Below are 57671 nucleotides of genomic sequence, written 5' to 3'. Positions count from 1 at the left end.
CGGGGGCTCCTGGCGGCGCTGCGGGGCCGGGCGCTGCTGCTGGGCGTACTGCGGCGGCGGCTGCTGCCGGCCGTACGGAGGCTGCTGCGGCTGCTGCTGCGGAGCCGGGCGGCGCTGGGGGCGACGGCGCAGCGGGTCGTCGCCCGGGTCCAGGTACTGCTGCACCTGGGTCTGTTCGTTGCGGTCGCGGGCGGCGCGCAGCTGGGACTCCCAGGGATGCGGCCCCTCCGGCTCCTGGGGGCCGCCCGGGGGCGCGCCCATCGGCATCGGGGGCATCGCCCGGGTGGGGTCCGCGTCCCCCTGGCCGTAGCCCTGGCCGCCGGGCGCCCCGGTGGAGGGCAGCACGCTGGTGGCCGCGGCCGGGTCGTACGAGCCGGCGTGGGACGGCAGGACCTGGGTGGGGTCGGCGTCGCCGCCGCCCTGGCCGCCCTCGGTGCCGGGGACCGTGGTGGGTGCCGGGTCGGGTGCGAGCAGTGCGGCGACGCCGAGGGCGGCCTCGGCCTCCGCCGGGGTGGCGTGCACGCCGACGCCGGCCGCGACGGTGCGCAGCGCGCGGGCGAGGTTCTCGGCGCTGGGGCGCTCCTCGGGGCGCTTGCGCAGACAGCGCTCTATCACCGTCCACAGGGGCTCGGGGAGGGTGCCGGGGCGGCGCGGCTCCTCGCTCAGGTGGCGGTGCAGCACCTCCAGGGCGGTCTGTCCGGCGAACGGCGGACGGCCGGTGACCAGCTCGTACAGCAGGATTCCGGCGCCGTAGATGTCGACGGCGGAGGTCTGCGGGCGGCCCTCGGCGGACTCCGGCGCCACATAGGCGGGGGTGCCGACGAACTCGTGGGTGCGGGTCAGGCCCGGGGAGTCGGCCAGGCGGGCGATGCCGAAGTCGGTCAGCATCGGGTGCATCTCGCTGCTGCCGTCGGAGCCGGCGAGGAGGACGTTGGCGGGCTTGAGGTCCCGGTGCACGACGCCGTCGGCGTGGCTGGCCGCCAGGGCGTCGGCGATCTGGGCGGTGAGCAGGGCGGCGGCCACCGGGCTGAAGGGGCCGTTGTCGCGCAGGTAGCGGTGCAGGTCGGGGCCGTCGACCAGATCCATCACCAGGGCGAGCAGATCGCCCTCCACGACCAGGTCGCGGGTGCGGACGATATTGGGGTGGGTGAGCCGCAGCAGGACGGAGCGCTCCCGCAGGAAGCGCATCACCACGTCCGCGTCGTTCGCCAGCTCCTCCTTGAGGACCTTGATCGCGACGGTTTCGCCGGGCTCGCCGGCCACGGCGGCTTCCGCGCCCGCCGTCTCCCTCTGGCGGGCACGCCAGACGGTGCCCGTGGCGCCGCGTCCCAGCGGCTCCTCGAGCAGGTACTTGCTGCCTACCGGCCGCACGTCATGCGCTCCCTGTCGTGGTGGATCTGTGGTGGAACTGTCGCCCGGCCCGCCGGTCAGGCCCAGGTGGGCGATCACGGCGTGGCCCACGGGCCGTCCGACCCACTGTAGGCCGTCGGCCGTGATCCACGGCCCGGCGCCGGGCAAGGCTTGTCGGGAAGACGCGAGTTCCGGGCGGATGGTTGCGGCCGGCCGCCGGACTGTGCGCGCGGCGGCCGCGGCGTGCGGTCCCTGCCACACCGGCGGCTGATCACGGCAGTCGAATTCAGGCCGTTCGGCGCGCGCAACCCGGCACTTTTTCGTCCTTAGAAGACCAATCAAGATCACCAAGCGACGGTCGGCGGGCGTGTTGTCAGTGGCAGGTGCGAGGATGCCCCCAGCACGCATTGTGGTGGGGGCGCGCGCTCTCCGTCGCGACGTGGGCTTGGGACTTGTACGTGCCGACGTGCTCGGGCGCGGTGGGGGGCGAGCGGAGCCCCTGCCGGATTCCCGGCAGAAGGGACCGTTGACGGCGATGCAGATCCGGCTGACCGTCCTCGGGCCGCGCAGCGGCCACACCACACGGGCCTGCGACGTGCTCGTGACGGCCCCTGCCGGGACCGCCCTGGCGTCGGTCGCGGGCTCCCTCGCCTCCTCGGTGGCCGGCCCGGGCGCGGACGCGGGCGGCGCCGGCGGCGGTCCTGTCGTGCTGTACGCGGGCAATGAGCGGCTCGATCCGCAGCGCGCGGCGATCGGCGAGCCCCCGCTGATCGACGGCGCGGTGCTCTCCCTCCAGGGCCCCGGCCCCGCTCCGGCACACGGCCTGCCGCACGGCCCGGCCCGGCTGCGGGTCGTCTCGGGCCCCGATGCCGGCGGCGTCCATCTGCTGCACGGCGGCCAGATCCGTATCGGCCGCTCCGCCGACGCCGACGTCCCCCTGGACGACCCGGACGTCTCCCGGCTGCACTGCGCGGTGACGGTCGAGCCGGACGGCTCGGTGTACGTCGCGGACCTGCGCTCCACCAACGGCACCGCCGTCGACGGCGTCGACCTGGGCGAACAGCCCGCCCCGCTGCGGCCCGGCGCCCTGCTGCGGGTCGGCGAATCCGCCCTCCGCCTCCAGGCCTCCCCCGGCGGCCCGGACCCGGCACTGCCCGCCGCCCCCGACGGCGAGGGGCAGCTGCGGGTCGTCCCGGGGGCGGCAGGCATCCCCCCGCAGAGCCGGGAGTGGGCGAGCGACGCTGCGGCCGCTGCCACGGCAGGGGCGCGGTACTCCACCGGGGACGGCCCCGGGGAAGGGCGGCCGTGGGAGGGCCCCTACGGCGCCCAGGCCCCGGCCGCCGTCCCCTTCCCCCCGGCCGCACCTCCCGCCCGCGCACCGCTGAGCGGGCCCGTACACCAGGACCCGCCCCTGCGCGGTTCGGCTCCCGATGGCGGACCGCGGGCCGGCGGCGCGGGGCAGCCGGCCCCCGCGTACGGCCTCCGGGACCACGGCCCGTCCCACCAGGACGGCACCCACGCCGGGCAGCAGCAGCTGGCGCCCACCGACACCGCCAGGACCGCCCGCCGGGGCGGCATCGGCGCCTGGGCGCGGCGGCTGGCCGGCGGCCGCTATGCGGCGGAGCGGCCGGAGGACGCCGGCGCGGCGCCCGCGGACCCGGCGGCCGGGACGTCCGGGGACGATTCCGGCGCTGCGACGACCACCGGATCGCACGACCGCTGGCCGGATGCCGCCGCCGTCCTCTTGACGGCGCTCGGTCCCGGCCCCCGCCTGTGGGAGCGCGGCCGGGACCACCCCGATGCGCTGGCCGTCCGGCTGGGGACGGCCAGCAGGGACGGCGGCCGGATCGCCGCGCCGGTCACCGTCGAGCTGTGCCGGGCGGGCTCGCTGGGCCTGGCCGGGCCGCGCGAGCGGCTGACCGGGCTGGCCCGCGCCACCGTCGCCCAGCTCGCCGCCCTGCACTCCCCCTCCACCCTCGAGATCGTGCTGATCGCCACGGACCGGGCGCGCGGCACCGAGGAGCGGGTGGCCGACTGGTCCTGGCTGGGCTGGCTGCCGCATGTCCGCCCGGACCGCGGCCAGGACTGCCGGCTGCTGCTCGCCTACGACAAGGAGCAGGCCGCGGCCCGTACGGCCGAGCTGGTGCGCCGCCTGGACGACGGTCCGCTCGGGACGGACTGGGCCAGCGCCGACCGCGCCGAGGTGGCCGCCGCCGCGGCCCGCCACCAGGGCCCGTACACCGTTGTGATCGTGGACGGCGACCTCGGCTCGTCGGAGCTGCGCGAGCGCGCGGCCCGGCTCGCGGCGGGCGGCCCGGCGGCCGGGATCCATCTGCTCTGTCTGGCGGAGACCCCCGCCGCCTCCCCCGCCTTCCCGCTGGCCGCGACGTACGAGGCCGCCCGGAAGGCGTCGCCCGCCTTCGGTGAGTGCGGGGCGGTGGCGGTGCTCAGCGGTGATGTGGCCACGGCGCTGCGGGTGGTGCAGCCCGGTTCCGGGCCGAACGGCACGGTCGCGGCGTTGGACGCGGTCTCCGTCGCCTGGGCCGAGCGGTTCGCCCGTGCGCTGGCGCCGCTGCGCGAGGCCGAGACGACGGCCACCGACGGCGGCCGTCAGACGCACCGCGCGGCCGCCCCGCTGCCCGAGGCGTCCCGGCTGCTGGACGAGCTGGGGCTGGCCCGCGCCACCCCCGCGTCGCTGATGGCGCGCTGGGCCGCCGCCCTGGACACGGACCGGCCGAGCACGCCGGCGGTGCTCGGCGCGGGACCGCACGGCCCGCTGGCCGCGGATCTCGCCGCCGACGGCACCCACCTCCTCCTGGAGGGCGCGGCGGCCACCGGCAAGACGGAGCTGATGCGTTCGCTGGCCGCCGCGCTCGCCGCCGCCGACCGCCCCGATCTGCTGTCGCTGGTCCTCGTCGACGGCGGCGGCAGCGAACGCGGCGAGGGGCTGCGGATGTGCACGGATCTGCCGCATGTCACGACGTATCTGGCGGCCTCGGACCCGGTCCGGATGCGGGAGTTCGCCCAGGCGCTGTCCTCGGAGCTGAAGCGGCGCGCGGAAATACTGGGCGGCACGCCGTTCGCCGAGTGGCGCGCCAAGCATCTGCCGGCCCCGCGGATCATCGCCCCGCGCCGCTCCACCGAATCGGGTGACACTCCGCAGGAACTTCTCACGCTCCGTAATCGTTGCCGTGATAAGGAAGGAGGCGGCGGGGCGGCGGACACCTCGGGCACCGGCACCCTGCGGCTGCGGGCACCCGGCGGGGCACCGGCCGCGGAGGACCAGGCGCCGCCGATGCCGCGGCTGTTCGTGCTGGTCGACGACTTCGACGCGCTGGTGGCCCCGGCGCTGGGCAGTACGGGCCGGCCGGCCGCCGGTTCGGTGGTGCGGGCGCTGGAGGCGGTCGCCCGGGACGGTGCGGCGCTGGGCGTTCATCTCATAGCGGCGACCGGCCACCCGGACCGCACGGCGGAGACCGCGACCGGCGAACGGGCCCGGCTGCGCGTCCGGCTGGGCCCCGCCGCCGGTTCCGCCGAGCCGGTGCCGCCGGGCCGCGGCCTGCTGGACCGGGCGGCGGACGGCTCCTCGACCCCGTTCCAGGCGGGCCGGGTGACGGGCCGGATACCCCGTACGTCCACCCTGCGTCCGACGGTCGTGCCGCTGGAGTGGCAGCGGATGGGTGACCCGCCGGCCCGGCGCCCGCTGCGCGAGCTGGGCAACGGCCCGACGGATCTGGCCCTGCTGGCCAGCGCCCTGCAGCGGGCCGGGCAGTCGTTGGGAGCGCCCCCCGCCGCGCCGCTGGTGTGAGCCGCGGCGCCGCCGGGGGGGGGCGCGAGTGCGAGGGGGCGGGCGCGTCCATGGCGCCCACAGCTATGTGCCCACAGCTATGTGTGGCTGTGGGCGGCCGCCCCCTGCCGTGGTGCCGGTTCCGGCCTGTCGGGTTCGGTCTGTCGGGTCGGCAAGGCACGGCAGTCCCGCGGGTTCGCGGGCCCTGGATTCCCGGCCCGTCCCGCCCCGTAGGCCGTAACAGCCCCATCACGAAAGGCCAGTTGCGGACGGACGCGGTATTGCGGCGCCGGGGATCCCGGCGTAGACCTGTCGCACACCGCGGAGTCGCACGACGCGGAGCGCACCGGGCGCGAACGCCGCCCGGTGCCGCGAAGCCACCGGAGATCCAGAAGACCACCGGAAATCCACCGGAAGAGCACCGACGGGCACCACCGCACCACCGCACCGGCACCACCGCACGCACGGCAGGCCACGCACGGCAGGCGCAGCGATAAGGGGCTACGGGGATGCGCACACGATTCGACCGCACGGCTGGACGCGTCACGACCACCCTCGCGGCGGGGGTCGCGCTCGCCCTCGCGCTGACGGCCTGCGGCGGCAGCAAGGACGACGCACGCGGCAGCGGCGGCAAGGGCGGCAGCACCGCCCCCACCGTCCGGCTGCCCAAGCTGAACGGGCAGAAGATCCAGGTCACCGCGGTCTGGACGGGCCCCGAGCGGGAGAACTTCGTCAAGGTGCTGGACGAGTTCGAGAAGCGCACCGGTGCCACGGTCGACTTCGTGCCCAGCGGCGACGACATGGCCGGGTTCATCGGCTCCAAGATCGCGGGTGGCGGCCCGCCGGACGTTGCGATGCTCCAGCAGGTCGGCGTGCTCAACGAGTTCGCGCAGAAGGGCTGGCTCAAGCCGCTCGGCACCACCGCCAAGGAGCAGCTCGCGAAGAACTACACCAAGGGCTGGCAGGATCTGGGCGCCCACAAGGGCACGCAGTACGGCGTGTATTTCAAGGCCAGCAACAAGTCGCTGGTCTGGTACAACGCCAATGCCTTCGACAATGCGGGCGTCGGCGCGCCGAAGAACTGGCAGGAATTCCTCAAGGCCGCGCAGACGGTTTTCGATTCGGGTGTGGCGCCGGTCTCGGTGGGCGGATCGGACGGCTGGACGCTGACCGACTGGTTCGAGAACGTCTATCTTTCGCAGGCGGGTCCGGAGAAATACGACCGGCTGGCGCAGCACAGGATCAAGTGGACCGATCCTTCGGTGAAGCGGGCGCTGACCACGCTGGCGCAGCTCTTCGGCCGTAAGGATCTGCTGGCGGGCGGCAATTCCGGTGCCCTGCAGACGGACTTTCCCACATCGGTGACGCAGACCTTCAGCGGCGGCGATGCGCCCAAGGCCGCGATGGTCTCCTCGGCGGATTTCGCCGCGGCCAATATCGCGCAGACCCGGGCCAAGGTGGGCAGTGATGCCAAGGTCTTTCCGTTCCCGGCGGTGGGTGCCAAGTCGCCGGTGGTGACCGGTGGCGATGTGGCGGTGGCGCTCAAGGACAACAAGGCGTCCCAGGCGTTGCTGGCGTTTTTGGCGTCGACGGACGCGGCCAAGATCTGGGCGCAGGCGGGCGGCTTCCTTTCGCCCAACAAGGAGCTGGACCAGGCGGCGTACGCCAATGAGGTGATGCGCACGATCGCCAGGGCGCTGATCGCGGCGGGGGACGATTTCCGCTTCGACATGTCCGACCAGGCGCCGGCCTCGTTCGGCGGCAAGCCGGGGCAGGGCGAGTGGAAGGACCTGCAGGACTTCCTCAAGAACCCCAAGGACATCGCGGGGACACAGGCGCAGCTGGAGAAGGACGCCGCGAAGTCGTTCGGGCGCTGACCGGAAGCCGTTCGGGCACCGAGCCGAGTGAACCGACCGACGAGTGAGCCGGCCGACGAGTGAGCCGGCCGAGAAGTCCGCCTCGAGGAACGGGCCTGGGGGGCCGTCACGATGAGCGATGCAGAAGCCGTAGCCAGACATCACCGGGCGGGCCGGCGCGGCAAGCGGGCGGGCCGGGGCGTGACGGGCACCCGCCGCTGGGTGGCGGCCGTCTTTCTGCTGCCGGCCCTGGTGCTGCTCGGTGCGCTGGTCGTCTATCCCATCGTCTTCTCCGTCTACCGCAGTCTGTTCGACGCGTCCGGCGACGGCTTCGTGGGGCTGGGCAATTACGGCGCGATGTTTTCGGACGACGCGATCCGTACCGCGCTGCGGAACAACGTCATCTGGGTCGTGGTCGCGCCGACCGTGTCGACGGCCCTGGGGCTGATCTTCGCGGTGCTGACCGAGCGGATCCGCTGGGGCACCGCCTTCAAGCTGGTCGTCTTCATGCCGATGGCGATCTCCATGCTGGCGGCGGGCATCATCTTCCGGCTGGTGTACGACCAGGCCCCGGAGCGCGGGGTCGCCAATGCGGTGTGGGTGAGCGTGCACGACACGTTCGCCGAGCCCGCGCCGTTCCCGGGCGCCAAGCCCCGGCCGAACTCCGGTCTGCGGCCGTCCGGCGGCGGGGCGTTCACCACGAAGTCGGCCGTACGGGCGGGGGCTTCGGGTTCCTCGGCGTCGTCGGGACCGTCGGGGTCGTCGGCGGATCTGCCGCTGGTGGCCGTCCGGCAGAGCGATGTCCGGGACGCGAAGCCGGCGGCCGTCGCCCAGCCGCAGCCCGGCAAGATCACCGGGACGGCCTGGCTGGACTTCACCCGTGGGGGCGGCGGGCGGCCGAAGGTGATCGACGGCAATGAGAAGGCGCTGGCGGGCCTGACGGTCGAGGCGGTCAAGGGCGGTGCGGTGGTCGCCTCGGCGACGACGGCCGCCGACGGGACGTATGCGCTGCCCGCGGACAAGGCCGACGGCGCCCGGCTGCGGCTGCCCGCGGCGAACTTCGCGGAGGCGTACCACGGCGTCGACTGGCTCGGTCCGGCGCTGGTCACCCCGGCCATCATCGGCAGCTATGTCTGGATGTGGGCCGGTTTTGCGATGGTGCTGATCGCGGCGGGGCTGGCGGCGGTGCCGCGGGAGCTGCTGGAGGCGGCACGGGTGGACGGCGCCGGCGAGTGGCAGGTCTTCCGGCGGATCACGGTGCCGCTGCTGGCGCCGGTCCTGGTGGTCGTGCTGGTCACGCTGATGATCAATGTGCTGAAGATCTTCGATCTGGTCTACATCATCGCGCCGGGCTCCAGTCTCCGGTCCGCCAATGTGCTGGCTCTCCAGCTCTTCCAGTCGTCGTTCGGTACGGATGTCGACGAGGGCCTGGGCAGTGCGATCGCCGTATTCCTGCTGCTGCTCGTGCTGCCGGTGATGTACGTCAATCTCCGGCGCATCCGGAAGGAGCGTGCGCGATGACGACCGTCGAGGGTGCCGCCGCGGAGGGGGCGGTGGGCCGCGCCGTACCGGCGAAGCGGCCGCTGGCCACGCGGCTGGCGGCCCGGACCGGTGGCGGCGCGCTGCGGGTCTTTCTGGTGCTGGTCGCGCTGTTCTGGCTGATGCCGACCGTCGGTCTGCTGCTGTCGTCGCTGCGCAGCCCGCAGCAGATCGCCGAGTCGGGCTGGTGGCAGGTGTTCGCCAGGCCGGCGGGGATCACCTTCGACAATTACGGCCGTCTGCTGGAGAACGAGAAGGTGATGGGTTCGCTGCTGACCACCGCGGCGATCACCGTTCCGGCCACGGTGCTGGTGGTCGTCATCGGGTCGCTGGCCGGTTATGCGTTCGCCTGGATGGATTTTCCGGGGCGTGACGGCTGGTTCATGGTGGTCGTCGGGCTGCTGGTGGTGCCGGTCCAGGTGGCGCTGATCCCGGTGGCGAAGCTGTTCGGCGCGGTGGGGCTGTTCGAGACCACGGCCGGGGTGATCCTCTTCCATACGGCGTTCGGTCTGCCGTTCGCGGTGTTCCTGCTGCGGAACTTCTTCGCGGAGATCCCGCGCGAGCTGCTGGAGGCGGCGCGGCTGGACGGGGCGGGCGAGCTGCGGCTGTTCACCCGGGTCGTCATGCCGCTGGGCGGGCCGGCGATCGCGTCGCTGGGGATCTTCCAGTTCCTGTGGGTGTGGAACGACATGCTGATCGCGCTGATCTTCGCGGACAGCGGCAGTCCGCCGGTCACGGTCGCGCTGCAGCAGGAGGTGCGGCAGTTCGGCAACAACATCGATGTGCTGGCGCCGGGTGCGTTTGTGTCGATGGTGGTGCCGCTGATCGTCTTCTTCGCCTTCCAGCGGCAGTTCGTCTCCGGTGTGATGGCGGGTGCGGTGAAGTAGCTCCGTGCCGGGCCCCGGGGTGCTGATGCGGGATCGGGACGTGATCCACGCCATCTTCCGTTCATTTCCTTCCCCCTACCATGACGGTCGATGACGGCCGATGACGGTCAGTGCCGTGAAACGCATGGTGCGACAGGGTTTTGTCGTGGACACTGCGTAGACGCGCCCGGACGCTCCGCGAGCCGGGCGGCGGCGCCCCGGCCCCCGTGCGGGCGGGCGTATGCGCGGAACCGGCCCCGGCGCCGGCCGCATCTACAACAGCAGACACATCCGCATCACATCCGCACACATCCACGGCAGAACAAGCCGGCACATACCCCTACGCACATCCACATACGTGTCGCACATCGCCATCGATTCCCGACCGTCTGGAGACGGACCGCACATGACTGCACCCACCGCAGACCAGAGTGCCGAACAGCTCCCCCGCCCCACCCGGCTGTCCGATGTGAAGGGCTGGTTCTTCACCGCCGACCAGCTGATGTTCGATTGGTTCCTGGCTCATCAGCAGGACCGGTCGGTCTCCGGCGACCTGCTCGAACTGGGCGCCTATATGGGCAAAAGCGCGATCTTCCTGGGTGCCCGCAAGCGCTCCGAGGAGCGCTTCACGGTCTGCGATCTCTTCGATTCCCCCGCCGAGGACTCCTCCAACTCCAAGGAGATGAAGAAGTCCTACGCGACCTTGACCCGCCGCGCCTTCGAGGCCAACTACCTCTCGTTCCATGACGAGCTGCCCACCATCGTGCAGGGCCTCAGCTCCGTCGTGCGCGACCATGTCGCCGACGGCTCGGTGCGCTTTGCGCATATCGATGCCTCGCATCTGTACGAGCATGTGCACGGCGACATCCTGTCGGTGCGCGAGCTGCTCACCGAGGACGGCGTGGTGGTGATGGACGACTACCGCGCCGAGCACTGTCCGGGGGTGGCCGCCGCCACCTGGCAGGCCGTGGCCAATGAAGGCCTGCGCCCCGTCTGCATCACCGGCACCAAGTTCTACGGGACGTGGGGCGACCCCGAGCCGCTGCAGAAGGCGCTGCTGGGGTGGCTGCAGTCCCGCAAGGACGTCTGGCACGAGGTGCAGTACGTCAATGACGCCCCGCTGATCCGGCTGAGCGCGAAGGGTGCCAAGGAGCCCGCGCAGCCGGTTTCCCGGCACCGGGCGAAGGCCGCTGAGCGCCCGCCCCAGCGGCCCGCGGTGCCGGCCCAGAAGGCGTCCGCGGTGCGGCCGGCGGGCCGTCCGCAGCGCAGTGTGCTGCGCCGGGTCGCGCTCGACGTGCTGCCGCCGGTCGTCACCCGGGCGATCGTCTCCGCCCGCCGGAAGGGCCGCACAGCGGGGCGCTGAGAAAGGCGCTGACCAGCGTACGGGTTACGGGCGTACGGGCCGGGGCGCGCACCCGCCCGTACGCCCTTGGCGTGCACTCCCCCGCATCGGCCCGTACGCGCCTACCGCGGCACCTGCCCCACCAGCGCGAACACATTGCGCCGCAGCAGCTTTCCGGCCGCGCGCGGCAGCGGATACGAGTACGTCCGCCGTACGGCCAGCCCCGCCGACTCGGCGAAGGCGCGCAGCAGCGTGAAGTCGGTGAAGCGGACCGGGGCCGCCTCGGCGCGGTGGCCGGCCTCCTGCGGGGTGATCAACAGGACGCCGCCGCCCGGCCGTACGTAGGGGAGATAGGCCCGTAGCAGGCCCTCGACCTGCTCGTCGTCGAGGTGTTCGAGGACATGCGCGCACAGCAGCGCGTCGAAGGCGCCGAGCCGGGCGTGCGGGCTCTCGAGGAAGGCGTCGGCGGTGTAGGCGGCCAGGCCGCGGGCCCGGCACGTGTGGACGGAGCGCGGGTCGTGGTCGATGCCGACGCTGCCGGGCGCGCAGTCGGCGAGGGTGTCGCCCGCCCCGCAGCCGATGTCCAGCACCCGCCCCGGGCCGATCCGCCGCAGCTGCCGGCGGTAGCGGGGCCGGGCGGGCAAGGGCCGTACGACGCCGGTGCGTTCGCCGGCCGGGAGGCCGGCGGTGGAGGCGTGCGGGGCGGTGCCGGGGGCGGGCCGGGCGGCGCGCGCCTCCGGGGCGGCTGCGTCGGGCCGGCGGGCGGTGGCGGAGCTGTCGGTTCGGCCGGGCATCGGGTAGCGGTCACCTTTCCCTGGGGACACGGCGCGTGGGACGCCGTGACGCTGCCCAACGGTCTACGGCATCAGGGGGGAGCCGGGCGGTGCGGCACGCCGCCCCGGTGCGGGCCCCGGCCGTCTCACCCTTTCAGCGCAGATCCGGTGACCGCGCCGCCGAAGGGCGAGTTGAACGCCGCAATCCCGTGATGCGCCTGATCGGAATGTGTTCGGAAAGGCAGGTCCGCGCGTATGAAGCCCCGGCTCACCGTGGTCGTCCCGGTCCCTCACCGCGAGGGGTCCGAGCGGAATGTGGAGGAGAGCCTGGCGTCGGTGGCGGCCCAGACGCTGACCGAGCTGGAGGTGGTGCTGGTCGAGGGCGCCTCCGACGACGGCGAGGCTCCGCGGAGCGCCGCGCTCGTCCGCGCATTCGCCGGCCGGGACCCCCGGTTCCGTATCGTCCGGCATCCGGCTCCCGCGCCCGTGCGCCGCCCCGCCGGCCGTCCGGTCCGCCCTCCGGGCGGCGTCCCGGCGCCCGGTGCGGCGCGCAACACCGGTGTCCGGCAGGCCCGTCCGGACACCGAGTACCTGGCGTTCCTCGATGCCGGGGATGTGCTGCTGCCGCGCGCGTACGAGGATCTGACGGGTCTGCTGGACCGGTCCGGTGCCGACTTCGCGACCGGCAACGTCTATCTGCTCGGCGCGGCCGGCCGCAGTCAGTCCCCGTACCACCCGGCCGGCCGCGAGACCGTGCTGCGCACCCATGTCACCGAGGACCGGACGCTGCTGTCGGACCACTGCGCCGGGAACAAGGTCTTCCGCCGCTCCTTCTGGGACCGGCACCAACTCGCGTTTCCCGAGGGGGCATTGTGCGAGGACGCGGCGGTGACGCTGCCCGCGCACTTTCTGGCCGGGGCGGTGGACGTCGGCCGCGGGCACGTTCTCTGCCGCAGGCTGCCGGAGGGCGCCGGGCGGCACCGGCTGCCCGATGTGCCGGGTGTCCGGGAGCGGTTCGCGGCGGTGGCCGACATCCGCCGGTTTCTCGCCGACCCGGCCCATCCCCGCCGCCACGCCTTCCGGCAGGACTACGACCGGTGGGTGCTCACCGACGGGCTGTGCGACCTGATCGCGGCGCTGCCGGGGGCCGCGCCCGAGTGCCGTACGGCGTTCCTGGAGGGCGCCCGCGACTTCCTCGCCCGGGCCGACCCGCAGCTGTTCCCCGCGCTGCCGGTGGAGCTGCGGATGCGCTGGTATCTGATCCGCGCCGGGCGCCTCGCGGATCTGCTGACGCTGCTGGCGCACGAGGCCCGTGATCCGGCCGGATTCGATGTCACCGGGCCGCCGCTGCGCAAGCGGGCGGTGCTGCCGTTCACTCCCCCGCTGGAGCTGCCGCCGGGCGTGGCCCGGCTGGAGCGTACGGACTTCCCCGTCCGGGCCCGGGTGCAGGAGGCGGTGTGGCGGGACGGGGCGCTGGTGCTGCGCGGCTGGGCGTACATCCGCAATCTGGAGGCGGCCACCCGGCACGGCTACCTCAGAACCGCGGTGCTCGCCCGGGGGCGCCGCCGGATCCTGCTCCCTCTGCGGCCGGTGGCCATGCCGCAGGCGACCGCCGCATCCGGTCAGGAGCGGCACTGTTACGACTGGGCGGGCTTCGAGGTCAGGCTCGATCCGGCCCGGTTGTGCAGAGGCGGGCGGTGGGAGGAGGGGGACTGGACGGCCGGGGTCGTCCTTGCGTCGGCGGGTGTGGTGCGGGCGGCGGCGCTGGAGGCGGGGGACAGCGGTTCGGGGGCGGCACCGCTTGCCTGCGAGGTGGGCGACGGCGTACGGATCGTGCCGAGGTATGCGGACGGGCGGCTGCGGCTGTCGGTCGAACGCCGGGTGCGCAGGCTGGTGGGGCAGCGTGCGGCGGCCGGTGCCCTCGATCTGACCGTCACCGCACCCGGCCCGCGCCCGGCGGCGCTGCGGCTGACCCATGAGGGGACGGGCACGGTGGTGATGTTTCACGTGGAACCGGACCGGCCGGGGGACACACCGCGGTCCGGGGAACGCCTGTCCGGGGACGGCCCGCGGTCCGGGGAGCCCCTGACCGTGCGCATCCGTCTCGATGCGCTGGCCGCCGCGCGTCCCGCCCGGGCCGGCGCGCCGCCGGCGATCCCGCCCGTGCACACCGAAACCTGGACGCCGGAGCTGGTGCTGCCCGACGGCGGTACGGACCCGATCGCCTGCCCGCCGGACCTGCCCCCGGCGGGCCATCCGCTGCCGCACGGCCGGGAGCTGGTCGTCGCGGCCACCGCCACCGGGAATCTCGTCCTGCACGACCGCACCCCGCAGCCGTATGCGGACCGTGTGATCTGGCGGGCGGACGGCACCCTGCTGGTGGCGGGCCGGCTGCCGGACGCCGCGCCGCTCGCCACCGAGATCGTCCTCAAGCACGGCGCACATGCGGCCGAGGCGGCCTTTGCCGCCACCCACGACGGCGACCGCTTCCACTGCGCGCTCCCGCTCGGCGCGCTGCCGTCCCTCGCGGGTGAACTGCCGTTGCGCGAGGGCCGCTGGACGCTGCATCTGCGCGAGCGGGGCGCGCCGGGCTCGCCCCTGGACGGCCCGGTACGTTTCGTGCCCGCCGTCTTCGAGGGGCTGCCCGCGTCCCGTACGGTCAACGGCAAGCCGCTCACCCTCGACCGGCACCGTCACGACGAGGCGCTGGTGACGGCGGGCCCGGCGCTGCCCGCCACGGACCGCGGCCCCTACCGCCGCCGGGTGCTGCGCGAGCTGCACTATCCGCTCCACCGGGGCCGTCCGCTGCGTGCGGCCGTTCTCTACAGCAGCTTCGGCGGCCGTGCGTACGGGGATTCGCCGCGGGCGGTGCACGAGGAGCTGGTGCGCCGGGGGACGGAGGTCACGCATCTGTGGGCGGTGCGTGATGCGCAGGCCGCGGTGCCGGACACCGCCCGCGCCGTGGTCGTGGGCAGTGCCGAATGGCACGGCGCCCTGGCCCACAGCCGGTGGATCGTCACCAACACTCATCTGCCCCGCTGGTTCCTGCGCCGCGACGGCCAGACCGTCGTCCAGACCTGGCACGGCACCCCGCTGAAGCAGATCGGCGCCGGGCTGGCCGGCACGTACTGCGCCGGGCTCCCCCATCTGGCGCCGCGCCCGCGTCTGGGCCGCCAGTGGAGCGTGCTGCTGTCACCCAACGCCCACAGCACGCCCGTACTGCGCTCGGCGCTCGGTTTCTCCGGTGAGCTGCTGGAGTCCGGGCTGCCCCGTACGGATGCGCTGCTGTCCGCCGACCGGGACCGTACCGCCGCCGCGGTACGCAGACGGCTGGGCATTCCACGGGGCAAAAAGGTGGTGCTCTATGCGCCGACCCCCCGCGACGATCTCGCCTATGACGCCGCCCACCACCGCATGCACCTGGCGCTCGACCTCGGGGCGGCCCGCAGTGCGCTGTCCGGCGGCCATGTGCTCCTGGTCCGCAGCCACCCTCTGGTGGCCGACCGGCTCCCCGCCCACCATGCCCCCTTCGCGCTCGATGTGTCGGCCCACCCCGACGCCACCGAGCTTCTCCTGGCCGCCGATGTCCTCGTCACCGACTACTCCTCGCTGGCCGCCGATTTCGCCAACACCGGCCGCCCGATGCTCTTCCTGACCCCGGACCTGCCGCACTACCGCGACACCCTGCGCGGTTTCACGCTCGACTTCGAGGCGCGCGTCCCCGGCCCGCTGCTCACCACCACGGGTGAACTGATCGACGCGCTGGGCGATTTGGCGGCGATCACCCGGGCCGGCGCGGATGCGTATGCGGACTTCCGGCGGGACTTCTGCCACCGGGACGACGGCGGCGCGGCGGGTCGGGTGGCCGATCTGCTCACCGGGTGAGCCACCGGAGACGGCCGGCCGAGGGGGCGCGGCGGCAAGGTGATGGCGCCCGGATCGGCATCGTGCGGCGTTCGCGTCGTTACAGCTTGTGCGGAAGCCCTTACGGGCCCATGCCACCCGAGCCCGGCCTTCCGGCCCGTCATCAAGAGGGCAAGGACGCGGAAAACCGCGGCAACGGGTGCAACCGCGCGAACGGATTCCCCCTCTGACCCATCAGACATACGGACCGGATCCCGCTCGTGCCCAGAGACGCTGTCGACACGAAATGTAGATGTAGTGACTGTGAAAGAAGCCCTTGAGCCGCGGCCTGGGCCCACCATCACGCCCACCGCGCAGGTCAGCATCGTCGTCATCGCGTTCAACGATGCCGTCCATGTCCGCGACGCCGTGCGCTCCGCACTGTCTCAGGGGGACGCGGTCGCCGAGGTGATCGCGGTGAACGACGCCTCCACCGACGGCACGGGCGAGGCCCTGGACGCCCTTGCGCGCACCGACCCCCGGCTGCGGGTGATCCACCGCGACGGGAACAGCGGCGGCTGCGGCACTCCGCGCAACGACGGGGTGCGCGCCGCCACCGGCCGCTTCGTGATGTTCCTGGACAGCGACGACGTACTGCCGCCGGGGGCGGCCGAGGCCCTGCTGGCCGCCGCGCTGCGGTCCGACGCCCCGGTGGCGGCGGGCGCCTGTGTCCGCCGCGAGCTGCCGGTGCGGCGCGATGTCCCCTGGCAGCCGGGCCTCTACCGTGAGGCGGCGGTGCACGAGTCCGCCGAGGCCAGCCCCCAGCTGGTGCGCGACACCCTCTGCGTCAACAAGCTCTATGAGAGAACGTTCCTCTTCGCGCACGGCATCACCTTCCCCGAGGGCCGCTACACCTACGAGGACTTCGTCTTCACCGCCCGTGTGCTGGCCGCCGCACCCCGCATCGCCACCATCCCGGACGCCGTCTACATCTGGCATGTGCGCCGTTCCGCGGCCCGGCAGTCCATCTCCCTGGACCGCACCGACGTCGCCAACTGGCAGGCCCGTATCGACGCGCACCGGGCCAGCGTGCAGATCTTCCAGGAGGCCGGGCACAAGGCCCTCGCGCTCGCCGCGGACACCAAGTTCCTCGACCACGATCTGCGGATGTACGTCCGCGAGCTGCACACCCGCGGCGGCGACTACCGCACCGAGTGGTGGCGGCTGACCCGCGACTACCTGGCCGGCTTCGACGAGGCCGCGCTGCGCGCCGCCCGCGCCCCGGCCCGCTGGCTGGCCCGGGTCGTCCTGGCCTCCCCCACCCCCCGCGACCTGGAGCGCCTCACCCAGCTGGCGGCGCGGCCGGGCCGGCTGCTGCCGCCCTATGCCGAGGCCAACGGGCACGCCGTATGGTCCCCGGACCTGCCCGAGGTCGAACTGGATGCCCTCGGCACCAAGCCGATGCACCGGCTGCCGGTGACCGTCGACGCCGAACCGGCCATCGGCCCCCGCAGCACGCTGCGGCTGCGCGTCCACGATCTGTACGGCCGGCTGGCCGCGGCCGGACCGGTCAGCATCGACATAGAGCTGCGCCGCCGCCGGGACGACCGGCGCGGCCCCGTGCACACCGCCGCGCTCACCGCGGCCCCGGCCGCCACCGGGTCGGAGACGTGCTGGACCGCCGAGGTGGTCCTGGATCTGGCGACGCTGGTCGAACGGGGCTCGGGGCACGCGGCGGACCCCGAGCCATGGGACCTGATGGCGGAGGTCCGCTGCGCGGACGGCGCCGGCTTCCGCGCCTCCCTCCGGGCGATGGGCCCCGGTCTGCGCCGCCGTGTGCTGCCCAGCCGACGGCACGGTCTGCTCCTGGCCCAGCCGTATGCGACGACGGGTGGTGCGCTCTCCCTCCGGGTCGCGGCGGGTGTGCGCAGCGTATGGCGTATCGCGGCCCGCAGATTCCGCCGCTGAGCCGCTTCCCGGCGCTGCCGCCCCTCGCCCCTTCCGTTCCTCCTTCCGTCCCGACCTAGGATTGGCGCTATGTCTTACTTGATCACGGGTGGTGCCGGCTATATCGGCGCCCATGTCGTACGGGCCCTGCGCCAGGCGGGCGAGGCGGTCGTCGTGCTCGACAACCTCACGACGGGCATCGCCGACCGGATCCCCGAGGACGTGCCCCTGGTCGTCGGTTCCACCCTCGACCGCGCGCTGCTGGACCGCACGTTCGCCGCGCACGAGATCACCGATGTGGTGCACCTGGCCGCCAAGAAGCAGGTCGGCGAGTCGGTGGAGATGCCGCTGCACTACTACCGCGAGAACGTCCACGGCCTGCAGACCCTCCTGGAGGCGATGGCCTCCGCCGGCGTCGGCCGCTTCGTCTTCTCCTCGTCGGCCGCCGTCTACGGGATGCCGGACGTCGACCTGGTCACCGAGGACACCCCCTGCGTGCCGATCAACCCGTACGGCGAGACCAAGCTCGCCGGTGAGTGGATGGCCCGGGCGGTCGGCAAGGCGCACGGCATCAGCACCGCCTGTCTGCGCTACTTCAACGTGGCCGGCGCGGCCGCCCCCGAGCTGGCCGACACCGGGGTCTTCAACATCGTCCCGATGGTCTTCGAAAAGCTCACCGAAGGCGCCGCCCCTCGCATCTTCGGCGACGACTACGACACCCCCGACGGCACCTGCATCCGCGACTACATTCATGTGGCCGACCTCGCCGACGCCCATGTGGCCGCCGCCCGCAAGCTGGCCGAGCCGGGGCCGGTACGCGATCTGACGCTCAACATCGGCCGCGGTGAGGGCGTTTCGGTCCGCGAGATGATCGACCTGATCTGCGAGGTCACCGGCCATGAGGGCGTGACGCCCCAGGTGACCCCGCGCCGGCCCGGCGATCCCGCCCGGGTCGTCGCGGCGGCCGACCGGATCACGCAGGAGCTGGGCTGGAAGGCGCGCCATGACGTCCGCGACATGATCGAGTCGGCCTGGGCGGGGTGGGGGCTTCGCGGGCGGAGGTGAGGGCCTGCCGCTTGTTTGCCGCTTTGCCTGCGCCTTTTCTTCTCCTCGTCTTCTCCTCCCCCTCTTCGCCTCCCGTCCGGTGCAGAGGTGCGCCCGGTGCCGGGAAATCAGGGGAAACCGCCCCGCGCCCCGGCACAACAAAACGGATAAATGAGGCATATCCCCTAGAGTGAGTCACCGGCGATCTTGATCTTTGATCTGGAGGATCTTGATCTTGAAGCTGGAGACCGCGGCATCCGTGAGACCGACCCCCAGCCGTCCGGTGCGGCGCCGGACCCGGCGGGCGGCCGCACCCGGGCTCGCCGCGCTGCTGTCCATGGGGGCGTACTGCCTGGCGCTGGCGAGCTACGGCGGCTACCCCTTCGGGGCGCGTTCGCGTGCCGTCAACGACCTGGGCAATCAGTTCATTCCGTTCCACGCCCGGCTGTGGGATCTGCTGCACGGCACCACCAGCGGGGATCTGTTCTTCAACTGGAACAGCGGCTACGGCGTGCCTTTCCTGGCCGACTTCCTCACTTATGTGATGAACCCGTTCTCGTGGCTCGTCGGGCTTTTCCCGCGCCATCTGGTCGAACTCCCGGTCTTCCTGGTGACGTTGCTGAGCATCGGGCTCGGCGCGGCGCTGATGACCGTCTTCCTCGGGCGGCTGCAGCCCGGACCGGGGCCGCTGCGGGCGCTGCTCGCGGTGGGGTACGGGCTGTGCGCCTGGGTGCTGTGCGACGGATTCGCCGATCCGATGTGGATGTGGGGGCTGGTCTCCCTGCCGATGACCGGTATTGCGGCGGACTGGTGTCTGCACCGGCGGCGGTGGGTGGCCGGCACCCTGCTCTGCGCGCTGGCCTGGGCGGGGAACTTCTACACGGCGGCGATGGCGAGCCTCGCCACGGCGCTGGTGCTGCTGCTGAGGCTGGTGCTGGCCTCCGGTATGCCGGGCCGGGAGCGGCTGCGGGCGCTGGGGCGGGCCGTCTCGATGATGGCCACCGGCATCGCGCTGGCGGCGCCCGCGCTGACCGTCACCCTCGAGGCGAGCCGGGCCGCGCAGCCCGCTCCCGCGGTGGAGTACCCCGGGCCGCCGCCGCTGCTCGACCAGCTGGCGCAGCTGCTGCCGGGCGGGCGGGGCACCGTGGAGGTCCCGAACATCTCCGTCGGGATGCTGGGGCTGCTGCTGGTGGCCGCCCTGCCGTTCGTGCGGGCCGTGCCGCTGCGGGTGCGGGCCGGGTGGTACGTGCTGGCGGTGGCGGTGGCGGGCTCGTTCGTCTGGGAGCCGACGATTCTGCTGTGGCACGGCTTTGCGCTGCCCAACGGGAGTCCGTTCCGCGCCGCGTTCGTGCTGAGCGGGATGCTGGTGATGATGGCGTGGCTGGCGCTGGCGCACCGGCCGCGGGTCCGTGAACTGGCCGGGGGCGCGGTGCTGGTGGCGCTGCTCGCCTGGGTGTGCCGGGACCGGCCCTCGGTCGGGAGCGCCACCTGGATCCTGGTGGCGGGCGGGGGCGTCGCCCTGGGCGCCCTCATCGCGCCGGCGGCCGTCTCCCGCCGTGCCGCCGGGCCCGCCGTACGGACCGTCGCCACCGCCGTGCTGATCTGCACGGTGCCGCTCGGCTCGGCCTACTCGGCGTTCTCCCTCACGGTCCTGCGGGACAAGATCGCGTGGTTCCGGCCGAAGGTCACGCTGAGCCCGCGGGCGCTCGCCGCCCAGCGGGGACTCGCGGCCCGCGACGACTGGCCCCGTTCGCGCACCGACCCCGGGCCGCATGAGTTCGCCAACAACGATCCGCTGCTGATCGGCGGCGAGGGCGGCTCGTACTACAGCAGCTATGTGCCGGCCGCGACCGCCCGCACGCTGCGCGGCCTGGGCGGCGGCTGGTACATCAACGGGCGGCACACGCTCAGCCTCGAGGACCCCGTGGGGCGCGCCCTCATGGGCGTCAGCAGCTATCTGGCACCGCGCGACGACGGCCGCTTCACCGTCCGGCCCGCCGCCCCGGCCCCGCTGGTGACCGTACGCCGCGGCCTGCGGACGGCCGCATCCGGCGGGCCCGGAACACCCCGCGCCGAGACCGTCTTCGCCCGCCAGGAACGCGCCCTCGGCGCCAAGGTCTACGAGATCCCCGACCTGATCCACCGCGCGGGCCCGGCCCCGGTGCGCGACGCCGGCGGCTGGCTGCTGCCCGCTGCCGGGCCCCCCGCGCAGGGCACCGGCACCCATGGCTCCGGCACCGTCTTCCGCGCCCGCTGCACCCCGGGCGGCACCGCCGTCTGGTACGCCCCGTCCTTCCACGGCCGGGTCAGCGGCCTGGGCGGCAGGAGCCGGGCGCTCGGGCGGCGGGACGGCACCACCACGAACCCGGTGCGCACGCTGGGCACCGTGCCCCCCGACGGCGGACTGTCGGTCCGCTTCTCCGGAGCCGGCCCGCAACATATCCCCGAACACCCCATCGGCTGCCTCCCCCCTCGCAGATTTGCCGCCGCGGTGCGCGCCCTGCGCATCAACGGCCCCGTCAAATGGAACACCGGCGGCCACGAACTGGTTGCCGAGCTGCCGCCGGGCGGCTCCGGCAGCGCGGTGTTCGCCCTTCCGGCGGTGCCCGGGTGGGGCTGTTCGGTGGACGGCGGGCCGGCGCGTGCCGCGGGGTCGTTCGCCGGTCTGCTGGCCGTCCCGCTGGGCTCCGGCGCCGCGCGGCTGTCCTGTGCGTACACCCCTCCTGGCCTGGTCCGGGGGCTGGCGGCGAGCGGCGCGGGCGCGCTGGCGCTGGCCGCGGTGGCCCTCGCCGCACTTCTCCGCGGACGCCGGAACCCCTCGTTCGCCACACCTCAGAAAAACGTACCGTTCCGCCCTATTTGCCAGAATTGCCCGGCAGGGTACGGCGACCGGGCCGTCCCCTGACCCCCGTCGGAAACCGGCGAAAAGGCGCGATCATGAAGCTCTCCCTCGTCGTCCCCTGCTACAACGAAGAGGCCGTCATAAGCCGGTTCGACGACCAGGTCCGCGCGGTCCTCGGCGGGCTCGCCGTCGAGTACGAGCTGTGTTACGTGGACGACGGCAGCGCCGACGGCACTCTGCCCCGGCTCCGCGAGCTCGCACAGCGGCACCCCAGCACCACCCGCTATCTCTCCCTGAGCCGCAACTTCGGCAAGGAGCCCGCCATACTGGCCGGCCTCAAGGCGGCCACCGGCGACGCGGTCATCATCATGGACGCCGACCTCCAGCATCCGCCCGAGCTGATCGGGAAGATGCTCGGCCTCCACCGGCTCGGCCACGACCAGGTCATCGCCCGCCGCAGCCGGGACGGCGACAAGCGGCTGCGGACCGCACTCAGCCGCTTCTACTACCGGGCCGTCAACACCTGGGTGGACGTCGAACTCACCGACGGCGTGGGCGACTTCCGGCTGCTGTCGCGCACCGCCGTGGACGCACTGGTCTCGCTGCCGGAGTACAACCGCTTCTCCAAGGGCCTGTTCTCCTGGATCGGCTTCGACACCGTCACCTTCGACTACCGCAACGCCGCCCGGGAGGCCGGGGAGACGAAGTGGCGGCTGAGCATGCTGGTCAACTACGGGATCGACGGCCTGATCTCGTTCAACTGCCGTCCGCTGCGGGCGGCCATCTACGCGGGCCTGAGCCTGGCCTCGCTCGCCACGCTCTACACCCTGTGGGTGATCGGCGCAGCGGCCGTCGGGGGCATCACCGCACCGGGCTATGTGACGCTGGTGGCCATCATCGTGGGCCTGGGCGGACTCCAGATGGTGATGCTCGGGCTGATCGGCGAGTACATCGGGCGGATCTACTACGAGTCCAAGCGGCGGCCGCACTTCCTGGTCAAGGAGGCGAGCGCGACGGCGCCCGCCCGCCCCCGGTCCGGCGGTGCGGCCCGCCCCCGCACCCCGACGGACGCCGCCCCCCTCGCCGCTCCCTCCCAGGCCGGCTGATGCCCCTCCACGTCCGGCGCCTGCCCCGGGCACTCCCCGAAGGGGGCCAGATAGTTCGTTTTGTCATCGTCGGCGGGTTCAACACTGCGGTCTTCTCCGCCTGTTATCTGCCGCTGCACCGGGCGCTGCCGTATTTCGCGGCGTACACCGTCGGCTTCCTGGCCGGTATGACCTGCTCGTTCTTCCTGAACACGTACTTCACCTACCGCACCCGGCCGACCTGGAGGAAGTTCCTGCTCTTCCCGCTGACCCAGGTCACCAACTATGCGGCCCAGAGCGTGGGGCTGGTGGTGCTGGTGACCTGGTGCGGGGTGAACAGCAAGGTGGCGCCGCTGGCGGCGGCGCTGCCCGCGCTCCCGTTCACCTTCCTGGTCGCACGGCGGATGCTGCTGCCGGGCCGGGGGTCCGGTCACGCCCCGCCGCCCCGCCCCCGCGATCCGGCCTGAGTCCAGGCCCCGAACGGCGCGTGCCGCCCGGCCGCCCGCTGCCGGGCCGTATACAGCCGCCCGTCGTTGCCGAGCGCCACCACCACCGCCCGGCCCGCGGCATCCTCCGCGACCCCGGGCGCCGCCGAATGCGGCACCCTCCCCGCGTGCCAGCGTTCCGGGGCGTCCTGTGCGAACGCCACCCGCACGTCACCCGCGTCGTCCCGCGCCGCGATCACCATCCGGTCGCCGGGACCGGCCGGCGCCGCGGCCACCCGCCCGTAGCCGCCGACCGGTGCACACCGCCCGGAGACCCGCCAGCCGCCGAGCCGCCTCTGCCGCTCGGCGATCAGCACCTGGGCGGAGCCCGCCCGGCGGAAGACCGCGCGCACCGCGCCGTCCGCCACCGGGACCAGGCTGACCGGCCCCGCCGCCTCCGGCAGCCCGGTGGCGGCGGCCGGGCGCGGTGGCTTGCCGGGCTCCTTGGACACCCAGTGGTGGACGGTCCGGCCGCTCGGCGCGACCACATGGACCCTCCCGTCGGAGTCCACACAGGCATCGATGCCGTCGACGATGTGCGGTGACGTCTTCAGGGCGGTCACCGGGCCCTCCAGCCGCCGCCACGGCGTCCACCGCCGCCCGTCCGGGCCGCTGCGGTGGGCGACCCCGCCGTCCCAGGTCCGTACGAAGACATGCACCGTGCCGTCCGGGGCCACCGCCGCCGCCGGGAAGCCGGTCTCCAGCGATCTGAGGGGGTCCGGGTCCGGGGATCCCAGTGGCTCCCAGCGCCCGAAGACGGGCGCTCCGGTGCGCGCGGTGCCGGTCTGCCGGGCCGTCAGCAGCTCGCGGCGGTGCGCCGTGTGCGGGCCGGGCAGCAGGGTGCGGGCGGCGAACAGCTGGAGGGTGCCGCCGGGATGCCGTACGGCATGGATCTGACCCTGCAGCAGCTCGCCGCCCACCGGGGCGGGGCCGGTGAAGCGGCCGCTCCCGGGACGGCTCTCCGTCCAGCAGTACGCCCGGCCGCCCAGGACGGCGAAGGCGGCGAGCCGGCCGTCCCGCAGCGGCCGGATCCAGGCGTTGGAGCCGGGCGCGCGCAGCCGGGTGCTGCGGGTCCAGTCCCGGGAGGCGCCGCGGTAGGCCGTATCGCCCACCTTGCGGTCGCCGCAGCCGGCCGGATCGCCGCAGCGGCGGCCGTCGGACCAGCCGTAGACGGCGAGCACCCGTGCCTTGCGGCGGGCCGCCCCGGTGTCGAGGCTGTGGGGCAGCTCGCCGAGCTCATAGCCCAGGTAGTGCTCCACGATGGCCGGACGGCCGTGCTCCTGCCCCCAGTGGCGGGCCAGCGCCGCCTGCGCGAAATACGCGGAGGCGATGTGGTCCTGGTGGTCGAAATAGCGCAGCCCGGCCAGCCGGGGGTCCGGGGCGGACTGCGGGGGCGCCAGGCGGTGCACGGGGTTCGGGTCCAGGGTGCGCACCACCGTGGGCCGCACCCGGCCGAGCACCGCGGCCAGGGTGCCGATGACCTGGTCGCGGGTGTAGCGGTAGGCGGCGGGGACGGGCGTGCCGGTGGGCCGAAGGGTGGGCAGGGTGCCGGCCGCCCCGAGCCAGAGGCCGCGCAGACTGGTCGCGCGGGGTGCCGCGACGGACCGGGCCTCGACCAGCTCCAGGAAGATCAGCTGGTTCTGCGGGGCCTCGCGGAGGGTGTGCAGCTCCGCCTCGAAGCCGGGGAGCAGGGACACCGCCTCGAGGTCCCAGGGACTGCCGGCGTCCCCGGTGGCCATCAGGGCGTGCGCCGCGCGCAGTCCGTTCGTACGGGCGCGCGCGAAGTCCGCCCGGTTGTACGGGAGGCGGTCGGCGCCGGGGGTCTCCTTGCCGGCGTTGTGGCCGTCGGACTCCCCGCCGGTCAGGCAGACGGTGACCGAGCGGGCGCCGCTGCGGATGCCTTGCTCCAGCGCCGGGTTCATGAAGTAGAGCGCATCGTCCGCGTGCGCGACGACGTGTAGGAATGTCTGGTTCCGGGCGTCCGCCGCGGGCCGCGCGGGGCGGGCGGGTTCCTCCGTCCGGGTGGCCGGCTCCTCCGGGGAGCGCCAGGTCCACCCGCCGACGCAGGCCGTGGCGGCCAGCACACCACCGCCGGTCGCCTGGAGCAGCCGGCGGCGGGAAATACGGGACGGGCGGTGACCGGGCAATCGGATCTCCTCTGCGGCCCATTAAGGGAAGAGGGCGGAATCCAGTATTCGGTTGCCTGCGCGATCTCGCCCGTCGGCAAAGTTTCCGTATTCCGCGGTCCATGCTGCGGCGTATAGAACTTTCAGGTTACGAAGACCAACCTTTTTGGGTGAACGCGAGTCAGATGGCCGACAATGGAACCCGCCCTTTCGGGCTTTTTTGCGTTCTGTACTCAGCTCGCCACGAGGAGTAGTACCGCATGTCAGAGATGGTCCGCGACGCCGCACCCCGCTTCAGCGTCATCGTCCCCTGCTTCAGAGTCCAGGGATTTCTGCGCGAATGCCTGGACTCGGTGCTGGCGCAGGACTTCACGGACTTCGAACTGATCGCGGTCGACGACTGCTCACCCGATGCCAGCGGCGCGATCCTGGACGAGTACGCCGCCCGCGACGACCGCGTCCAGGTGCTGCACCTGGAGGAGAACGTCGGCCTGGGCCTGGCCCGTAACGCCGGTCTGGAGAAGGTCACCGGCGAGTACATCCTCTTCCTCGACAGCGACGACACCCTCGTGCCCGGCGCGCTGAGCGCCCTCGCCGAGCGGCTGGCCGTCACCGGGGACCCGGAGATCCTGATCTTCGATTACGCGCGGACCTACTGGGACGGATCCGAGCGGCGCAATGCGCTGGCCGAACTCCTCGATGAATCCGGCGCCCCCGCCTTCACCCTGGCCGAGCGCCCGCAAATCCTCGATCTCCTGCAGATCGTCTGGAACAAGGCCTACCGCCGCGACTTCGTCGAGGAGCACGGTTTCGAATTTCCGGTCGGCTATTACGAGGACGCCCCCTGGACGTTCTGCACGCTCATCACCGCGCAGCGGATCGCCGTTCTCGACCGGGTCTGCCTGCACTACCGCCAGCGCCGTCAGGGCGGCAACATCCTGCGCACCACCAGCCGTAAGCACTTCGATGTCTTCGACCAGTACGGCCGGGTCTTCGCCTATCTCGATGCGCACCCGGAGCTCTCCCGCTGGCGCCCGCACATGTTCCGCAAGATGGTCGACCACTATCTGACCATCCTGGACAAGCCCGGCCGCCTCCCCCAGAACGCCACCGCCGAGTTCTTCCACCGCGCCGCCCGCGACTACCGCATGCGGGTACCGGCCGGCTTCGTCCGCCCGGCGGGTGTCATGGGCGGCAAGTACGCGCTGCTGGCCAAGGACGCCTACCCGGCGCTGGCCGGCCTCAAGGTCGCCGGGAAAGTGCAGCGTACGGTCCGCAAGCACGCGAACAAGCGGGTCAGGCAGGCCAAGAAGAAGGCCATGGACCTGCGCTACCAGGCGCTGCTGCGGCAGCCGCTGGACGAGAACCTCGCGGTCTACTCCGCGTACTGGAACCGCCTGCCCGCCTGCAACCCCCTCGCGATCTACGAGAAGGCCCGGGAACTGGCACCGCATGTGCACGGCGTGTGGGTGGTCAAGGAGGGGCTGGCCGACCAGGTCCCGGCCGGCGTCGATCATGTCGTACTGAACTCGCCGCGCTACTGGGAGCTCGTGGCCCGCGCCAAGTACCTGGTCAACAACGTCAACTTCGCGGACGCTGTGGTCAAGCGCGAGGGCCAGATCCACCTCCAGACGCACCACGGCACCCCGCTGAAGTCGATGGGCACCGACCAGAAGCGCTACCCGGCCGCCGCCAAGGGCATGAGCTTCCGCAAGCTGCTCGCGCGCGCCGACCGCTGGGACTTCTCGCTCTCCTCCAACCAGCACACCACCGAGCAGTGGGAGCGCGTCTACCCCTGCAACTTCACGTCGCTGGACGCCGGTTACCCCCGTAACGACGTCTACTGCCGGGCCACCGCCCAGGACGTCCTCGCTATCCGCGAGCGGCTCGGCATAGCCCCCGACAAGACCGCCGTCCTGTACGCGCCGACGATGCGCGACTACCAGGTCGGCTACGTCCCCCGCCTGGACCTGGAGAAGATCTCCCGCGAGCTGGGCGAGGACTTCGTCCTGCTGGTGCGCACCCACTACTTCTACGACCAGGACCCGGGGCTGCAGGAGCTCCAGGAGCGCGGCGCGCTGATCGACGTCTCCGGGCACCCGGTCGTCGAGGAGCTGTGCCTGGCCGCCGACGCGCTGGTCACGGACTACTCGTCGATCATGTTCGACTACGCCAACCTCGACCGGCCGATCATCAACTACGCCGACGACTGGGACACCTACGTCCGCTCCCGCGGCGTCACCTTCGACCTGCTCTCGGGCAAGCCGGGCGACACCCCGGGCGTGATCGCCACCACCGAGGACGAGCTGATCGAGGCCTTCCGCAGCGGGCGCTGGGACGACGAGCGGGCCGCGGGGCTGCGCACGGCGTTCCGGGAGCGGTTCTGCCAGTGGGACGACGGGCACGCCGCCGAGCGCGTGGTGCGCCAGGTCTTCCTCGGCCAGGAGGCCGGCCGCCCCGCGCCGGAGCCGCTCGGCGAGCGCACCGTGGCCCCGCGGCCGCGGGCGGCGGCCGCCGCGGCGGGGCTGGTCAAGCTGCCGGCGCCGCGGAAGGCCGGGGACGACCGGGCGGCGGGCAAGGACGCCACGGACATCGGGATGGCGGGCTGACCGGGGGACGCACCTCGTGAGGGGCCGGGGCGGTTCGACCGCCCCGGCCTCCTGTGTCTTTGTGCCGTGTCCCTGTGTCTTTGTGCCGTGCCCCTGTGTCTTTGTGCCGTGCCCCGCCGCCCGCGTACGGATCAGCGCCCGCCGAGCGCCCCGGCCACCGCCGCCGCCAGCTCGTCAAGATAGCCGCCGGGCAGATCGTCACGGACCACCACCAGCCGCCAGTACAGCGGCCCGGTCAGCAGATCCAGCGCCAGCCCGGCGTCCACACCGGCCGGGATCTCCCCGCGCTCGACGGCCCGCGCCACCATCGCCGCGGCGACGCCCTGCTGGCTGTCGTGCAGCGCCGTCTTGAGCGCACCGGCCAGCTCCGGGCTGCGGGCCGCCTCGGCCAGCAGGTCCGGGATGATCTGCGACGCCATCGGGTGCCGCAGCGCGCGGGCCGCGACCTCCAGCAGCATCCGGACATCGCCGCGCAGCGACCCGGTGTCCGGCGACGGCAGGCCCGCGGCGGCCACCGCGGAGACCACGTCCAGGACGAGGTGCAGCTTGGAACGCCACCGCCGGTAGACCGCGGTCTTGCCGACGCCCGCGCGCCGCGCGATGCCCTCGATGGACATCCGGGCGAATCCGACCGCGGCCAGCTCCTCGAAGACCGCGGCGCGGATCGCGGCGGTCTTGTCCTCGCGCAGTACGGCGGCACCGGCCGGTGCCCGGCGCGCCGCCGCGGAGTCCCCGTCGCTGCCGTCGTGTGCGCTGCCGTTTTTTGCCATGGCTTGAGCATAGCGTCACGACGCTACGGTTGCGTTTCGACGTGGGCTCGCTTTAGTGTCGGCAGCGTCGCGACGATACGGACCCGTTCCATCGCGTGTTCGGTCGCGCCGCTGCTGCTGCCCGTCTGGCCCCGTACGAAAGCGGCCCCCATGCCCCAGACCCTCACGCCCCCGGCGGCCGCCCAGGCGCCCGTCCCCGGGGCATCCCCCGACCCCGAGCTGCGCGCACTGGCCGAACGCCATGGCCTCACGGTGAGCGGCGCCCGCCCCTCGCTGCCCGAGTACACCCGGCAGCTGTGGCAGCGACGGCACTTCATCACCGCGTTCGCCACCGCCAAGGTCACCGCGACGTACACCACCGCCAAGCTCGGCCAGCTCTGGCAGGTGCTGACCCCGCTGCTCAACGCGGCCGTCTACTACTTGATCTTCGGGGTGCTGCTCGGCACGAAGAACAACGTCCCCGACTACATCCCGTTCCTGGTGACCGGCGTCTTCGTCTTCACCTTCCTGCAGAACTCGGTGCTGACCGGAACGCGGGCGATCTCCGGCAACCTGGGCCTGGTCCGCGCGCTGCACTTCCCGCGGGCCTGCCTGCCGGTCTCGTTCTGCCTGGCGCAGCTGCAGCAGCTGCTGTTCTCCATGGGCGTGCTGATGGCCATCCTGCTGTCCTTCGGACAGCTGCCGACCTGGTCATGGCTGCTGGTCGTACCGGCCCTGACCCTCCAGTTCGTCTTCAACACCGGCCTGGCGATGGTCATGGCACGCCTCGGCGCCAGGACCCCGGACCTGGCGCAGCTGATGCCGTTCATCCTGCGTACGTGGATGTACGCGTCCGGCGTGATGTTCAGCATCAGCCGGATCCTGCAGGGCAGGCACCTCCCGAAGGCCGTGGAGATCCTGCTCAACGGCAATCCGGCCGCGGTCTACATCGACCTGATGCGCTTCGCCCTGATCGACAGCTTCACCCACGAGCAACTGCCCCCGCACGTGTGGGCGTTCGCCGGCGGCTGGGCGCTGCTGGCCGGCGCCGTGGGTTTTGTGTACTTCTGGAAGGCCGAGGAGCGGTACGGACGTGGCTGAGCACAAGAGCACCGGCAGGGACGGGCGGACGGACACCGACCGGCCGCCCCAGGCGGCCGGGGACCCGGTCCCGACCGTGATCGCGGACAATCTGCACATCGTCTACCGCGTCTACGGCACCGGCGCCGGAAAGGGCGGCGCCACCGCGGCCCTGAACCGCATCATCCGCCGCAGACCCGCCACCGGTGTGCGCGAGGTGCACGCGGTCAAGGGCGTCTCCTTCACCGCCTGCCGCGGTGAATCCATCGGGCTCATCGGCTCCAACGGCTCGGGCAAGTCGACGCTGCTCAAGGCGGTCGCCGGACTGCTCCCCGCGGAGAGCGGCAAGGTCTACACCCACGGCCAGCCCTCGCTGCTCGGCGTCAACGCCGCCATGATGAACGACCTGACCGGCGAGAAGAACGTCGTCCTCGGCGGCCTGGCGATGGGCATGAGCCGCGAGCAGATCCGCGAACGCTACGACGGCATCGTCGACTTCTCCGGCATCCAGGAGAAGGGGGACTTCATCTCCCTGCCGATGCGCACCTACTCCTCCGGCATGGCCGCCCGGCTGCGCTTCTCCATCGCCGCCGCCAAGGACCACGACGTCCTGATGATCGACGAAGCGCTGGCCACCGGCGACCGCGCCTTCCAGAAGCGCTCCGAGGCCCGTATCCGCGAACTCCGCCAGGAGGCCGGCACGGTCTTCCTCGTCAGCCACAACAACAAATCCATCCGCGACACCTGCACTCGTGTGCTGTGGCTGGAAAAGGGCGAGCTGGTGATGGACGGGCCGACGGAGGAGGTCGTGGCGGCGTACGAGGCGCACCAATAGACGCACCAACAGGCCCTGCCGCGAACGGCGAGGGGCGCACCCGCAATGGGTGCGCCCCTCACTCATGCCTGCGTGCGGCTCGTCAGCTGTGCGTCCTGAGCAGCGTACGCATGGTCCGCATGGCCACCGACAGATTCGCCAGGTCGAAGCCCTCCGACCCCTGGATCTCCTCCAGCGTCGCGCGGGCCCGGCTCAGAATCGCGCCGTTGGCCTCCTCCCACGACTTGAAGCGCTGCTCGGGCGTCGCGGAGCCGTTGCCCGCCGCCAGCACATCGTTGGTCAGCGCGGCATGCACGGCGAAGAGGTCCTCACGGATGGAGGCGCGGGCCATCGACTGCCAGCGGTCGGCGCGCGGCAGCTCCAGGATGCGGTCCAGGAGCTGGTTGATCCGCAGCCGGTCGCCCAGGTCGTAGTAGACCTCGGCGACTTCCAGCGGCTCCTTGCCGACGCGGTCGGCGACGGCGACGATGTCCAGCGCCGGGAAGACCGACGAGAAGCCGGCCACCTGGACCGCGAGCGGCTCGGGCACCCCGCTCGCCGTCAGCTCCTCCAGGATCGTCTGGTGCCACTCCGCGTCGCTGCCCTGCAGCAGCTTCGGCAGCTCCGCCCAGACCTGGGCGACCCGCTCGCTGAAGAAGTCGATGGTCTCGGAGAGCTCCAGCGGCTGCGGACGGTTGTTGAGCAGCCAGCGGGTGCCGCGCTCGACCAGCCGCCGCGAGTGCAGCCGGATCCGGGTCTGGACATCGGCCGCGACGACATTGTCGAGCGCCTCGACGTCGTCCCAGACCTGGTTGAGCCGGAAGATCGCCCGGGCCGCGGTGTGCGCCCGCACCACCTCTTCGAGGGAGGCGCCGGTCTCCTCCCGCATCCGGTGCAGGAAGCTCGTACCGCCGGTGTTGACGGTGTCGTTGACCATCACCGTCGTGACGATCTCGCGGCGCAGGGCGTGCCCGTCGACCTGCTCGGGGAAGCGGTCGTAGAGCGCCGACGGGAAGTAGGCGTGCAGCAGCCGCTGGAGGTAGGCGTCGTCCGGCAGCGTGGTCTGGATCAGCGACTCGGCCACCGTGATCTTGGTGTACGCCAGGAGCACCGCGGTCTCGGGCTGGGTCAGGCCGCGCCCGGCGTTGAGCCGCTCGCGGATCTGCCGGTCGGTGGGCAGGAACTCCAGCGCCCGGTCGAGGTCACCGTCCCGCACCAGGCGGCGCATGAAGCGCTGCTGGGCGTGCAGCATGCTCGAGGACTGGGCCAGCGCCAGTGCCAGCGCGGTGTTCTGCGCGTAGTTGTTGCGCAGCACCAGCGCGCCGACCTCGTCGGTCATCTCGGCCAGCAGCTTGTTGCGCTGCTTGGTCGTCATATCGCCCTCGGCCACCACGGCGTTGAGCAGGATCTTGATGTTGACCTCGTGGTCGGAGGTGTCCACACCGGCGCTGTTGTCGATCGCATCGGTGTTGATCTTCCCGCCGGCCGCGGCGAACTCGATCCGGCCCAGCTGGGTCAGGCCGAGGTTGCCGCCCTCGCCGACGACCTTGACGCGCAGGTCCTCGCCGTTGACGCGGATCGCGTCGTTGGACTTGTCGCCCGCATCGGCCTGGGACTCCGCCGAGGACTTCACATAGGTGCCGATGCCGCCGTTCCACAGCAGGTCGACCGGCGCCTTGAGGATCGCCCGCATCAGATCGGCCGGGGTCATCTTCTTCACGCCGGCCTCGATGCCGAGGGCGGCCCGCACCTGTGCGTTGATCGGGATGGACTTGGCCGAGCGCGGGTGGATGCCGCCGCCCTGCGAGAGCAGCTCGGTGTTGTAGTCCGCCCAGGAGGAACGGGGCAGCTCGAAGAGCCGGCGGCGCTCGGCGTACGAGGTCGCCGCGTCCGGGCTGGGGTCGAGGAAGATGTGCCGGTGGTCGAAGGCCGCGACAAGCCGGATGTGCTCGCTGAGCAGCATGCCGTTGCCGAAGACGTCACCGGACATGTCGCCGACGCCGACCACGGTGAAGTCCTGGGTCTGGGTGTCGTGGCCCAGCTCGCGGAAGTGCCGCTTGACCGACTCCCAGGCACCGCGGGCGGTGATGCCCATGCCCTTGTGGTCGTAACCGGCGCTGCCGCCGGAGGCGAAGGCGTCGCCCAGCCAGAAACCGTACGACTCGGCGACCTCGTTGGCGATGTCCGAGAACGTCGCGGTGCCCTTGTCGGCCGCGACCACCAGGTAGGTGTCGTCCTCGTCGTGCCGGACGACGTTGTGCGGGGGCACGACCTCGCCGCCGACGAGGTTGTCGGTGATGTCCAGCAGACCGGAGATGAAGGTCTTGTAGCAGGCGATGCCCTCGGCCAGCCAGGCGTCCCGGTCCGAAGACGGGTCCGGCAGCTGCTTGCCGACGAAGCCGCCCTTGGCGCCGACGGGCACGATGACGGTGTTCTTGACCATCTGCGCCTTGACCAGGCCGAGGATCTCCGTACGGAAGTCCTCCCGGCGGTCCGACCAGCGCAGACCGCCGCGGGCGACCTTGCCGAAGCGCAGGTGGACGCCCTCGACGCGGGGCGAGTACACCCAGATCTCGTACGCCGGGCGGGGCGCGGGCAGATCGGGGATCGCCTGCGGGTCCAGCTTCATGGACAGGTAGGCGTGCGGCTTGCCCGCGCTGTCGCGCTGGTAGTGGTTGGTGCGCAGCGTCGCCTTGATGACGGTCAGGAAGGAGCGCAGGATGCGGTCCTCGTCCAGGGAGGCGACCTGGTCGAGCGCGGCGTCCAGCTCCTCCAGCAGCGCGTCGGTCAGCTCGGTGCCGGCCCGCTGGCGCTCCGGGGACATCCGGGCCTCGAAGAGCGAGACCAGCAGCCGGGTGGTGTGGACGTTGTTGGAGAGGGTGTCCTCCATGTACGTCTGGCTGAAGGTGGCACCGGCCTGCCGCAGGTACTTGGCGTATGCGCGCAGCACCATCGCCTGGCGCCAGTTGAGCCCGGCCCGCAGCACCAGCTTGTTGAAGTTGTCGCTCTCGGCGGCGCCGGTCCACACCGCGGTGAAGGCTTCCTGGAACCGCTCGCGGGCGTCGTCGCCGGAGACATGCTCCGGCATCCGCAGACCGAAGTCGTAGATCCAGGCGACGGTGCCGTCCGCGCAGCGCAGCTCGTGCGGGCGCTCGTCGATGACCTCGACGCCCAGGCGGTTCAGGCCCGGCAGCACCCGGGACAGCGAGACCTGCTCGCCGCGGCGGTAGATCTTGAAGCGGCGCTCGCCGGGGCCCGCGCCGACCGGCTCGTACAGGCTGACCGAGAACTCCTTGCCGGGCTCTTCGGTGAGCTTCTCCAGGTGCTGGATGTCGGCGACCGCGCTGCGGGGCTTGTTGTCGGCCTTGTAGCCCTCGGGGAAGGCGTGGCCGTAGCGGCGCAGCAGCTCGGCGGCGCGCTCCTCGCCGACCTCGGAGATCAGCGCCTCGGAGAAGCCGTCGGCCCAGGAGCGGGCGGCCTCCACCAGGCGGGACTCGATGCGGTCGACGTCGGCGTCGGTGAGGTCCGGCAGGCTGGCGCCCGGCTGGACCCGGATGACGAAGTGCAGCCGGGACAGGACCGACTCGGTGTTCCAGGCCGTGAAGTCGACGCTGGTGCCGCCCAGCTCCTCCTTGAGGATGTCGATCAGGCGCAGCCGGACGCCGGTGGTGTAGCGGTCGCGCGGGAGGTAGACCAGCGCGGAGTAGTAGCGGCCGTACTCGTCCTGGCGGAGGAAGAGCCGCAGCCTGCGGCGCTCCTGGAGGTAGAGCACGCTGGTGGCGATGGACCGGAGCTGGTCGACCGGGGTCTGGAACAGCTCGTCGCGCGGGTAGGTCTCCAGGATCTGCAGCAGGTCGCGGCCGTCGTGGCTGTTCGCGGTGAACCCGGCGCCCTCGAGGACCCCGGCGACCTTACGGCGGATGACCGGGACGCGGCGTACGGACTCGGTGTACGCGGCCGACGAGAACAGGCCCAGGAAGCGGCGCTCGCCGACGACGTTGCCGTTCTTGTCGAACTTCTTCACGCCCACGTAGTCGAGGTACGAGGGGCGGTGCACCGTGGCGCGGCTGTTGGCCTTGGTCAGGATCAGCAGCTTGTGCTCGCGGGCCTTGGCGCGGGCGTCGGCGGGCAGACGGTTGAAGGACGGCGAGACGGGGTGGCCGGCGTCGCTCTCGCGGTGCGGCGGGTCGGAGCGCAGAATGCCCAGGCCGGTACCGGGCACGGCGGTCAGCACGTCCTCCTCGGTGCCGTCCTCGCCGGGCGCGGAGGCCAGCTCGTACTCGCGGTAGCCGATGAAGGTGAAGTGGTCGTCGGACAGCCAGCGCAGCAGCTCGCGGGCCTCGTCGACCTCTCCCTCGGGCAGATCGTCGGCGAGCGGCTCGGCCGGGAGTTCCTCGGCGATGCGCAGCGCGGAGGCGCGCATCTTGTCCCAGTCCTCGACGGCCTCGCGGACGTCGGACAGCACCTGCAGCAGATCGGCGGTGATCTGCTTGAGGTCGTCGCGGTCGGTCTCACGGTCGGTCTCAACGTGGATCCAGGACTCGGTCACCGCGTCGTGCGGCAGCTCGGCGGCCTTGATGCCGCCGCCGTTCGGGTGGGCGTCGCCGTTGGTGTCGAGGACCTCGATCAGCTTGCCCGCGACATCGCGGCGGACCGTCACCTGCGGGTGGATCACGAGGTGGATGCCGCGGCCCTGGCGCGAGAGCTCATTGGTGACCGAGTCGACCAGGAACGGCATGTCGTCGGTGACGACCTCGACCACGGAATGGCTGCTGGTCCAGCCGTTCTCCTCGACGGTCGGCGTCTGCACCCGGACCCTGGCGGTGCCCTGCGGGCGCATCTCCGCGAGGCGGTAGTGCGAGAGGGCGGCGCCGAAGACGTCGACCGGGTCGCGGTCGATCAGGTCCTCGGGGGCGGTGTGCAGGTAGTAGCGCTGGAGGTATCCCGCAAGGATGTCCGGGTCAAGGCCGCGTACCGGGTGCTTGCCCCCGGCCGGGCTGCTTTCAACGACCCGGGCGGCCCTGGCGAGCAGCTCGGTCTTGGCTTCGTCCAGCTTGGTCTGCATGTCCTCTGGCTCCTGTCGCGCGCCGTTGCGTGACGTCGTGGAAGAACTTTGTGGATGCTGCACAACGCCGCCGCGACGCGGGGTGTCCTGTCGATGTCGACGCTATGCCGCGATGGGAGAGGGCCGTACCGGGTTCGGCAAGTCTTGACGGAGTCGTCATGGGCCCGTGGCCGCAAAGACCAGCGACCGCCCGGTCACGGTGGTGTCCCGGGCGCACGGCGGGGGCCTCGGCGCCCCCGCGGGTTATCGCGCTGATCACGGTGCAAGGCTATCGCTCCCGGCGGGGGTGCCGTCATGGTCCGGGTACGTACAAAACCCCACTTTGAACTTAGACCATCCGGACAACGTGCGGACGGGTCGGATGTGCGATGGCACGAGCCGGACGGGGTACCCTTCCGCTCCTCATCGTGCCAGCTCCGCGGCGGTTTCCACCGCCTCGGCGAGGGTGTCCACCACCGGCACCCCGGCGGCCTCCAGACTGGCCCGGCTGTGCGATCCGCCGGTGTAGAGCACCGCATGCGCTCCGGCGTCCCGCGCGGCCAGCGCATCATCCGCCGCGTCGCCGATGACGACGGTACGCCGCGGCTCCACATTCCTCAGCGCCGCCAGATGGCGCACCATGTGCGCGCTCTTGCCGCCCCCGGACGGCCCGGTCCGGCCGTCGACCCGTACGAAGCGCGCCTCGATCCCGAAGCCGCGCACCAGCGGTATCAGCTCGTCGTGGCCGTACATGCTGAGGATCGACTGGCTGCGCCCGGCCGCCTGCCACTCCGCCAGCAGCAGATCCACCCCGTCGGCCAGCCGGCACCGCACCCGGTGCTCGGCGTAATGCCGCTGGAAGGCCTCGTCCATCACCAGCCACTCGGCCTCGGTCGGCAGCCGCCCCATCAGCCGCTCGTAGAACCGCGGAATGGGCACGCAGTACAGCTCCCGGTACCGCTCCTGCGTGATCGGCTCCAGGCCGAGCTCCGCGAAGGCGGAATTGGTCGCCCCGACCACCGCGTCGGTGTCATGGAACAGCGTGCCGTTCCAGTCCCACACGATGTGTGCCGCCGGCCTGGCACCGTTACTCCCCATGCCCGGCCTGGCCCCGTTACTCCCCATGCAGGTCACATCCCCACGTACTTCCCCGTGCAGTTCCCTTGCAGATGCGCCCGCAGGCGCCGTCGCAAGTCCCCCGCAGAAAAAGTACCCGGCCCCACTGACAACGCCGGAACGGGCGCCGGCCCGCCCCGGCCCGGCCCGTTACTCCAGCAGATGCGGAATCTCCTGTACCGCGAACCACATCAGGTCATGGTCCTCCGCACCGTCCACGGTGAACTGCGCCTCGTCGTCCCCCTGATCGGCCGCACCGAGCGCCGCCGCGGCCGCCGCGACATCGGCCTCCGCGTCGTCCGCGTCCACATGCACCGCCGCCGCCTTGGTCAGCGGCACCGGCCCGGCCAGCCGCACCTCGCCCAGCGCCGACTCGTCGAGCCCCCGGTCCGGGTCCGCCACCGCCGCGCCCTCGGGCACATCCACCGCGACCACGACCCGGCGCCGCGCCGCCTGCGGATTCCCGGCGATCCGGCGCAGCGAGGCCTGGGCCGCCCGGTTCAGCGCCGCGTACTCCAGCTCCTCGATGTCGTCCGAGACGTACCACTCGCGCAACGCGGGCGTGACGGCGTACGCGTCCAGGGGCCCGGGGCCCAGCTCACCGCTTTTGTGCGCCTCTGCGAGACCGGAAAGGGTCAGGGGGACATAGACGCGCATGGCAGCCGCTTCCGCTCATTTCGCTCGACTCTGGAGAATGCCCAGCCAGCATACGGGCGGGAGTCCCCCATCGGGGCGCCCCCACAGCCCCGGCGTCCCCCGCCGCCGGGCCCTCGCCCGCGCCCGTACGAGCCCCATTTCCCGCGCCTGAGCCACGGACGGGTGAATTCTTCCGCCCCCGCTCACCCACCCGGTCCCGCCTTGCCGCCCGCCCGGCCCCGTCGATAGAAGATCTCCCGAAGCTACCGCCCGGTAATCGATCCGCCCGGCCCAGCGCCGGCACAAGGGGGACACCGCCATGACGGACACCGACCCGAACCGCACCGCCGGGACCGCCGCACAGGCCGGCCCGGACCACGCCCCGGACGACTCCGCCCCCGGCCCGCGCCCCACCCCCGACGGCGACGGTCCCGCCGCCCGCGTCCCCGCGCCCCGCCGCCCCCTGAGGGCCGGCCGCGGCCCGGGCGGCGGCCCCGGTCGCGGCCCGGCCCGGACCCGCCCCGGTGGACCGTCGACGACGACGCGCACCACCCCGGGCCGCCCGTCGGCCCCGGTGCGCGCCGGGGACCGTCGCACCACCGCCGCCGAGGGCGCCGACGCAGCCATCGCCGCCCGCCTGCCGACCGTCGGGGCCCAGCGCCGCGCCCTGGAGCGCCAGCCGCACCGCTGGTTCGCCCATCAGCTGCTGCTCACGCTGAGCGGGCAGCTCCCCGTCCACGCCCTGCTCCGGCATGCGCTGCCCGCCGCCTACGACCGGCTGGTCGAGCTCGCCCCGATGGCCCCGCTGCGGCCCCTCGCCCGCCCGGGACGTGCCGCGCCGCTCCCCAGCCTCCGCAAGTGCGGCCTGTGCCGGCCCCGCGACGGCGTCATCGAGGCCTTCGCCCGCATCGCCTCCGGCGACCGCCTCCGCGCCCTCGCCTTCCGCCTGGAGCTCTGCGCCGACACCCGCTGGCGCTGCGCCACCTTCGACATCGGCCCGATGCCGGCGCCATGGCTTCCGACGCCGCGGCCGTAGGGCGGACCGGCGCGCCATCGGGGCCCGCGGCGAGGGGCCCCGGCATGCGAAAGCGCCCCGGCCGTCACAGCCGGGGCGCCTCCTGTGCGTCCTTACTTCTTGCGGCGCCGCCCGCCGCTCTTCTGCGCCTTGCGCCGCTCCGCCCGCGTCAGCCCGTCGGCCTCCGAACGGGCCGGGCCGTCGGTGTCCTCGTCGCTGACGAAGTCACCCTCGATGACGCTGCCGTCGCCGTCCACCTTGGGCGCGGTGAAGTGCAGCCGGTCCGGACGCTGCGGGGCCTCCAGGCCCTTGGCGTGGATCTCGGGGCGGCCCGCACCGGCCGGGACCACGTCCGCGGCCTTCTCCAGGGAGGGCTGCTCGGCCGTCTCCTGGACCGGGACCTCCTCGACCTGCTGCTCCACCTGGACCTCCAGGTTGAACAGATAGCCGACGGACTCCTCCTTGATGCCCTCCATCATCGCGGTGAACATGTCGAAGCCCTCGCGCTGGTACTCGACCAGCGGGTCCTTCTGGGCCATCGCCCGCAGGCCGATGCCCTCCTGGAGGTAGTCCATCTCGTAGAGGTGCTCACGCCACTTGCGGTCCAGGACGGACAGCACGACGCGCCGCTCCAGCTCGCGCATGATCTCCGAGCCGAGCTGCTCCTCACGGGCGGCGTACTGCTCGTGGATGTCGTCCTTGACGGCATCGGCGATGAACTCGGAGGTCATACCGGCCCGGTCGCCGATCTCCTCCTCGAGCTCCTCGAGGGTCACCTTGACCGGGTAGAGCTGCTTGAACGCGCCCCACAGCCGGTCCAGGTCCCACTCCTCGGCGAAGCCCTCGACCGTCTCCGCCTGGATGTAGGCGTCGATGGTGTCGTCCATGAAGTGCTTGATCTGCTCCTGCAGATCCTCGCCCTCCAGGACGCGGCGCCGCTCGCCGTAGATGACCTCGCGCTGGCGGTTGAGCACCTCGTCGTACTTCAGGACGTTCTTGCGCGTCTCGAAGTTCTGCTGCTCGACCTGCGACTGGGCGGAGGCGATCGCCCGGGTCACCATCTTGTTCTCGATCGGTACGTCGTCGGGGACGTTGGCCATGGCCATGACGCGCTCGACCATCTGGGCCTTGAACAGCCGCATCAGGTCGTCACCGAGGGAGAGGTAGAAGCGGGACTCGCCGGGGTCGCCCTGACGGCCGGAGCGGCCGCGCAGCTGGTTGTCGATACGGCGCGACTCATGCCGCTCGGTGCCCAGGACGTAGAGCCCGCCGAGCTCCTTGACCTCCTCGAACTCCGCCTTGACCGCGGCCTCGGCGCGTTCCAGGGCGGCGGGCAGCGCGGCCGCCCACTCCTCGACGTGCTCGACCGGGTCCAGGCCCATCTGGCGCAGCTCGGCCTCGGCGAGGTCGTCGGGGTTGCCGCCGAGCTTGATGTCCGTACCGCGGCCGGCCATGTTCGTGGCGACCGTGACCGAGCCCTTGCGGCCGGCCTGGGCGACGATCGACGCCTCCCGGTCGTGCTGCTTGGCGTTGAGGACCTCGTGCGGCACCCCGCGCTTGTTGAGCTGCTGGGAGAGGTACTCGGACTTCTCCACGGAGGTCGTGCCGACCAGGATCGGCTGCCCCTTGGCGTGCTTCTCGACGATGTCCTCGACGACCGCGTCGAACTTCGCGGGCTCGGTGCGGTAGATCAGGTCCGCCTGGTCCATACGGACCATCGGGCGGTTCGTCGGGATCGGGACGACGCCGAGCTTGTAGATCTGGTGGAACTCGGCGGCCTCGGTCATGGCCGTACCGGTCATGCCGGAGAGCTTGTCGTAGAGGCGGAAGAAGTTCTGCAGGGTGATCGTGGCGAGCGTCTGGTTCTCGTCCTTGATCTCCACCCCTTCCTTCGCCTCGATGGCCTGGTGCATGCCCTCGTTGTAGCGGCGGCCGGCGAGGATACGGCCGGTGTGCTCGTCGACGATCATGACCTCGCCGTCGATGACGACGTAGTCCTTGTCGTTCTTGAACAGCTCCTTGGCCTTGATCGCGTTGTTGAGGTAGCCGACGAGCGGGGTGTTCACCGACTCGTAGAGGTTGTCGATGCCCAGCCAGTCCTCGACCTTGCTGACGCCGGACTCGTGGATGCCGACCGTGCGCTTCTTCTCGTCGACGTCGTAGTCGCCGGTCTCCTCGATGCCGCGCTGCGGGTTGGCGGCCTCGCCCCGCTTCAGGCGCTTGACCAACTTGGCGAAGTCGCCGTACCACTTGGTGGCGGAGTCCGCCGGGCCGGAGATGATCAGCGGCGTACGGGCCTCGTCGACGAGGATCGAGTCGACCTCGTCGACGACCGCGAAATTGTGGCCCCGCTGGACGAGTTCGTCCTGCGACCAGGCCATGTTGTCACGCAGGTAGTCGAAGCCGAACTCGTTGTTCGTGCCGTACGTGATGTCGCAGTTGTACTGCTCGCGGCGCTGGGCCGGCGTCATGTCGGCGAGGATGCAACCGACGGTCAGGCCCAGGAATTTGTGGACCCGGCCCATCATCTCGGAGTCGCGCTCGGCCAGATAGTCATTGACCGTGATCAGGTGGACGCCCTTGCCGGACAGCGCATTGAGGTACGTCGGAAGGGTACCGACGAGGGTCTTGCCCTCACCGGTCTTCATCTCGGCGACATATCCCAGGTGAAGGGCTGCGCCACCCATCAGCTGCACGTCGTAGTGGCGCTGGCCGAGCACACGCTTGGCGGCCTCACGGACCGTGGCGAACGCCTCGGGCAGCAGGTCGTCCAGGCTCTCGCCGTCCGCGTACCGCTCTTTGTACTCGTCGGTGAGCGCCCGCAGCTCGGCGTCGGAAAGGGCCGCGAAGTCCTCTTCGATGGAGTTGACCTGGCCCGCGATGCGGTGCAGTTTGCGCAGGATCTTTCCTTCGCCTGCACGCATGAGCTTGTTGAAGACGGACACTTGGGCTGGTCTCCTTGCCGGTCGGGCCTGGCACGGTCGGGTGCGCGGGCGCGGCATTTTTCCAAGGGGGCAGGCCCCGCCGCAACGGCCATCGTAAAGGAGGACTCTGTCAGGCCGGGAGGTTAGCCGCAGCGGCGGCAGGTATGCCCTCCTCAGGTGAACGCGTGAGCGGGCGAGAAGGTGCCGGGAATCACCGCGAAATCCCGTCGCGGCCCGCCGCGCGGCCCCGCAGACTCGCGGTATGGAGCCCGTCACCCTCACCACCGAGCGTCTCGTCCTGCGCCCTTTCGCCCCGTCGGACGCTGCCGCGGTCCACGCCGCCTGTCAGGAACCCGACATCCCGCGCTGGACGACCGTCCCCTCTCCGTACGGCCTGGAGGACGCGGAACGGTTCGTCGGCGCCACCGCCCCGGAGGGCTGGCGCGCCGACACCGGCTATGCCTTCGCCGTGCTCTCCCGGGCCGACGGCTCCCTGGTCGGCGCCATGAGCCTGATACGCCTCGCCCTGCTGCACGCCCCCGAGCGGCAGGCGGAGCTCGGCTACTGGACGGCCAGGGAGCACCGCGGCAACGGGTACACCGCCGAGGCGGCCCGCGAGGTGGTGCGCTGGGCGTTCGCGGATCTCGGGGTGGAGCGGATGGAGTGGCTGGCGGAGGTGGGCAACGAGGGCTCCCGGGCGGTGGCCCGCAAGGTCGGCTTCCGCATGGAGGGCACCCTGCGCGCCAAACTGATCCACCAGGGCACCCGGCGCGACGCCTGGATCGGCGCCCTGCTCCCGTCCGACCTGCCCCCGGCCGCCGCCGGCCCGTCCGTTCGGGACACCACGCCGTACCTCCCGTATCCGGGCTGACCACCGGGCCACGGCCCGCGCCACGGGCGTTGTCAGTGGCCGCCCCTACTCTTTCCCGCATGACCGCAGCGCCGCGCACCCAGCCCCCGCCCGCGACCACGCTCTCCCAGGACGACGCCCGGCGGCTGGCGCTGCGTGCGCAGGGGCTGCTGGGCGCCCCGGACCGGCGGGCGGGGGTTCGCGGGGTGCTGCGGCATCTGGGCGCGGTGCAGCTGGACACGATCTCGGTGCTGGCCCGCTCGCACGAGCTGGTGCCGTACGCCCGCCTCGGCGCGGTCGGCCGGGATGCCGTCGATGCGGCCTACTGGACCGGCGGCCACAGCTTCGAGTACTGGTCGCACGCCGCCTGCCTCCTGCCCATCGGGGAATGGCCGCATTTCGCCTTCCGCCGCCGGGCCTACCGCGCAAAGGGCCACCGCTGGCACATCATGGCCGACGCCGAGCGCTCCTGCGCCGCCGTCCTGGACCGGCTCAAGGCCGACGGCCCGCTGACCACGACCGAGCTGGGCGGCGGCCGCAAGGGCGGTGAATGGTGGGACTGGTCGGAGACCAAGATCGCGGTGGAGTTCCTGCTGGACACCGGCCAGGTGGTCTGCACGGAGCGCCGCGGCTGGAAGCGGGTGTACGACCTCGCCGAGCGCGCCGTCCCCGATGCCCTGCTGCACGACGATCTGGACGACGCCGAGTGCCTGCGCCGTCTGGTCGCCCAGGCGGGCGCGGCGATGGGCGTGGCCACCCGCGCGGATCTCGCCGATTACCACCGGCTCAAGGGCGAACAGGTCGATGCCGTCATCGAGGGTTCCGGGCTGGTCCCGGTCGAGGTCGAGGGCTGGGGCAAGCCCGCCTGGGCCGATCCCGCCGCCCTGGCCGCACCGCCCCGCGGACGGCACCGCACGACCCTGCTCTCCCCCTTCGACTCCCTCGTCTGGGACCGCCCGCGGACGGAGCGGATCTTCGGCTTCACCCACCGCCTCGAGGCATACGTCCCGCGCCCCAAGCGGATACACGGCTACTTCGCGATGCCTCTGCTGTCCGGCGGCCGGCTGATGGGCCGCGCCGACCCGGCCCGCGAGGGCACCGCCCTCGTCGCCCGCCAGGTCTCGATGCGGGGCGCCAAGGCCGTCCGCCCCATGGCCCAGGCCCTCCACGAGGCCGCCGCCTGGGTCGGCTGCGACTCGGTACGCCTGGAGCGCTGCGACGACGCGAAACTGGCCGAGGCCCTCCGCGCGGAACTCACTCACATGAGCGACCAGGCCGACTGACCGGCCCGGCGCCCCCTCCGCGCTCAGCGGATCTCGAGGATCTTCTCCCGCATCGCATACACCACAGCCTCCATCCGGGAGTGCAGCTGCAGCTTCTCCAGGATGTTGCGGACGTGGTTCTTCACCGTGTTTTCCGAGATGAAGAGTTCCTTGGCGATATCGCGGTTGTTCATGCCGGTGGCGACGAGCTTGAGGACCTCCAGCTCGCGATCGGTGAGCCGGGGTGCGGGCACCAGCCGCCGCTCGTCCGTACGCTGGATCATCGACTTGAACTCCGTCAGGAGCTTGGACGCCATCGAGGGGCTGATCTGCGACTGGCCGTCCGCGACGGCCCGGATCGCGGTGGCCACCTCGTCGGTGGAGATCTCCTTGAGGAGATATCCGGTGGCACCGGCCTTGATCGCGTCGTAGAGATCGGCCTCTTCATCGCTGATCGTCAGCATGATGATCTTCGCGCTGGGAGCCACCTCCTTGATGGAGGTACAGGCCTCGATACCGCCGCGTCTGGGCATCCGTACGTCCATCAGCACGATGTCGGGCAGCAGATCCGCGGCCTTGTCGACCGCCTCCGCGCCGTCCCCGGCCTCGCCGACGACCTGGATGTCCGTTTCCTGGGCCAGGACGATCTCCAGGCCCCGCCGGAACAGCGCGTGATCATCCACCACCAGAACCCGGATCGGCTCCTTGCGCGGCACGCTCGCGGCGACACCCGCCTCCGTGCCGCCCCCGATACCGCTCCCCGGGCCGTCCGCGCCGTCACTCACGGGCCCGAAACTGTCCCCCATCGTTCCTCCCCGTCAACTACTCGGCCGAAGGGCCAGAGCTTGGAAATAAGGCTGGTTGACAACAGCCCCGTGCGGCCGGCCCGATCAATGCCATACGACCGTCTCCCCGGCAAGTCGCCGTTTCGTGTCCACATACTCCCTGGCTGGCACAAACACTATACGGCTTCAACTCCTGCGTTCTTCAGGCACGATGGTGCCCCCGGCGTGCGCCGGGGGCACCGGACGGATGAGTTGTCAGCCGCCGAGCGCGCCGCCCGCGCCGCCTGGCTCTTCCTCCCCGAACGAATCGGGGTTCAAGTGGATGACGCCGTAGTCATATGCATGCCGCCGGTAGACCACGCTCGGCAGCTTGGTGTCGGCATCGACGAAGAGATAGAAGTCGTGCCCGACCAGCTCCATCTCGTAGAGCGCCTGGGTGAGGGTCATCGGCGCTGCGGAGTGGGTCTTCTCGCGGACGACCAGGGGGCCTTCGCCCAGGACGTCGAGCGAGCCCATCTTGGTGGTCGGCACCGCTGGCTCGGCCTCGCTCGTGGCGGCGAGCTCACCATTGGTGTTCAGGCGCGCGGCGTCGGGGACGCTGACGGCGACATCGCTCGCCGGGATGCGGCCGTTCCCACGACGGGAGAAGCGCTTGTCGTGCTGCTTGCGCAGCCGCGCCTCCAGCTTGGCGGTGGCCAGGTCCAGCGCGGCGTACGGATCGGCGGCGGCCGCCTCGGCCCGGACCACCGGGCCACGGGAGCGGAGGGTGATCTCCACTCGGTCGGAACGGTCGGCCTGCCTCGGGTTGGGCTCCTTGGACACCTCGACGTCCAGGCTGATCACCTTGGCGTCGAGCTTCTGGACTTTCTCCAGCTTCAGCTTCTCGGCCACGTGCTTGCGGAACCGCTCGGGCACCTCGGTCTTGCGGCCTTTGACGACGATGTCCACGCAGAACTCCGTTCCCGGATCGCTCCGCTACACAGGCGGAGCGACTCCTTCTTGCACCAGGCTCCGGTGAGTGCCGAAGCCTCGGACTTGGCGACTTTCACCTCCTCCTCCCCCAAGGACAAGATCTCCATTCCCCCCTTTTGAGGGTGGCTTCAAATACCCCCAAGTGCACGCATGACGACATCCGAGGCAAAGCGCCCGCCAAGTCCTCACAACCGAACATAGCTCTCCCGGACGGGTGTCGGCACCCCCTTGCGGCCACCGGCTCCGTTTGGGTGATTTTTGCCCCTCATCACCTGCAACGATGAATTCTCCCGGTCAGTTCCAGTTGCTTTCGAAAGCGCTGCGGGGTGCCGCGACCACCGCCGCGCCGGCCACCCGGCCGCCCGCCACGGCAACCGCACGCGCCGCCTCCGCGAGCGTGGCTCCCGTCGTCACCAGATCGTCCACCAGCACCACTGGCGCCCCCGTCAGCAGCCTTCGGGCCGCGCCCGGCACCTCCAGTGCACCCGCCACATTCGCCAGCCGCTGCGGGGCGCTCAGCCCCGCCTGGTCGGCCACCGGCCGGCACTGCCGGAGCACCGGGAGCACCCGCGCCCCCGCACCGCTCCGCCGCAGGTCGGCGGCGGCCGCGCGGGCGATTCTGCGTACCGGATCATGGCCCCGGCCGGCCACCGCTCTCCGGGCCGACGGTACCGGCACAAGCACGGGCGCCCGGCCACCGCCCCGCACCCGTCGCACCGCCCCGGCCAGCGCCGCCCCCAGCGGCCCCGCCAGCCGCAGCGCGCCGCGCTCCTTGTGCGCCAGCAGGACGGCCCGGACCTCGTCGGCATACGGCGCCCCCGCCCACACCCGCGGCAGCCCGGCCGGTCCCGGCCGCGGCCTCACCCGGCGCGCACCGCGCCCGTCCCGCACCAGCGCCCGGCGACAGCCCGCACACAGCTCCGTACGCGGCCGGCCACACCCCGCGCAGTCGACCGGCAGCACCAGACCGGCGAGTTCCCGCCACACCCCCTGCATGACTCCAGGCTGCATGACTCCAGGGTGGCGCCGTCCGCGGCCGCTCACCACCCCTGTGGAAAACTCCGGCGGCCGGCCCCCCGGCCCCGGCCGCCGTCTCCCGTCACCCCGGATAGACCGGCGCGGTCCCTTCCTTCGCCACGGTCTTCCAGTTCGCATCCGGAAACAGCCGCACAATGCCCTCGGTGGCGTCGGCGATCAGCGGCCGGGCCTCGTCCTCCGAGGCCGCCACGGCCTTGACGCCGTTGACACCTGGCAGCGTCTGCGCGTTGGACGCCGAACCGTCGGTCTCCATGTACTGCATCTGCTGCACGCCGCCGGACTCCCGGCCGACGACCACCAGCCGGCTGCCGCCCGCCCAGGATGCGGCCACCACGTCCTCCAACTGGGGCGCGATCGGCCGCAGTTCCTCCACCGAGAGCACCGGGTGCGCCGATGAGCCGCCGCGCTGGACCCGGCCCAGCTGGAGCGTCGTACGGCCCTTGTCCTCCACCAGCACCGCGATCCGGATGCCGTCCGCGGCCACCCGGATCGCCTTGATCCGCCGCTTGCCGAGACCGGGCACCGCGACCTCCTCGGGGGTGCCCTTCCCCTCGCGCAGCCGCAGCAGCCGCGAGGCGTGCGCACCGCGGTCGGCGATCCACAGATCGCCGAGACCGTCCCAGCTCGGCGCGGTCAGCCCCTCGTCCGGGTCCTTGGCGGAGCCCGTGGAGGTCAGCAACGGGGCGCCGCGCTGGACGCCGTCCTCCAGGGCGGCGACGTACAGCGACCGGCCGTCGCCCGACACCCCGGCCGCGGTGGTCTCGTCGCGCGAGACGGCGACCGAGCGCAGCGGGGTCTTGCCGGTGCCGAACGGGCCGCGCACCGGCGTCGGTTCGCCGGCGGAGTCGGACATGGAGACGACCTTGTGGTCGGCGTCGATGAAGTACTCCTGCGCGGAGCGGCCGGCGTACCGGACCGGCGAGAAGTCGCGTTCCGCCTGCTCCTGGGACAGCTCGCACAGGGAGCCGCCGCCGGCGTCCTCCAGCTTCACGTCGCTGATCTTCGACGCCCGCGTCATGTCCTGCACGGTGAAGAAGAGTTGGGCCGCCATCCGCTTGCACTGGCCGGAGTCGGTGCTGATCGCCTGCTTGCTCAGCCTCACCCGCAGCGCGTTGGAGTCGTCCAGCGACAGATCACGCGCGGCGAGCCGGGTGCCGGGCGGGAACTCCGACGAGGTCACCTCGCCCAGCCAGTCGGTGGGGCCGGACAGCAGCGCCTCCACACTGGCCGTGATCGGTTCTATCCGCTGGCGCAGATAGACCGGGTCGGCGACCAGGACGTTCCGGCTCGCCTTCGGCTGCGACGACTCCGACTTGTAGGACGCGAAGTAGTACTTGTTGACGGAACGGTAAATCCGCTGGAAGTCGGACTGCCCGAGCACCAGGCCGTTGGGCAGCCGGTCGATGCGCCACTGCCCGTCCTCCTTGATGAGGTGGATCGTCGCGCGGTACTTGCGCTCCTCCGGGGTGTACGCGTGATTGGCGTCCACCTTCGCCACCTGGCTGCCGGACAGGGTGACCGTGTAGCCGTTCTCGTCCTCGCGGTTGCGCTGGACCTGCGGCTCGGCCTTGGGGCGCTCCTGGAGCACATCGGTGACCCGGAACGGCTGCCATTTCCGGGCCGACTTGGCCAGATACTGCCTGGCCGTGCGGAAATCCGCCTCGTCGCTGGTCGTCGCATCGAGGAAGCTGCGCACGATGTTCGTCGGCTGCGCGCCGTCCTGCGGGGGCACACCGTAGACCCGTACCTGCGAGTCGCCCTCGGCGCGCGGCGACTGATCGACCGCCTTGACGTCACCGCTGTCCGGCATCGACGCGCACCCGGCCAGCAGTACGGCGGCACAGCCGAGCAGCCCGGTGATCCGCGCCCGCCGGGCTCCCCTGCGCGGGCGGGTACGGGACATGTGCCCCACCCGGTCCTCGTCTCCGCGCTCAGTGTCCACGCAGTCCGCCTTCCCGCTCCACGCCCCGTCCGGCGTTCTGTCCGGCCCCGTCGTCCGCGCCGCCAGGGGACGGCCGGTCGCCGCGCGCGTCCTCGCCGTGCGCCCTTCCCTCGCCCCGTGCGCCCCCGGTCCCCGGCACCACGCGGGCGCCGCCCTCGCCGGGCAGCGCCGCCGGATCAGCCACGGGACGGGCCGCGGCGCGCGGCTGCGCCGGGATCGCGGAAGCCTTGCGGTCCGCACCGGTGCGCGGCCGGCCCGACTCGTCCAGGCCGCGGTTGCGCCGTGAGTCCTCCGGCTCCAGGGGTATCGGGGAGCCGCGCAGCGCCTCACCGGCCGTACGGGGCAGCGTCAGCCGGAACTGCGAACCGCCGCCCGGCTCGCCCCAGGCCTGCAGCCAGCCGCCGTGCAGCCGGGCGTCCTCGATGGCGATGGACAGGCCCAGGCCCGTACCGCCGGTCGTACGGGCCCGCGCCGGGTCGGCGCGCCAGAAGCGGTTGAAGACCCGGGTCGCCTCGCCGGGCTTGAGGCCGACGCCGTAGTCGCGCACCGCGACGGCCACCGCGCCGCCGGAGCGGCCGCCCCCGGACGCCAGCTTCACCACGACGTCCCGGCCCTCGCCGTGCTCGACGGCGTTGACCACGAGATTGCGCAGCACCCGCTCCACCCGGCGGGTGTCCGCCTCGGCGATCACGGGCAGCTCGGCGCCGCGCACCACGATGCGGGTGCCCTTGGCCTCGGCCAGCGGCTCCGCGCCCTCGATGACGCGGTGGACGACATCGCGCAGGTCTATCGGCTCGGCCTCCAGCGCGGCCGCGCCCGCGTCGAAGCGGCTGATCTCCAGCAGCTCCGCGAGCAGCGATTCGAAGCGGTCGAGCTGGCCGCGCAGCAGCTCGGCGGAGCGTGCCGTCGCGGGGTCGAACTCGTCGCGCGCGTCATGGATGACATCGGCCGCCATCCGTACCGTCGTCAGCGGTGTACGCAACTCGTGCGACACGTCGGAGACGAACCGGCGCTGCATCCGGGACAGCTCCTCCAGCTGCTGGATCTTGATCTGGAGGTTCTGCGCCATCTTGTTGAAGGACTCGCCGAGCCGGGCGATGTCGTCCTCGCCGGTGACCTTCATCCGTTCCTGGAGCAGGCCCGCGGCCAGCCGCTCGGAGATCCCCGCGGCCATCCGTACGGGCGTGACGACCTGCCGCACCACCAGCCAGGCGATGGCCCCGAGCAGGATCACGACGAACACCCCGGCCGTCGCGAGGGTGCCCGTGACCAGCTTCAGCGACTCCGCTTCCTGGCTGAACGGGAAGAGGTAATAGAGCTGGTACTGGTTGCCGTTGATGTCGTTGAGACGCTTGCCGATGATCAGCGCCGGCACGCCGTCGTCCGACCCGATGCGCTTGATCCGGGTGTACTGGCGGAACGTCCCGGACTTGGTGTCCAGCTTCCGCCGCAGCTCGGCGGGCACGCTGCGCTCGGGGTCGACGTCGCCGGAGGCGCGCGGGCCGCGGGTACCGGGGCTGGAGTCGCCGAACGGTTCGTCGGAGTCGGAGCTGAGCGCCACCACGGAGAAGACGCCCTGGCCGCCGCTGGCGAGCTGCTCGACCAGGCCGGTCAGCCAGGTCGCGGAGTCCTGGGTGCCGCGGTTGCCGGTGCGGGGGGCGTCGTCGGGCCGGGTGTCGTCGGCTCCGTCGGCCATCTTCTGGGCGACGCCGAAGCCGCCCACGGCCTGGCTCTGCGCGGCCTGCGCCTTGGCGGTGAGCAGGCCGTTACGGACCTGGCCGACGACCACGACACCGAGCAGCAGCACCACCGCGAGCGACATCAGCAGGGTGGTCGCGACCACCCGCAGCTGGATGTTGCGCCGCCACAGCCGCAGGGCGGGCAGCAGCGGCCGCCGCACCCAGCGGCTGAAGAGCCGCAGCAAGGGGTGCACGGGCCCGCTCACCGCGCCGTCGGGCAGCAACTGCCCGCCACGCAGCAACCAAGCGGACAACTTTCCCGAAAAGGGCATTTCTCCCGTCGGGCCGACGGAACGCCCCCGCTTTCCCTCCGGGGCCGCACCGTCCCGGATCATGTCAGCTGGGCCCGGCCTTGTAGCCGACACCGCGCACGGTCACCACGATCTCCGGACGCTCCGGATCCCGCTCGACCTTGGAACGCAGCCGCTGCACATGGACATTCACCAGCCGGGTGTCGGCGGCATGCCGATAGCCCCACACCTGCTCCAGCAGCACCTCGCGGGTGAACACCTGCCACGGCTTGCGCGCCAGCGCCACCAGCAGATCGAACTCCAGCGGGGTCAGCGCGATGGACTGCCCCTCGCGCTTCACCGAGTGGCCGGCCACATCGATGACCAGATCACCGATCGCCAGCTGCTCGGGCGCCGGCTCCTCCGAACGCCGCAGCCGGGCCCTGATCCGGGCCACCAGCTCCTTGGGCTTGAACGGCTTGACGATGTAGTCGTCCGCGCCCGACTCGAGCCCGACCACCACATCCACGGTGTCGCTCTTGGCGGTCAGCATGACGATCGGCACCCCGGACTCGGCCCGGATCAGCCGGCAGACCTCGATGCCGTCCCGTCCGGGCAGCATCAGGTCGAGCAGCACAAGATCGGGCTTGGTCTCGCGGAAGGCGGCAAGGGCCTTGTCACCGTCGGACACGAACGACGGTTCAAAGCCTTCCCCGCGCAGCACAATGCCGAGCATCTCTGCCAGTGCGGTGTCGTCGTCGACGACCAGGACGCGTCCCTTCATTCGGCCATCATCCCATTACCTGATCGTGACTTACTCCATCGTGACGTGGAACACATCCGAGCAAGGCCGTTCCGGGTGACCGGCGAGACCACTCCGGCCTCCGTGACGATCGCCGTCACCAGCTCGGGCGGAGTCACGTCGAAGGCCGGGTTGTAGGCCTGCGCGCCCAGCGGCGCCACCGCGATCGCGGCGCCGGGCCCCGCCCCGGAACCCTGTCCGGGCGGCAACGAGAGCTCCGTCACCTCGCTGCCCGGCCGCTGCTCCACCTCGATGTCCGCCCCCCGCTCCGTCTCGAGATCCACCGTGGTCGTCGGCGCCACCACCACGAACGGAACGTGGTGATAGCGCGCCAGCACCGCCAGCGGATAGCTGCCGATCTTGTTGGCGACCGACCCGTCCGCCGCGATGCGGTCCGCTCCTATCAGCACCGCGTCCACCTCACCCGCCGCGAACAGCGACCCCGCTGCCCCGTCCGCCAGCACGCTGTACGCCATTCCCGCGCGCGCCGCCTCGTACGCCGTCAGCCGCGCCCCCTGCAACAGCGGCCGCGTCTCGTCCACCCACAGCCGCCGCAGCTCACCGGCCCGGTGCGCCGCCCGCACCACCGCGAAGGCGGTCCCCTCGCCCCCGGACACCAGCGCGCCCGAATTGCAGTGGGTGAGAATCCGGTGGCCGCCGCCCGGCAGCAGCTCCCCCAGCAGCGCCAGCCCCTGCTCCGCCATCCGCGCGCCGGCCTCGATGTCCTCCGCGTGCAGGGCCCGCGCCTCGACCAGCGCCGCCGCGGCAGCCCCGGCACCGGCCCCACGGCCGGCCGCCGCCCGGTACGCGGCCGCCGCCCGCCGCACGCCGTACCCGAGATTGACGGCGGTCGGCCGGGCATGCGCCAGCGACTCCGCCGCCTCGTCCACATCGAAACCGCGCGCCGCGGCCAGCGCGACACCGTACGCACCCGCGATACCCAGCAGCGGCGCACCGCGCACCGCCAGCCTCCGGATCGCCTGTACCAGCGCCGGTACGTCCGTACAGACCAGCTCGGCCTCCTCCGCCGGCAGCCGGGTCTGGTCGAGGAGGACCACAACGGGCCCCTCGGGAAGCTCCTCCCAGCGCAACGACGGGATTCCGAGCGCCGCCGCGCCGGCCTTGGACACCTCGTACTGATCGGCCATTGGTTCAGTCTGCCGCCGACACCGCTCCGAACAGAAGGTCCCTCACGGATCAGGGCCCGGATACACAGAGCCATCCGCCATGACACGATGACTGACACCGCGGACCCCGGACCCCGGCCGCCCCGGCGGACGGGCAGCAAGAAGGAGCGAAGATGAACGACTCTCCGGGCTGGGCCTCGCCCGGATCCGCCCCCTCCGACGAGCCGGACCGCGGTACCGAGGAGCAGCCCACCCCAGCGGCCGACGCGGACGGCCCCGCCGCCGAGCAACCGTCCCCGCCGAACTGGTCCAAGGAACAGCCGCCCGCAGGCCAGTGGTCGTCCCCGGGGATCCCCGGCCAGAGCGGACCGGCCGGCGGCGCCACCCGCGCCCGCGCCGGCTCCATCCCCCACCAGGGCGGCTGGTACGGGCAGCCGGCAGGCGGCCCGCCCATGTGGGGAGCCGGCTGGTCCCCGGCACCACAGGCCGCCAAACCGGGCGTCATCCCCCTGCGGCCGCTCGGCGTCGGCGAGATACTCGACGGCGCGGCCTCCACGATGCGCGCCCACTGGCGCACCGTCCTGGGCATATCGCTGATCGTCGCCGCCGTCTCGCAGACCCTCGTCACAGTGGTGTCCGGACTGTGGTTCCAGGGCACCGGCCGGAAGGCCGCCCCGGACGGCAGCTCCACCCCGGCGCTGCGCCAGGCCATGCGCGACATGGCCGACACCCTCGCCGGAAGCGCCGTCACCTCGCTGATCGGGCTCCTCGCCACCCTCGTCGCCACCGGGCTGCTGACCATGGTCACCAGCCGCGCCGTCCTCGGCCGCTCGGTGACCGTCGCACAGGCCTGGCAGGACGCCCGCGGCCAACTCCTGCGCCTGCTCGGCCTGCTGATCCTGTATCCCCTGATGATCTTTGCCATCGCGGCCGCAGGCCTGGCCCCCGGCATCATCCTCATGGCCACCGGCACGCCGGAGGCAGGCCTGCTCCTCATGGTGTTCGGCGGTCTCGCCGCCACCGTCGTGAGCGTCTGGCTGGCGGTCCGTTACAGCCTCGCCTCCCCGGCACTGATGCTGGAGAAGCAGGGCGTCATCGCCTCCATGCGCCGCTCCGCCAAGCTCGTCCGGGGCTCCTGGTGGCGGGTGCTGGGCATTCAGCTCCTCTCCTTCGTCCTGGTCGCCCTGGTCGAGTCCATCATCCAGATCCCGGCCACCCTCATCGCCTTCGTCCTCGATGGCCAGAGCCTGATGGACTGGGCGAACGGCACCGCCGACAGTGCCGGCTGGACCTTCCTGATCGCGATGGGCATCGGAGCCGTCATCAGCTCCGCCCTCACCTTCCCGATCAGCGCGGGCGTGACCGCACTCCTCTACATGGACCAGCGCATCCGCCGCGAGGCCCTCGACCTCGAACTCGCCCGCGCCGCAGGCCTCCCCGGCTACGGCACGGACACCACGTCCGCGGCCGCTCCCGGCGCCCCGACGGACACTTCCGGCGACCCCACTCCGGGAAGCTGATGCGGTGACAACAGGGGGGATCACGGCCGCACTCGGCCGACTCATGGCGCGCGCCGACGACGACATGCCGGTGCGGATCCCGCGCGTGCCCGCCCGCGAGGCGGCGGAGCACGAGCTGTCCGACCCCCGGTACCACCAGCACGACCCCAATCCGCTCCGCCAGGCCCTGGACTGGTTCTGGGACCGCGTCGACGACCTGTTCACCGCGGCCGCCGGCGCCACACCCGGCGGCTGGATCGGACTGGCCGCCGTCGCCGCGATGGTGCTGCTGCTGATCGTCGCACTACGGCTGCGGCTCGGCGCGCTGCGCCGCACCCCGGCCACCACCGGCGGCGCGCTCTTCACCGACGCGCCACGGAGCGCCGCCGAGCACCGCACGGCCGCCAACCGCCTTGCCGCCGGGGGACTCTGGAACCAGGCGATGCAGGAACGCATGCGCGCCATCGTCCTCGCCCTCGAGGAACGAGCCCTGCTCACACCCGCGCCGGGCCGCACCGCCGACGAGGCCGCCGCCGCGGCCGGCCGGGTTCTTCCCGCACACGCCGACCGGCTGAGCGCCGCGGCCCGTACCTTCGATGACGTCACATACGGCGGCCGCCCCGGCACCGAGCGGGAGTACGCCCTCTTGACCGCCCTCGACAGCGACCTGCAACACGCCAGGCCCCACCTCGCCGCCGCCCCGACCAGGAGCCGCGGATGACCACGGCCACCACGGACCCCGTCGCGCTCTCCCCCACCGCCCGTCACCTGTGGCGCCGGTCCCGGGGGTTGCTGCTCGCGCTCCTCCTGCTCGTCGTCACCGGTGTGGTGCTCGCGGCCCTCCAGTCCGGCGAACAGCACGGCAGACTCGACCCCCGCTCGGCGGACCGCACCGGGAGCCGGGCCCTCTCCGCACTCCTCGCCGCCCGCGGCGTCACCACCCAGGTCGTGACCACCTCCGAGGCGGCCGCCGCGGCGGCCGGCCCCGACACCACCCTCCTCGTCACCGAACCCGACCTCCTCACCGCAGAGCAGCTGACCGGCCTGCGCACCGCGACCGCACACACCCCCGGCCGTATCGTCCTGCTCGCCCCCGGCCCGGCCACCCTCGATACCTTCAGCCCCCGCATCAGGACGGAGCCCCCGGTCGGCAACTCGACGCGCCGGCCCGCCTGCTCGCTGCCCGCCGCCCGCCGTGCGGGCGACGCCCTCCTGGGCGGCCTGCGCTACGTGGCCCCCGACGGCACCGCCGAACACTGCTACCTCAGCGGCGGCCTGCCCACCCTGCTGCGCCTGCCGGCCCCCGACGCCGGCCGTGACACGGTCCTTCTCGGCTCCCCCGACTTCCTTTACAACCGCCACCTCGCCGAGCACGGCAACGCCTCGCTGGCCCTTCAACTCCTCGGCGCTCACAAGCATCTGGTCTGGTACCTCCCCTCCATAAGCGACCCGTCATCCGCCGAGGACGAGCAGCGCGGTTTCCTCGACCTCATCCCCTCCGGCTGGAGCTGGGGCCTGCTCCAACTCGCCTTCGCCGCCGTCTTCGCGGCCTTCTGGCGCGCCCGTCGGCTCGGCCCGTTGGTACCCGAACGGCTTCCGGTCACCGTCCCGGCCGCCGAGACCACCGAAGGCCACGCCCGCCTCTATGAGCAGGCCCACGCCCGCGACCGCGCCTCGGCCGTCCTGCGCTCGGCCACCCGCACCCGGCTCGCCCCCCTCATCGGCGTGCCCCCCGCGCACGCACACACCCCCGACATCCTTCTCCCGGCCGTTCAAACCCACTTGACCGCGGCCCCCGCAACCGAAGCCGGTCTGCACACTCTGCTCTTCGGCCCGCCACCCGCGGACGACAAGGCTCTGGTACAGCTGGCCGACCAACTCGACGAACTCCACAGCTCGATCGTTTCCCAAGAGAGGCACGCCCCCCGTGAGCACCCCGACCGCTGACAGCGCCCGAGCCTCCCTCGAAGCTCTCCGCACAGAAATAGCCAAGGCCGTCGTCGGCCAGGACCCCGCCGTCACCGGCCTGGTCGTCGCCCTGCTCTGCCGCGGCCATGTGCTCCTCGAAGGCGTCCCCGGCGTCGCCAAGACCCTGCTCGTACGGGCCCTGTCGGCCGCCCTCGAACTCGACACCAAGCGCGTCCAGTTCACCCCCGACCTGATGCCGAGCGATGTCACCGGCTCCCTGGTCTACGACACCCGCAGCGCCGAGTTCTCCTTCCAGCCCGGCCCCGTCTTCACCAACCTCCTTCTCGCCGACGAGATCAACCGCACGCCGTCCAAAACCCAGGCCTCCCTCCTCGAAGCAATGGAGGAGCGCCAGGTGACCGTCGACGGCACCCCCCGGCCCCTCCCCGAGCCGTTCCTCGTGGCCGCCACTCAGAACCCCGTGGAATACGAGGGCACTTATCCGCTCCCCGAGGCCCAGCTCGACCGCTTCCTGCTGAAACTGACGGTCCCGCTCCCCGCCCGCCAGGACGAAATAGACATCCTCACCCGGCATGTGGACGGCTTCAGCCCCCGCGACCTCGACGCCGCAGGCCTACGCCCCGTGGCCTCCGCCGCCGACCTCGAGGCGGCCCGGGCCGCGGTCGCCAAGACCGCCGTCTCCCCCGAAATCACGGGCTATATCGTCGATATCTGCCGTGCCACTCGTGAATCCCCCTCACTTTCCCTCGGTGTTTCCCCCCGAGGCGCCACCGCCCTGCTCTCCACTTCCCGAGCCTGGGCCTGGCTCACCGGCCGCGACTACGTCACCCCCGATGACGTCAAGGCCCTCGCGCTCCCCACACTCCGACACCGCGTCCAACTCCGCCCCGAGGCCGAGATGGAGGGAGTCACCGCAGACTCCGTCATCAATGCCGTGCTCGCCCACCTCCCCGTCCCCCGCTGAGGCGACGCCATGGCCCTCACCGGACGCACCGCCCTCCTCGCCGCAGTCGGAGCTCTCTTCGTCGGCTTCGTACTCCCCGGCTGGCTCGGTGTTCTCGCCGTCCAACTCACCTTGCTGATAGCAATTTTGTGCGACCTCGCACTCGCCGCGCCAGTGCGAAAGCTCCATTTCACTCGAACCGGTGACACATCAGTTCGACTCACGGGCCAGGCCCACACCCATCTCACCCTTACCAACCCGGACCGCCGCACCCTCCGCGCGCAGATCCGCGACGCCTGGCCCCCGAGCTCCTTCCGCCCCGGCACGGACATCCCCGCATCCCGCCACGCCCTCCGAGTCCCAGGCGGCGAACGCAGACGCCTCACGACCACGCTCCACCCCACCCGCCGCGGCGACCACCACGCCGTCCGCGTCACGGTCCGCTCCTACGGCCCACTCGGGCTGGCCGCCCGCCAGGGAAGCCACCACGTCCCCTGGACCCTGCGCGTCCTCCCACCTTTCACCAGCCGGAAGCACCTCCCTGCCAAACTCGCCCGGCTCCGCGAACTCGACGGCCGCACCAGCATCCTGACCCGCGGCGAGGGCACCGAATTCGACAGCCTCCGCGACTACGCCCCCGGCGACGACACCCGTTCCATCGACTGGCGCGCCACTGCCCGCCAGCAGACCCTCGCCGTCCGCACCTGGCGCCCCGAACGCGACCGCCGCATCCTGCTCGTCCTGGAAACCGGCCGCACCTCGGCCGGCCGCGTCGGCGACACCCCCCGCCTCGACGCCTCCATGGACGCCGCCCTCCTGCTCGCCGCCCTCGCCGCCCGCGCCGGCGACCGCGTCGATCTCCTCGCCTACGACCGCCGCGTACGGGCCTCCGTACAAGGCCGTACCGCCGCCGACCTGCTTCCGGCTCTCACCGACGCTCTGGCTCCCCTCGAATCGGAGCTCGTCGAGGCGGACGCCCGCGGCCTGGCCGCCACCATCCACCGCCGCACACCGCGCCGGTCCCTCATCGTTCTCTTCACCGGCCTCGACACGGCCCCCGTGGAAGAGGCCCTCCTACCGGTCCTCCCCGGCCTCACCCAACGCAACGAACTCATCGTCGCCGCCGTCGCGGACCCCCGCATCGAGGAACTGGCCGCCGGCCGCCACACCCCTCAGGCCGTCTACGCAGCCGCGGCCGCAGAACAGACCCGCGCCGCCCGCCGCCACACCGCCGACCGCCTCCGCCACCACGGCATCACGGTCATCGATTCAACCCCCACCCGCCTGGCCCCCGACCTGGCCGACGCCTACCTCACGCTGAAGTCCGCCGGCCGCCTCTGACTGACGGCGCCCCTCCCTCTTCCCTGACAGCGCCAGCCGCAGCTTTCCCTGGAACCGCTCCCGCTCACCCGTGGCCCCCACAACCCCGGTCAGCTGCACCCAACAACCATCACAGCCCATCACCGCACCACCCTGGGCGGCGGGACGCGGGTGGCGTCACCGGGCGACAAGCGCTGGCAGCGCGGAGCGACTGACCCCCAAACGCAGAAAAGCCCCGCACCATACGGTGCGGGGCTTTCCCCAAAGATTGTTCGGCGGCGTCCTACTCTCCCACAGGGTCCCCCCTGCAGTACCATCGGCGCTGAAAGGCTTAGCTTCCGGGTTCGGAATGTAACCGGGC

Annotated in this window: 37 protein-coding genes and 1 rRNA gene (1 of these 38 running past the window's edge); 22 read left to right on the top strand and 16 right to left on the bottom strand. The window is 72.2% G+C overall.

Features of this window, described 5'->3' with window-relative positions; all coding sequences use genetic code 11:
* Positions 1-1371 carry the 5' portion of a serine/threonine-protein kinase gene (locus tag ADL29_RS09205; protein ID WP_053923203.1) on the bottom strand. 270 nt of this gene lie to the left of the window's left edge, so only the first 1371 of its 1641 coding nucleotides appear in the window; its start codon is at positions 1369-1371; its stop codon lies off the left edge, out of view.
* Between the two features lie 514 nt (positions 1372-1885).
* Here ADL29_RS09205 and ADL29_RS09200 point away from each other — a divergent pair.
* The 5 genes from ADL29_RS09200 (at position 1886) to ADL29_RS09180 (ending at position 10761) form a co-directional block, all read left to right on the top strand.
* Positions 1886-5158 carry an FHA domain-containing protein gene (locus tag ADL29_RS09200; RefSeq protein ID WP_053923202.1) on the top strand — a complete coding sequence of 1091 codons (3273 nt, stop codon included), beginning with the start codon at positions 1886-1888 and terminating at the stop codon, positions 5156-5158.
* A 488-nt stretch (positions 5159-5646) separates the two neighbouring features.
* Positions 5647-7014, top strand: coding sequence for an ABC transporter substrate-binding protein (locus ADL29_RS09195; RefSeq protein ID WP_078970854.1), 1368 nt, complete (start codon positions 5647-5649; stop codon positions 7012-7014).
* 111 nt (positions 7015-7125) lie between these two features.
* A complete protein-coding gene (locus ADL29_RS09190; RefSeq protein ID WP_078970853.1) occupies positions 7126-8514 on the top strand; it encodes a carbohydrate ABC transporter permease in 1389 nt (462 codons plus the stop codon).
* Positions 8511-9419 carry a carbohydrate ABC transporter permease gene (locus tag ADL29_RS09185; protein WP_053923201.1) on the top strand — a complete coding sequence of 303 codons (909 nt, stop codon included), beginning with the start codon at positions 8511-8513 and terminating at the stop codon, positions 9417-9419. Before ADL29_RS09190 ends, ADL29_RS09185 begins: the two co-directional genes overlap by 4 nt.
* 385 nt (positions 9420-9804) lie before the next feature.
* Positions 9805-10761 (top strand): class I SAM-dependent methyltransferase, encoded by a 957-nt coding sequence (locus ADL29_RS09180; protein WP_053923200.1) that lies wholly within the window; start codon positions 9805-9807, stop codon positions 10759-10761.
* A 101-nt stretch (positions 10762-10862) separates the two neighbouring features.
* Here ADL29_RS09180 and ADL29_RS09175 read toward each other — a convergent pair whose 3' ends face one another.
* Positions 10863-11534, bottom strand: coding sequence for a class I SAM-dependent methyltransferase (locus ADL29_RS09175; RefSeq protein ID WP_053923199.1), 672 nt, complete (start codon positions 11532-11534; stop codon positions 10863-10865).
* Positions 11535-11768: 234 nt separating this feature from the next.
* Between ADL29_RS09175 and ADL29_RS45985 the strand changes: the two genes are divergently transcribed.
* The 6 genes from ADL29_RS45985 (at position 11769) to ADL29_RS09145 (ending at position 22741) form a co-directional block, all read left to right on the top strand.
* Positions 11769-15398, top strand: a complete 3630-nt coding sequence (locus tag ADL29_RS45985) for a bifunctional glycosyltransferase/CDP-glycerol:glycerophosphate glycerophosphotransferase (RefSeq protein ID WP_053923198.1) — start codon at positions 11769-11771, stop codon at positions 15396-15398.
* 282 nt (positions 15399-15680) lie between these two features.
* Entirely contained in the window at positions 15681-17324 is a 1644-nt protein-coding gene (locus ADL29_RS09165; RefSeq protein WP_078970852.1) for a glycosyltransferase family 2 protein, read from the top strand.
* Positions 17325-17393: 69 nt separating this feature from the next.
* On the top strand, positions 17394-18368 hold the full coding sequence (gene galE, locus ADL29_RS09160; RefSeq protein ID WP_053923197.1) for a UDP-glucose 4-epimerase GalE: 975 nt from the start codon (positions 17394-17396) through the stop codon (positions 18366-18368).
* A gap of 214 nt (positions 18369-18582) precedes the next feature.
* Positions 18583-21252 (top strand): YfhO family protein, encoded by a 2670-nt coding sequence (locus ADL29_RS09155; RefSeq protein ID WP_245689255.1) that lies wholly within the window; start codon positions 18583-18585, stop codon positions 21250-21252.
* A 32-nt stretch (positions 21253-21284) separates the two neighbouring features.
* Positions 21285-22295, top strand: a complete 1011-nt coding sequence (locus ADL29_RS09150; protein ID WP_053923196.1) for a glycosyltransferase family 2 protein — start codon at positions 21285-21287, stop codon at positions 22293-22295.
* Entirely contained in the window at positions 22295-22741 is a 447-nt protein-coding gene (locus ADL29_RS09145; protein ID WP_053923195.1) for a GtrA family protein, read from the top strand. The genes ADL29_RS09150 and ADL29_RS09145 overlap by 1 nt, the downstream gene beginning before the upstream one ends.
* Here the strand turns inward: ADL29_RS09145 and ADL29_RS45980 are convergent.
* Positions 22705-24906, bottom strand: coding sequence for a PIG-L family deacetylase (locus tag ADL29_RS45980; RefSeq protein WP_053923194.1), 2202 nt, complete (start codon positions 24904-24906; stop codon positions 22705-22707). The genes ADL29_RS09145 and ADL29_RS45980 overlap by 37 nt on opposite strands.
* A 239-nt stretch (positions 24907-25145) precedes the next feature.
* Here ADL29_RS45980 and ADL29_RS09135 point away from each other — a divergent pair, with 239 nt between their 5' ends.
* A complete protein-coding gene (locus tag ADL29_RS09135; protein WP_053923193.1) occupies positions 25146-27494 on the top strand; it encodes a bifunctional glycosyltransferase/CDP-glycerol:glycerophosphate glycerophosphotransferase in 2349 nt (782 codons plus the stop codon).
* A 131-nt stretch (positions 27495-27625) separates the two neighbouring features.
* On the opposite strand, the gene ADL29_RS09130 is transcribed toward ADL29_RS09135, so the two are convergent.
* On the bottom strand, positions 27626-28264 hold the full coding sequence (locus ADL29_RS09130) for a TetR/AcrR family transcriptional regulator (RefSeq protein ID WP_053923192.1): 639 nt from the start codon (positions 28262-28264) through the stop codon (positions 27626-27628).
* 150 nt (positions 28265-28414) lie between these two features.
* Here ADL29_RS09130 and ADL29_RS09125 point away from each other — a divergent pair, with 150 nt between their 5' ends.
* Both ADL29_RS09125 and ADL29_RS09120 read left to right on the top strand, forming a co-directional pair.
* Positions 28415-29344 (top strand): ABC transporter permease, encoded by a 930-nt coding sequence (locus ADL29_RS09125; protein WP_053923191.1) that lies wholly within the window; start codon positions 28415-28417, stop codon positions 29342-29344.
* On the top strand, positions 29337-30158 hold the full coding sequence (locus ADL29_RS09120; RefSeq protein WP_169795208.1) for an ABC transporter ATP-binding protein: 822 nt from the start codon (positions 29337-29339) through the stop codon (positions 30156-30158). Before ADL29_RS09125 ends, ADL29_RS09120 begins: the two co-directional genes overlap by 8 nt.
* Positions 30159-30240: 82 nt before the next feature.
* Here the strand turns inward: ADL29_RS09120 and ADL29_RS09115 are convergent, their stop codons facing one another.
* The 3 genes from ADL29_RS09115 to ADL29_RS09105 form a co-directional block, all read right to left on the bottom strand.
* The gene (locus ADL29_RS09115) at positions 30241-35202 is read right to left on the bottom strand and encodes an NAD-glutamate dehydrogenase (RefSeq protein ID WP_053923190.1); all 4962 of its coding nucleotides are present in this window, start codon (positions 35200-35202) and stop codon (positions 30241-30243) included.
* A 402-nt stretch (positions 35203-35604) separates the two neighbouring features.
* A complete protein-coding gene (locus tag ADL29_RS09110; RefSeq protein WP_053923189.1) occupies positions 35605-36279 on the bottom strand; it encodes an HAD family hydrolase in 675 nt (224 codons plus the stop codon).
* A 168-nt stretch (positions 36280-36447) separates the two neighbouring features.
* Entirely contained in the window at positions 36448-36954 is a 507-nt protein-coding gene (locus ADL29_RS09105; protein ID WP_053923188.1) for a DUF6912 family protein, read from the bottom strand.
* Between the two features lie 298 nt (positions 36955-37252).
* On the opposite strand from ADL29_RS09105, the gene ADL29_RS44980 reads away from it, so the two are divergent.
* A complete protein-coding gene (locus tag ADL29_RS44980; protein WP_245689253.1) occupies positions 37253-37969 on the top strand; it encodes an Rv3235 family protein in 717 nt (238 codons plus the stop codon).
* Positions 37970-38061: 92 nt separating this feature from the next.
* Here ADL29_RS44980 and secA read toward each other — a convergent pair whose 3' ends face one another.
* On the bottom strand, positions 38062-40893 hold the full coding sequence (secA, locus tag ADL29_RS09095; protein ID WP_053923187.1) for a preprotein translocase subunit SecA: 2832 nt from the start codon (positions 40891-40893) through the stop codon (positions 38062-38064).
* 241 nt (positions 40894-41134) lie between these two features.
* Here secA and ADL29_RS09090 point away from each other — a divergent pair, with 241 nt between their 5' ends.
* Positions 41135-41743 (top strand): GNAT family N-acetyltransferase, encoded by a 609-nt coding sequence (locus tag ADL29_RS09090; RefSeq protein WP_053923186.1) that lies wholly within the window; start codon positions 41135-41137, stop codon positions 41741-41743.
* Positions 41744-41802: 59 nt separating this feature from the next.
* Positions 41803-43005 carry a winged helix-turn-helix domain-containing protein gene (locus tag ADL29_RS09085; protein ID WP_053923185.1) on the top strand — a complete coding sequence of 401 codons (1203 nt, stop codon included), beginning with the start codon at positions 41803-41805 and terminating at the stop codon, positions 43003-43005.
* 23 nt (positions 43006-43028) lie between these two features.
* Here ADL29_RS09085 and ADL29_RS09080 read toward each other — a convergent pair whose 3' ends face one another.
* From ADL29_RS09080 to mtnA, 7 genes are all read right to left on the bottom strand, one after another.
* The gene (locus tag ADL29_RS09080; RefSeq protein ID WP_046927765.1) at positions 43029-43790 is read right to left on the bottom strand and encodes a response regulator; all 762 of its coding nucleotides are present in this window, start codon (positions 43788-43790) and stop codon (positions 43029-43031) included.
* 234 nt (positions 43791-44024) lie between these two features.
* The gene (gene hpf / locus ADL29_RS09075) at positions 44025-44717 is read right to left on the bottom strand and encodes a ribosome hibernation-promoting factor, HPF/YfiA family (RefSeq protein ID WP_053923184.1); all 693 of its coding nucleotides are present in this window, start codon (positions 44715-44717) and stop codon (positions 44025-44027) included.
* Between the two features lie 318 nt (positions 44718-45035).
* Entirely contained in the window at positions 45036-45737 is a 702-nt protein-coding gene (locus ADL29_RS09070) for a ComF family protein (RefSeq protein WP_053923183.1), read from the bottom strand.
* Between the two features lie 103 nt (positions 45738-45840).
* The gene (locus tag ADL29_RS09065; RefSeq protein WP_053923182.1) at positions 45841-47682 is read right to left on the bottom strand and encodes an LpqB family beta-propeller domain-containing protein; all 1842 of its coding nucleotides are present in this window, start codon (positions 47680-47682) and stop codon (positions 45841-45843) included.
* A 28-nt stretch (positions 47683-47710) separates the two neighbouring features.
* Positions 47711-49795 carry an MtrAB system histidine kinase MtrB gene (gene mtrB / locus ADL29_RS09060; RefSeq protein WP_425424211.1) on the bottom strand — a complete coding sequence of 695 codons (2085 nt, stop codon included), beginning with the start codon at positions 49793-49795 and terminating at the stop codon, positions 47711-47713.
* 1 nt (position 49796) lies between these two features.
* The gene (mtrA, locus tag ADL29_RS09055; RefSeq protein ID WP_046927761.1) at positions 49797-50474 is read right to left on the bottom strand and encodes a two-component system response regulator MtrA; all 678 of its coding nucleotides are present in this window, start codon (positions 50472-50474) and stop codon (positions 49797-49799) included.
* Positions 50471-51640 (bottom strand): S-methyl-5-thioribose-1-phosphate isomerase, encoded by a 1170-nt coding sequence (gene mtnA, locus ADL29_RS09050; protein ID WP_053923180.1) that lies wholly within the window; start codon positions 51638-51640, stop codon positions 50471-50473. Before mtnA ends, mtrA begins: the two co-directional genes overlap by 4 nt.
* Before the next feature lie 152 nt (positions 51641-51792).
* Here mtnA and ADL29_RS09045 point away from each other — a divergent pair, with 152 nt between their 5' ends.
* The 5 genes from ADL29_RS09045 to ADL29_RS09025 are packed head-to-tail and all read left to right on the top strand — an operon-like array spanning position 51793 to position 57331.
* Positions 51793-53139: a DUF7847 domain-containing protein gene (locus ADL29_RS09045; protein ID WP_053923179.1), complete on the top strand. Its 1347-nt coding sequence runs from the start codon at positions 51793-51795 to the stop codon at positions 53137-53139.
* Positions 53140-53143: 4 nt separating this feature from the next.
* Positions 53144-53839, top strand: a complete 696-nt coding sequence (locus ADL29_RS09040) for a DUF4129 domain-containing protein (RefSeq protein WP_053923178.1) — start codon at positions 53144-53146, stop codon at positions 53837-53839.
* Entirely contained in the window at positions 53836-55065 is a 1230-nt protein-coding gene (locus ADL29_RS09035) for a DUF4350 domain-containing protein (protein ID WP_053923177.1), read from the top strand. The genes ADL29_RS09040 and ADL29_RS09035 overlap by 4 nt, the downstream gene beginning before the upstream one ends.
* Positions 55046-56011, top strand: a complete 966-nt coding sequence (locus tag ADL29_RS09030) for an AAA family ATPase (RefSeq protein ID WP_053923176.1) — start codon at positions 55046-55048, stop codon at positions 56009-56011. The genes ADL29_RS09035 and ADL29_RS09030 overlap by 20 nt, the downstream gene beginning before the upstream one ends.
* 9 nt (positions 56012-56020) lie before the next feature.
* Positions 56021-57331: a DUF58 domain-containing protein gene (locus ADL29_RS09025; protein ID WP_053923175.1), complete on the top strand. Its 1311-nt coding sequence runs from the start codon at positions 56021-56023 to the stop codon at positions 57329-57331.
* 249 nt (positions 57332-57580) lie between these two features.
* Here the strand turns inward: ADL29_RS09025 and rrf are convergent.
* Positions 57581-57671, bottom strand: a 5S ribosomal RNA gene (gene rrf / locus ADL29_RS09020); the annotation flags it as partial.

The organism is Streptomyces chattanoogensis, from assembly GCF_001294335.1.
In the GTDB taxonomy this organism is placed as follows: domain Bacteria; phylum Actinomycetota; class Actinomycetes; order Streptomycetales; family Streptomycetaceae; genus Streptomyces; species Streptomyces chattanoogensis.
The sequence above is the reverse complement of the archived record's forward strand: the minus strand, read 5'-3'. Positions and strand labels throughout refer to the sequence as shown.

Excerpts from the sequence above, each read along its gene's own strand:
- ADL29_RS09110 (WP_053923189.1), bottom strand. The coding sequence starts at position 36,279 with ATGGGGAGTAACGGTGCCAGGCCGGCGGCACACATCGTGTGGGACTGG.
- ADL29_RS09185 (WP_053923201.1), top strand. The coding sequence starts at position 8,511 with ATGACGACCGTCGAGGGTGCCGCCGCGGAGGGGGCGGTGGGCCGCGCC.
- ADL29_RS09080 (WP_046927765.1), bottom strand. The coding sequence starts at position 43,790 with ATGGGGGACAGTTTCGGGCCCGTGAGTGACGGCGCGGACGGCCCGGGG.
- galE (WP_053923197.1), top strand. The coding sequence starts at position 17,394 with ATGTCTTACTTGATCACGGGTGGTGCCGGCTATATCGGCGCCCATGTC.
- ADL29_RS09065 (WP_053923182.1), bottom strand. The coding sequence starts at position 47,682 with ATGTCCCGTACCCGCCCGCGCAGGGGAGCCCGGCGGGCGCGGATCACC.
- ADL29_RS09070 (WP_053923183.1), bottom strand. The coding sequence starts at position 45,737 with ATGCAGGGGGTGTGGCGGGAACTCGCCGGTCTGGTGCTGCCGGTCGAC.
- ADL29_RS44980 (WP_245689253.1), top strand. The coding sequence starts at position 37,253 with ATGACGGACACCGACCCGAACCGCACCGCCGGGACCGCCGCACAGGCC.
- ADL29_RS09150 (WP_053923196.1), top strand. The coding sequence starts at position 21,285 with ATGAAGCTCTCCCTCGTCGTCCCCTGCTACAACGAAGAGGCCGTCATA.
- ADL29_RS09135 (WP_053923193.1), top strand. The coding sequence starts at position 25,146 with ATGTCAGAGATGGTCCGCGACGCCGCACCCCGCTTCAGCGTCATCGTC.
- ADL29_RS09115 (WP_053923190.1), bottom strand. The coding sequence starts at position 35,202 with ATGCAGACCAAGCTGGACGAAGCCAAGACCGAGCTGCTCGCCAGGGCC.
- ADL29_RS09175 (WP_053923199.1), bottom strand. The coding sequence starts at position 11,534 with ATGCCCGGCCGAACCGACAGCTCCGCCACCGCCCGCCGGCCCGACGCA.
- mtrB (WP_425424211.1), bottom strand. The coding sequence starts at position 49,795 with ATGATCCGGGACGGTGCGGCCCCGGAGGGAAAGCGGGGGCGTTCCGTC.
- ADL29_RS09180 (WP_053923200.1), top strand. The coding sequence starts at position 9,805 with ATGACTGCACCCACCGCAGACCAGAGTGCCGAACAGCTCCCCCGCCCC.
- ADL29_RS09105 (WP_053923188.1), bottom strand. The coding sequence starts at position 36,954 with ATGCGCGTCTATGTCCCCCTGACCCTTTCCGGTCTCGCAGAGGCGCAC.
- ADL29_RS09130 (WP_053923192.1), bottom strand. The coding sequence starts at position 28,264 with ATGGCAAAAAACGGCAGCGCACACGACGGCAGCGACGGGGACTCCGCG.
- mtnA (WP_053923180.1), bottom strand. The coding sequence starts at position 51,640 with ATGGCCGATCAGTACGAGGTGTCCAAGGCCGGCGCGGCGGCGCTCGGA.
- ADL29_RS09090 (WP_053923186.1), top strand. The coding sequence starts at position 41,135 with ATGGAGCCCGTCACCCTCACCACCGAGCGTCTCGTCCTGCGCCCTTTC.
- ADL29_RS09035 (WP_053923177.1), top strand. The coding sequence starts at position 53,836 with ATGACCACGGCCACCACGGACCCCGTCGCGCTCTCCCCCACCGCCCGT.
- ADL29_RS09025 (WP_053923175.1), top strand. The coding sequence starts at position 56,021 with ATGGCCCTCACCGGACGCACCGCCCTCCTCGCCGCAGTCGGAGCTCTC.
- ADL29_RS09125 (WP_053923191.1), top strand. The coding sequence starts at position 28,415 with ATGCCCCAGACCCTCACGCCCCCGGCGGCCGCCCAGGCGCCCGTCCCC.
- ADL29_RS09085 (WP_053923185.1), top strand. The coding sequence starts at position 41,803 with ATGACCGCAGCGCCGCGCACCCAGCCCCCGCCCGCGACCACGCTCTCC.
- mtrA (WP_046927761.1), bottom strand. The coding sequence starts at position 50,474 with ATGAAGGGACGCGTCCTGGTCGTCGACGACGACACCGCACTGGCAGAG.
- ADL29_RS09200 (WP_053923202.1), top strand. The coding sequence starts at position 1,886 with ATGCAGATCCGGCTGACCGTCCTCGGGCCGCGCAGCGGCCACACCACA.
- ADL29_RS09145 (WP_053923195.1), top strand. The coding sequence starts at position 22,295 with ATGCCCCTCCACGTCCGGCGCCTGCCCCGGGCACTCCCCGAAGGGGGC.
- ADL29_RS09195 (WP_078970854.1), top strand. The coding sequence starts at position 5,647 with ATGCGCACACGATTCGACCGCACGGCTGGACGCGTCACGACCACCCTC.
- ADL29_RS09190 (WP_078970853.1), top strand. The coding sequence starts at position 7,126 with ATGAGCGATGCAGAAGCCGTAGCCAGACATCACCGGGCGGGCCGGCGC.
- ADL29_RS45985 (WP_053923198.1), top strand. The coding sequence starts at position 11,769 with ATGAAGCCCCGGCTCACCGTGGTCGTCCCGGTCCCTCACCGCGAGGGG.
- ADL29_RS09045 (WP_053923179.1), top strand. The coding sequence starts at position 51,793 with ATGAACGACTCTCCGGGCTGGGCCTCGCCCGGATCCGCCCCCTCCGAC.